The 56,832-nt window shown below is 61.7% G+C and carries 53 protein-coding genes and 2 pseudogenes (2 of these 55 cut by a window edge); 28 read left to right on the top strand and 27 right to left on the bottom strand.

The annotated features are described in order from the left end of the window. The 4 genes from HXX25_RS08525 to HXX25_RS08540 all read right to left on the bottom strand — a co-directional run. Window positions 1–361 carry the 5' portion of an acetyl-CoA C-acetyltransferase gene (locus HXX25_RS08525; protein ID WP_187165510.1) on the bottom strand. It extends 848 nt beyond the left edge of the window, so only the first 361 of its 1,209 coding nucleotides appear in the window; it begins with the start codon at window positions 359–361; the stop codon falls past the left edge of the window. A 128-nt stretch (window positions 362–489) separates the two neighbouring features. After that, a complete protein-coding gene (locus HXX25_RS08530) occupies window positions 490–1,656 on the bottom strand; it encodes an acyl-CoA dehydrogenase family protein (RefSeq protein ID WP_187165511.1) in 1,167 nt (388 codons plus the stop codon). Further along, entirely contained in the window at window positions 1,657–3,435 is a 1,779-nt protein-coding gene (locus HXX25_RS08535) for an acyl-CoA dehydrogenase C-terminal domain-containing protein (RefSeq protein ID WP_187165512.1), read from the bottom strand. Between the two features lie 20 nt (window positions 3,436–3,455). Then, window positions 3,456–3,962: a MerR family DNA-binding transcriptional regulator gene (locus tag HXX25_RS08540; protein WP_187165513.1), complete on the bottom strand. Its 507-nt coding sequence runs from the start codon at window positions 3,960–3,962 to the stop codon at window positions 3,456–3,458. Between the two features lie 130 nt (window positions 3,963–4,092). On the opposite strand from HXX25_RS08540, the gene HXX25_RS08545 reads away from it, so the two are divergent. The 5 genes from HXX25_RS08545 (at window position 4,093) to HXX25_RS08565 (ending at window position 11,870) form a co-directional block, all read left to right on the top strand. Beyond that, a complete protein-coding gene (locus tag HXX25_RS08545) occupies window positions 4,093–6,216 on the top strand; it encodes a hypothetical protein (protein WP_187165514.1) in 2,124 nt (707 codons plus the stop codon). A gap of 177 nt (window positions 6,217–6,393) precedes the next feature. Then, window positions 6,394–9,654, top strand: a complete 3,261-nt coding sequence (locus tag HXX25_RS08550; RefSeq protein ID WP_187165515.1) for an SEL1-like repeat protein — start codon at window positions 6,394–6,396, stop codon at window positions 9,652–9,654. Window positions 9,655–9,669: 15 nt separating this feature from the next. After that, complete coding sequence (locus HXX25_RS08555) at window positions 9,670–10,605, top strand: sulfite exporter TauE/SafE family protein (RefSeq protein ID WP_187165516.1); 936 nt, start codon at window positions 9,670–9,672, stop codon at window positions 10,603–10,605. Further along, on the top strand, window positions 10,602–11,402 hold the full coding sequence (locus HXX25_RS08560; RefSeq protein ID WP_187165517.1) for a TIGR02186 family protein: 801 nt from the start codon (window positions 10,602–10,604) through the stop codon (window positions 11,400–11,402). The genes HXX25_RS08555 and HXX25_RS08560 overlap by 4 nt, the downstream gene beginning before the upstream one ends. A gap of 3 nt (window positions 11,403–11,405) precedes the next feature. Continuing rightward, window positions 11,406–11,870 (top strand): DUF3429 domain-containing protein, encoded by a 465-nt coding sequence (locus HXX25_RS08565; RefSeq protein WP_187165518.1) that lies wholly within the window; start codon window positions 11,406–11,408, stop codon window positions 11,868–11,870. Here HXX25_RS08565 and pdeM read toward each other — a convergent pair. Both pdeM and HXX25_RS08575 read right to left on the bottom strand, forming a co-directional pair. Then, on the bottom strand, window positions 11,867–12,562 hold the full coding sequence (pdeM, locus tag HXX25_RS08570) for a ligase-associated DNA damage response endonuclease PdeM (RefSeq protein ID WP_187165519.1): 696 nt from the start codon (window positions 12,560–12,562) through the stop codon (window positions 11,867–11,869). The genes HXX25_RS08565 and pdeM overlap by 4 nt on opposite strands. Continuing rightward, window positions 12,555–15,107, bottom strand: a complete 2,553-nt coding sequence (locus HXX25_RS08575; protein ID WP_187165520.1) for a ligase-associated DNA damage response DEXH box helicase — start codon at window positions 15,105–15,107, stop codon at window positions 12,555–12,557. The genes pdeM and HXX25_RS08575 overlap by 8 nt, the downstream gene beginning before the upstream one ends. Window positions 15,108–15,255: 148 nt before the next feature. Here HXX25_RS08575 and HXX25_RS08580 point away from each other — a divergent pair, with 148 nt between their 5' ends. Beyond that, a complete protein-coding gene (locus tag HXX25_RS08580) occupies window positions 15,256–16,209 on the top strand; it encodes a hypothetical protein (protein WP_187165521.1) in 954 nt (317 codons plus the stop codon). Between the two features lie 53 nt (window positions 16,210–16,262). Here HXX25_RS08580 and HXX25_RS08585 read toward each other — a convergent pair whose 3' ends face one another. Then, the gene (locus tag HXX25_RS08585) at window positions 16,263–17,894 is read right to left on the bottom strand and encodes an AbgT family transporter (RefSeq protein WP_187165522.1); all 1,632 of its coding nucleotides are present in this window, start codon (window positions 17,892–17,894) and stop codon (window positions 16,263–16,265) included. Between the two features lie 140 nt (window positions 17,895–18,034). Between HXX25_RS08585 and HXX25_RS08590 the strand changes: the two genes are divergently transcribed. The 9 genes and pseudogenes from HXX25_RS08590 (at window position 18,035) to HXX25_RS14405 (ending at window position 23,639) form a co-directional block, all read left to right on the top strand. Continuing rightward, a complete protein-coding gene (locus tag HXX25_RS08590; protein ID WP_187165523.1) occupies window positions 18,035–18,865 on the top strand; it encodes a mechanosensitive ion channel family protein in 831 nt (276 codons plus the stop codon). A 39-nt stretch (window positions 18,866–18,904) separates the two neighbouring features. Next, window positions 18,905–19,240 carry a DUF6460 domain-containing protein gene (locus tag HXX25_RS08595; protein ID WP_187165524.1) on the top strand — a complete coding sequence of 112 codons (336 nt, stop codon included), beginning with the start codon at window positions 18,905–18,907 and terminating at the stop codon, window positions 19,238–19,240. A 63-nt stretch (window positions 19,241–19,303) separates the two neighbouring features. Next, window positions 19,304–20,131 (top strand): PleD family two-component system response regulator, encoded by an 828-nt coding sequence (locus tag HXX25_RS08600; protein ID WP_187165525.1) that lies wholly within the window; start codon window positions 19,304–19,306, stop codon window positions 20,129–20,131. A gap of 52 nt (window positions 20,132–20,183) precedes the next feature. Further along, window positions 20,184–20,678, top strand: coding sequence for a PaaI family thioesterase (locus tag HXX25_RS08605; RefSeq protein ID WP_187165526.1), 495 nt, complete (start codon window positions 20,184–20,186; stop codon window positions 20,676–20,678). Beyond that, window positions 20,671–21,087, top strand: a complete 417-nt coding sequence (locus HXX25_RS08610; protein ID WP_187165527.1) for a PaaI family thioesterase — start codon at window positions 20,671–20,673, stop codon at window positions 21,085–21,087. Before HXX25_RS08605 ends, HXX25_RS08610 begins: the two co-directional genes overlap by 8 nt. Before the next feature lie 4 nt (window positions 21,088–21,091). Continuing rightward, on the top strand, window positions 21,092–22,174 hold the full coding sequence (locus HXX25_RS08615; protein ID WP_187165528.1) for an AraC family transcriptional regulator: 1,083 nt from the start codon (window positions 21,092–21,094) through the stop codon (window positions 22,172–22,174). Between the two features lie 84 nt (window positions 22,175–22,258). Continuing rightward, window positions 22,259–22,999, top strand: a complete 741-nt coding sequence (locus HXX25_RS08620) for a CPBP family intramembrane glutamic endopeptidase (protein ID WP_187165529.1) — start codon at window positions 22,259–22,261, stop codon at window positions 22,997–22,999. Between the two features lie 159 nt (window positions 23,000–23,158). Continuing rightward, a complete protein-coding gene (locus HXX25_RS08625; protein ID WP_187165530.1) occupies window positions 23,159–23,524 on the top strand; it encodes a thiol-disulfide oxidoreductase DCC family protein in 366 nt (121 codons plus the stop codon). Next, window positions 23,499–23,639 (top strand): annotated as a pseudogene (locus HXX25_RS14405) (DUF2256 domain-containing protein). Before HXX25_RS08625 ends, HXX25_RS14405 begins: the two are co-directional and overlap by 26 nt. Here the strand turns inward: HXX25_RS14405 and HXX25_RS08640 are convergent. Continuing rightward, complete coding sequence (locus HXX25_RS08640) at window positions 23,636–24,541, bottom strand: histone deacetylase (protein WP_187165531.1); 906 nt, start codon at window positions 24,539–24,541, stop codon at window positions 23,636–23,638. The pseudogene HXX25_RS14405 and the gene HXX25_RS08640 overlap by 4 nt on opposite strands. 1 nt (window position 24,542) lies before the next feature. Continuing rightward, window positions 24,543–25,562, bottom strand: a complete 1,020-nt coding sequence (locus HXX25_RS08645) for an NAD(P)-dependent alcohol dehydrogenase (protein ID WP_187165532.1) — start codon at window positions 25,560–25,562, stop codon at window positions 24,543–24,545. An 85-nt stretch (window positions 25,563–25,647) separates the two neighbouring features. On the opposite strand from HXX25_RS08645, the gene HXX25_RS08650 reads away from it, so the two are divergent. After that, window positions 25,648–26,976 carry an MATE family efflux transporter gene (locus tag HXX25_RS08650; RefSeq protein ID WP_187165533.1) on the top strand — a complete coding sequence of 443 codons (1,329 nt, stop codon included), beginning with the start codon at window positions 25,648–25,650 and terminating at the stop codon, window positions 26,974–26,976. A gap of 116 nt (window positions 26,977–27,092) precedes the next feature. Here HXX25_RS08650 and HXX25_RS08655 read toward each other — a convergent pair whose 3' ends face one another. Next, a complete protein-coding gene (locus HXX25_RS08655; RefSeq protein WP_187165534.1) occupies window positions 27,093–28,133 on the bottom strand; it encodes a quinone-dependent dihydroorotate dehydrogenase in 1,041 nt (346 codons plus the stop codon). Continuing rightward, window positions 28,130–28,480 (bottom strand): DUF952 domain-containing protein, encoded by a 351-nt coding sequence (locus HXX25_RS08660; RefSeq protein WP_187165535.1) that lies wholly within the window; start codon window positions 28,478–28,480, stop codon window positions 28,130–28,132. The genes HXX25_RS08655 and HXX25_RS08660 overlap by 4 nt, the downstream gene beginning before the upstream one ends. Window positions 28,481–28,602: 122 nt before the next feature. On the opposite strand from HXX25_RS08660, the gene HXX25_RS08665 reads away from it, so the two are divergent. Continuing rightward, a complete protein-coding gene (locus HXX25_RS08665; protein WP_187167798.1) occupies window positions 28,603–29,229 on the top strand; it encodes a helix-turn-helix transcriptional regulator in 627 nt (208 codons plus the stop codon). Window positions 29,230–29,401: 172 nt separating this feature from the next. Next, window positions 29,402–29,758 carry a PRC-barrel domain-containing protein gene (locus HXX25_RS08670; protein WP_187165536.1) on the top strand — a complete coding sequence of 119 codons (357 nt, stop codon included), beginning with the start codon at window positions 29,402–29,404 and terminating at the stop codon, window positions 29,756–29,758. A 12-nt stretch (window positions 29,759–29,770) separates the two neighbouring features. Here the strand turns inward: HXX25_RS08670 and HXX25_RS08675 are convergent, their stop codons facing one another. Genes HXX25_RS08675 through HXX25_RS08685 form a run of 3 tightly spaced genes read right to left on the bottom strand, consistent with a single transcriptional unit; the run spans window position 29,771 to window position 30,851 of the window. Beyond that, entirely contained in the window at window positions 29,771–29,989 is a 219-nt protein-coding gene (locus HXX25_RS08675) for a helix-turn-helix transcriptional regulator (RefSeq protein WP_187165537.1), read from the bottom strand. 2 nt (window positions 29,990–29,991) lie between these two features. Continuing rightward, window positions 29,992–30,411 (bottom strand): hypothetical protein, encoded by a 420-nt coding sequence (locus HXX25_RS08680; protein WP_187165538.1) that lies wholly within the window; start codon window positions 30,409–30,411, stop codon window positions 29,992–29,994. Between the two features lie 2 nt (window positions 30,412–30,413). Then, entirely contained in the window at window positions 30,414–30,851 is a 438-nt protein-coding gene (locus HXX25_RS08685) for a hypothetical protein (protein WP_187165539.1), read from the bottom strand. Window positions 30,852–31,006: 155 nt separating this feature from the next. Here HXX25_RS08685 and HXX25_RS08690 point away from each other — a divergent pair, with 155 nt between their 5' ends. Together HXX25_RS08690 and HXX25_RS08695 are read left to right on the top strand one after the other, a co-directional pair. Beyond that, window positions 31,007–31,534, top strand: coding sequence for a hypothetical protein (locus tag HXX25_RS08690; protein WP_187165540.1), 528 nt, complete (start codon window positions 31,007–31,009; stop codon window positions 31,532–31,534). Next, a complete protein-coding gene (locus HXX25_RS08695) occupies window positions 31,534–31,944 on the top strand; it encodes a type II toxin-antitoxin system VapC family toxin (protein ID WP_187165541.1) in 411 nt (136 codons plus the stop codon). Before HXX25_RS08690 ends, HXX25_RS08695 begins: the two co-directional genes overlap by 1 nt. Here the strand turns inward: HXX25_RS08695 and HXX25_RS14410 are convergent. The 5 genes and pseudogenes from HXX25_RS14410 to HXX25_RS08720 form a co-directional block, all read right to left on the bottom strand. Next, window positions 31,941–33,527 (bottom strand): annotated as a pseudogene (locus HXX25_RS14410) (lysine--tRNA ligase). The gene HXX25_RS08695 and the pseudogene HXX25_RS14410 sit on opposite strands and share 4 nt — an antisense overlap. A gap of 208 nt (window positions 33,528–33,735) precedes the next feature. Then, a complete protein-coding gene (locus HXX25_RS08705; protein ID WP_187165542.1) occupies window positions 33,736–34,185 on the bottom strand; it encodes an ABA4-like family protein in 450 nt (149 codons plus the stop codon). 142 nt (window positions 34,186–34,327) lie between these two features. After that, window positions 34,328–34,522, bottom strand: a complete 195-nt coding sequence (locus HXX25_RS08710; protein ID WP_187165543.1) for a helix-turn-helix transcriptional regulator — start codon at window positions 34,520–34,522, stop codon at window positions 34,328–34,330. Then, window positions 34,519–34,953: a hypothetical protein gene (locus HXX25_RS08715; RefSeq protein ID WP_187165544.1), complete on the bottom strand. Its 435-nt coding sequence runs from the start codon at window positions 34,951–34,953 to the stop codon at window positions 34,519–34,521. The genes HXX25_RS08710 and HXX25_RS08715 overlap by 4 nt, the downstream gene beginning before the upstream one ends. A gap of 9 nt (window positions 34,954–34,962) precedes the next feature. Continuing rightward, a complete protein-coding gene (locus HXX25_RS08720; RefSeq protein WP_187165545.1) occupies window positions 34,963–35,205 on the bottom strand; it encodes a hypothetical protein in 243 nt (80 codons plus the stop codon). Window positions 35,206–35,369: 164 nt separating this feature from the next. On the opposite strand from HXX25_RS08720, the gene HXX25_RS08725 reads away from it, so the two are divergent. The 7 genes from HXX25_RS08725 to HXX25_RS08755 all read left to right on the top strand — a co-directional run bounded on the left by HXX25_RS08725 (window position 35,370) and on the right by HXX25_RS08755 (window position 42,842). Next, window positions 35,370–35,852, top strand: coding sequence for a histidine phosphatase family protein (locus HXX25_RS08725; RefSeq protein WP_187165546.1), 483 nt, complete (start codon window positions 35,370–35,372; stop codon window positions 35,850–35,852). Window positions 35,853–35,966: 114 nt separating this feature from the next. Next, window positions 35,967–37,466, top strand: coding sequence for a glycosyltransferase (locus HXX25_RS08730; RefSeq protein WP_187165547.1), 1,500 nt, complete (start codon window positions 35,967–35,969; stop codon window positions 37,464–37,466). 230 nt (window positions 37,467–37,696) lie between these two features. After that, on the top strand, window positions 37,697–39,157 hold the full coding sequence (locus HXX25_RS08735) for an efflux RND transporter periplasmic adaptor subunit (protein ID WP_187165548.1): 1,461 nt from the start codon (window positions 37,697–37,699) through the stop codon (window positions 39,155–39,157). Continuing rightward, window positions 39,154–39,837, top strand: coding sequence for an ABC transporter ATP-binding protein (locus tag HXX25_RS08740; protein WP_187165549.1), 684 nt, complete (start codon window positions 39,154–39,156; stop codon window positions 39,835–39,837). Before HXX25_RS08735 ends, HXX25_RS08740 begins: the two co-directional genes overlap by 4 nt. Next, window positions 39,834–41,066, top strand: coding sequence for an ABC transporter permease (locus HXX25_RS08745; RefSeq protein WP_187165550.1), 1,233 nt, complete (start codon window positions 39,834–39,836; stop codon window positions 41,064–41,066). The genes HXX25_RS08740 and HXX25_RS08745 overlap by 4 nt, the downstream gene beginning before the upstream one ends. 19 nt (window positions 41,067–41,085) lie before the next feature. Further along, window positions 41,086–41,790: a DUF4197 domain-containing protein gene (locus HXX25_RS08750; RefSeq protein ID WP_187165551.1), complete on the top strand. Its 705-nt coding sequence runs from the start codon at window positions 41,086–41,088 to the stop codon at window positions 41,788–41,790. Between the two features lie 20 nt (window positions 41,791–41,810). Further along, window positions 41,811–42,842, top strand: coding sequence for an NAD-dependent epimerase/dehydratase family protein (locus HXX25_RS08755; protein WP_187165552.1), 1,032 nt, complete (start codon window positions 41,811–41,813; stop codon window positions 42,840–42,842). Here HXX25_RS08755 and HXX25_RS08760 read toward each other — a convergent pair. The 8 genes from HXX25_RS08760 to HXX25_RS08795 form a co-directional block, all read right to left on the bottom strand. After that, window positions 42,839–43,627 carry a sulfite exporter TauE/SafE family protein gene (locus tag HXX25_RS08760; RefSeq protein ID WP_187167799.1) on the bottom strand — a complete coding sequence of 263 codons (789 nt, stop codon included), beginning with the start codon at window positions 43,625–43,627 and terminating at the stop codon, window positions 42,839–42,841. The genes HXX25_RS08755 and HXX25_RS08760 overlap by 4 nt on opposite strands. Window positions 43,628–43,742: 115 nt before the next feature. Continuing rightward, on the bottom strand, window positions 43,743–44,627 hold the full coding sequence (rfbA, locus tag HXX25_RS08765) for a glucose-1-phosphate thymidylyltransferase RfbA (RefSeq protein ID WP_187165553.1): 885 nt from the start codon (window positions 44,625–44,627) through the stop codon (window positions 43,743–43,745). Between the two features lie 13 nt (window positions 44,628–44,640). Then, window positions 44,641–45,681, bottom strand: coding sequence for a dTDP-glucose 4,6-dehydratase (gene rfbB / locus HXX25_RS08770; RefSeq protein ID WP_187165554.1), 1,041 nt, complete (start codon window positions 45,679–45,681; stop codon window positions 44,641–44,643). A gap of 165 nt (window positions 45,682–45,846) precedes the next feature. Continuing rightward, the gene (locus HXX25_RS08775; RefSeq protein WP_233346616.1) at window positions 45,847–47,976 is read right to left on the bottom strand and encodes a M13 family metallopeptidase; all 2,130 of its coding nucleotides are present in this window, start codon (window positions 47,974–47,976) and stop codon (window positions 45,847–45,849) included. A gap of 141 nt (window positions 47,977–48,117) precedes the next feature. After that, window positions 48,118–50,211, bottom strand: coding sequence for a M13 family metallopeptidase (locus tag HXX25_RS08780; RefSeq protein WP_187165555.1), 2,094 nt, complete (start codon window positions 50,209–50,211; stop codon window positions 48,118–48,120). A gap of 118 nt (window positions 50,212–50,329) precedes the next feature. Further along, entirely contained in the window at window positions 50,330–53,539 is a 3,210-nt protein-coding gene (locus HXX25_RS08785; RefSeq protein WP_187165556.1) for an efflux RND transporter permease subunit, read from the bottom strand. Between the two features lie 33 nt (window positions 53,540–53,572). Then, entirely contained in the window at window positions 53,573–54,868 is a 1,296-nt protein-coding gene (locus HXX25_RS08790; RefSeq protein ID WP_187165557.1) for an efflux RND transporter periplasmic adaptor subunit, read from the bottom strand. A 9-nt stretch (window positions 54,869–54,877) separates the two neighbouring features. Continuing rightward, entirely contained in the window at window positions 54,878–56,266 is a 1,389-nt protein-coding gene (locus HXX25_RS08795) for an efflux transporter outer membrane subunit (protein ID WP_187165558.1), read from the bottom strand. Window positions 56,267–56,511: 245 nt separating this feature from the next. On the opposite strand from HXX25_RS08795, the gene HXX25_RS08800 reads away from it, so the two are divergent. Further along, window positions 56,512–56,832, top strand: partial view of an ATP-binding protein gene (locus HXX25_RS08800; protein WP_233346617.1) — the start only. 1,068 nt of this gene lie beyond the right edge of the window; only the first 321 of its 1,389 coding nucleotides appear in the window; it begins with the start codon at window positions 56,512–56,514; its stop codon lies off the right edge, out of view.

Genomic DNA, 56,832 nt, shown 5'->3' on the forward strand with positions numbered 1-56,832 from the left:
TGGATTCGACGCCGCCGCCAATCGCCATATCGGCTTCGCCGGACATGACTTTCGCCGCGGCCATATTTGTCGCTTCCAGACCCGAGGCACAGAAACGGTTGATCTGCACACCGGCGGTGCTTTCAGCGAACCCGGCATTGATCACAGAAGCGCGGGCAATGTCGGCGCCCTGCTCACCCACAGGCGACACGCAGCCCAGCACGACATCATCAACGTGGCTGGTGTCGAGATTATTGCGGTCCCGGATCGCCTGCAGCGCCTGTGTGGCCAGCTGCAGGGCGGTGATTTCATGCAGGGAACCGTTTTTCTTTCCCTTGCCGCGCGGCGTGCGCATGGCGTCGTAGATATAAGCTTCGGTCATGAGGGGAATCTCCCGTTGAATTATTCTGTCTCCCCCTCTCCCTGCGGGCATTCGCCCTTTCCCTCTCCCTCGAGGGAGAGGGAGGGACCCGCGCCGTCAGGCGTGGGAGGGTGAGGGGATGGGGTTCATCAAAGCGTCCGTGAAATCAGCAGCTTCATGATTTCATTCGTGCCGCCATAGATGCGCTGCACGCGGGCATCGCGCCACATGCGCGCCACCGGATATTCGTTCATGAAGCCATAACCGCCATGCAGCTGCACGCATTCATCGATCAGCTCGCACTGCGTATCCGACACCCAGTATTTCGCCATCGAGGCCGTGGCCGCATCCAGTTCGCCCTTGAGCAGAAGATCGGAGCAATGCTGGCAGAACACTTCGGCAATCGTCGCCTTGGTTTTGAGTTCCGCCAGTTTGAACTGGGTGTTCTGGAAGGCCATGATCGGCTTGCCGAAGGCGTGGCGTTCCTTGACGTAGCGGATAGTCTCATCCAGCGCGCGCTTCATCATGCCGACGCCCTGAACGGCGATCTGCAAGCGCTCCTGCGGCAATTGCTGCATCAGCTGGATAAAGCCCTGACCCTCTTCCGGGCCCAGCAGCGCATCGGCCGGCACCCACATATCGTCGAAGAAGAGCTCGGCCGTGTCCTGGCCTTTCAGCCCCACCTTGTCGAGCAGGCGTCCGCGGCGGAAACCTTCCAGACCGTCGGTCTCGACCATGAAGAGCGACGTGCCCTTGGCACCCGCGGTCGCATCCGTCTTGGCCACCACGATGATGAAATTCGCCGTGCCGCCATTGGTGATGAAGGTCTTGGAGCCGTTGATCCGGTATCCGTTGCCGTCCTTTTTCGCCGTCGTCTTGATACCCTGGAGGTCAGAGCCCGCCGCGGGTTCGGACATGGCGATCGCGCCGACATATTCGCCGGAAATCATCTTCGGCAGGAGGCGCTTTTTCTGCTCTTCCGAGCCGTAATGCCAGATATAGGGAGCGACGATGGAATTGTGCAGCGATGCGCCCCAGCCATCCACACCCAGCTCGGATACCGCCATGTGGAAGACATAGTCGTGACGCCAGTCACCGCCGGCACCGCCATATTCTTCCGGTGCGGCCGGGCAGAGCAGACCGGCTTCACCCGCCTTGGTCCAGACCTCGCGATCAACGACACCGGTCTTTTCCCAGCGCTCGCCATGCGGCAGGCATTCTTTCTCGATGAAGCCCTTGACCGCTTCGTAGAAGATATTGACGTCCTCCTGGTCGAGCCATTCGGGACGTTTGACGTTGAGGGGATCTGCCAGCATTTAGAATGCCTCCGCTTCGAGCGCCATCATGGAGGCGGCACCCGCCTTCACCTTGGCCAGATGCATGCCGCCTTCCGGGACCCAGCGGTCGAGGAAATAGCGGCCAGTTGCGAGTTTGGTTGCATAGAAAGGGTCGGACGCATCGCCCGCTTCCGCTGCCTTCGCCATCAATGCCCACATATAGGTGAGACAGGTCAGGCCGAAGAGTTGCAGATAATCGTGGCTGGACGCGCCCGCATTGTTGAAATCCTTGAGCCCGTTTTCAACGAGCCAGTCGGTCGCCTCTTTCAGCTGCGCCTTGGTCTCGGCCAGCGCGTCGAGGAAGGGCTGCGTTGCCTTCGACCCGCCTGCGGCAGCCAGCGCATCCAGCTCTCCGAAGAAGGAATTGATCGGACGCATGCCCTGCATGGCCAGTTTGCGGCCCACCAGATCCAGCGCCTGAATGCCATTCGTGCCTTCATAGATAAGGGTGATGCGCGCATCGCGCAGGAACTGGCTCATCCCCCATTCCTCGACATAGCCGGATCCGCCAAAGACCTGCAGACCGTTCGAGACAGAGAGGAAGCCCTTGTCCGTCAGATAGGCTTTCACGATCGGCGTCAGCAGCGACATATAATCGCCGGACTTTTCACGCTGGGCCGGATCATCGGATTTTTCTTCCAGATCACCATGCAACGCCGTCCAGGAAACGAGGCAGCGGGCCGCCTCCACGAAGGCTTTCTGATCCATCAGCATACGCCGCACATCCGGGTGCACGATGATCGGATCGGCCGGACCGTCCGCGTTTTGCGGGCCGGTCAGCGAGCGGCCTTGCAGGCGGTCTTTCGCAAAGGCCAGCGAGTTCTGATAGGCCACTTCGCCCAGCGCCAGCCCCTGAAGACCCACGCCCAGACGCGCCTCATTCATCATGACGAACATGATCTTGAGGCCCTTGTTTTCTTCACCGACGAGCCAGCCCGTCGCCTCGTCATAATTCATGACGCAGGTGGCATTGCCGTGAATGCCCATTTTCTCTTCCAGGCCGCCGCATTGAAGCGAATTGCGCTCCCCCGGATTGCCGTCGTCATCGAGAATGTGCTTGGGCACCACGAAAAGCGAGATGCCCTTCACCCCGTCCGGCGCGCCTTCAATGCGGGCCAGAACGAGGTGGATGATATTTCCGGCCAGGTCATGCTCGCCGGAGGAAATCCAGATTTTCTGTCCGGAAATCTTGTAGCTGCCATCGCCATTGGGGACAGCCTTTGTCCGGAGCAGACCCAGATCCGTACCGCAATGCGGCTCGGTCAAATTCATCGTTCCGGTCCATTCGCCGGAAATCATCTTTGGCAGATACATCTGCTTTTGCTCTTCGGAGCCGCCGGCCAGCAACGCTCGTACCGCTCCGCCGGTCAGACCCGGATACATGCCGAAGGCCATATTGGCTGCGGATGTCATTTCCGCCGTCGCCAGTCCGAGCACTTGCGGCAGGCCCTGCCCGCCATATTCCTGCGGTTGCGACAGGCCCATCCATCCGGCCTCGGCAAACTGCTTGTAGGCGTCAATGAAGCCGGTCGGCGTGGTCACCGAGCCGTCATCATGGCGGGTGCAGCCCTCGACATCGCCCGTGCGATTGAGCGGCGCCAGCACCTGCTCAGACACTTTCGCGGCCTCTTCAAGGATCGCATCGACCGTATCGGCATCCGCATCGGCAAAGCCCGGCAGACTGCCGTATTTGGACATGTTCAGAACATCATGAAGCACGAATTTGTAATCGCGCGTCGGGGCTGTGTAGACAGGCATCAGGACCTCTCCCTTGAAATTCAGGTCTGTGTTTCGTGAGAGCCCGGTTCGGGCGAAGCACCCGTCCAGACATTCATGCGGGCCGCCGCCAAAGCTTCAAAAGCCCGGGCGCGGTGTTTGATTTCTTCGGATGGTTCGCGATTGGCGAGCCGGTCTTCCAGCCAGGTCCGGCCGGCTTCCAGCTCGGCAATCGCCGCATCAATATCGTCACGCTGGCTGTTCAGCGCATCGATGCGCTCATGGAACCGGTCCAGCATGTCGGTCAGGGCCGACGGGTCTTGCGAGGTGATCGCTTCCATATCCAGCATTTCGCGGATTTCGTCGAGCGAGAAGCCGACGCGCTTGCCGCGCAGGACCAGAACCAGCCGTGCACGATCAGCGATGGAATAGACGCGCGAAGCGCCCTTGCGTCCCGGATTGAGCAGGCCCTTTTGTTCGTAGAACCGCAGCGTGCGCGCGGTCACGTCAAATTCGGATGCCAGATCCCGGATCGTGAATTCGCTGTTTGTCAGAGTGGTCGTGCTCATGATGTGAATGTGACTCACCCTTACGCGAACGTCAACGTAAACTTTGTGACATTTTCTAACTGGCTGACAGTGTTAAAGCAATCAGCGGTCCGGGCTTGCGTCCGGACGCAGGGGGAAAGATAACATCACCATGAAACGCCTCCTCACCCCCCTCTTCGCTCTTCTTCTTGCTGCACCTGTCTGGGCGCAGGACGCGCCGTCCGGCCTGCCACTGCGCGGCGATAATGGAAATGAAATCGACGTCGATGCCGATGAGGAAATCACCGCCAGCGACGCTGACACACCGGCCGATGAGGACGCCGGCAGCGACGATACAGACGCGCCTGCTGACGCCGCGGAACAAACAGACGAAACGTCTGACGAGACCGGCCCGGCGGCGGATGATGCCGGTATCGATGCCGATCAGACAGATGATGACCTTGCAGAAGATCCGGGCGACACCGAAGCCGCGCCGGCTGAGGATGACGTAACAGACGACACCGCCGGAAACGTGACGGACGAAACAGACGGTCTGGCCGCCAGCGATGACGATGCGGCACCGGCGGACGCCGACGCTGCCGATGAAGCCGACGCTGCGGATGAAGCGGAATCCGGCGAACCGGCAGCCACGGACTCTCCGGACGAGACGGCCGCCGAAGACATTGTGGTCCATTCGCTGTCTCCGGCAACGCCCTTCCTTGGCAGTGCTGAATTTATGGCCGTGCGCCCGTCCAGCGATGGCGAGCCTTTGCGTCTGGAATGGTCCGTCCAGCGGCAAACTGCGGATGGCGAAGCAGTCGGCGAACCCGTCGCGCGAACACTGGTGATCGCGCCGGATTTTGTGCGCGATGAAACGCCGTCGGAAATCTCTGTTTATGATTTTCTGACCAGCCGCCATCTGGAAATTGATGCCGATGCCAACACGTTGACCAATACGGCCTTTGCGGCAGAGGTCCGCCGCCGTCTTGATACCTATCTCGGCCTGTCGCAAGGCGGCCGGCTCGACGACATTCCGCTGGGTCCGGACACGTCATTCGACCGCTTCTGGCTGGAAGCCGCCATGGGCATTCGCCGCTCGCCGGAAACACTGGCACAATCCTATGAGGATGGGGCGCTCACCGTCGCACGCGCCGGAGGCCTGACCATTCTGTCCGCGCAATTTTCGACACAAGGCGAGACCGCATCTGACGCAGATGATACCGCCGCCGAAGACGAGCCGGCCGAGACCGAAGCTGACGGCCTGACGGATATCGATAGAGCGGCCATGCCGCTGGATTTGTCCTCCGGTGAATCGGTGGTCTTTGATCCCTCACAAGCGGCCAGCCCGATCAATCTGAACCTTAACGACAACACCGTTGACTATCCGGACGCAGATCCGGCCGAGCAGGCGCAGGCCGAATTGCTGCGCCGCTGGATGCGCCATGCTCTGCCCATTCATCCCGACGCGCTGAGCGCGCTGGAAGGCGCGCCCCGTATTCCCGAAACGTTCGCCTTTTTTGTGGTCAGCCCGGAAAGCCCCGAAGGCCGCCGCGAAGTCTGGACACTGCAATCTGTCGAAACCGTCGAGCCCGGCCTTCGACTGGAAGACGGGCTGTCGCCTGCCTTCAATGGCGGCGCGCTGATCAGCGACCGGCTGGTCCCGGCCGCGATGGCAGCATTGGACGCCGATGAGGCCATCAGCCAACAGCGCTTTCTTGACGAAATCGAGGCGCATGCAGCCACCGGCGATCATGTGCGGGCCTATCTCGCCAGCCTGCAGGAACAGAATCATAATGGCGCTTGCCCACCGGCCGCTCAGGCGGCCGCGCGGCCGGTATGTGGTGAAGTCAGCGGGCTGATTGCCGCGGGACTGGGCAATCCGGCGTTTGAAGACCTGTTTGGTCTGATCGCCGGGCCGGTCGGCACCGGCAATGAAGCCATGGTGGAAACGCTCCAGCCCTATCTGGATGACAACAATCTGGCCGGCGCCGCCGCCCGCACTCTGACTGCAAAGGCGTTATTGGCCTGGGCCGCCCGCGACCCGGAAGGCCCGCCCGAAGATCTGTCGCCCTTTGAGCTGCTGGCCGAAGCCATCGAGATCGATCCGCTGGCCAGCGCGGCCTGGTGGGAAATCGGCAATGCGCTTCTGGTTTCGCGCGATCCGCTGTCCGGCTGGACGGTCTTTGATACCGGCCGGACCCTTCTGCCGCAGGACGCGCCCGGCCTTCTGGTTCAGGTCGAGGCATTGGAAGACCGGTTGCGCACGCTCGCACCTGAATTCTTCTTGCCGCGTTAAGGAATCTTTACCCGGGATTAACCCAAACCGCCGTCATTAACGAAGTGATGTGGATGACTTCGCGCGCCACGTCCCTGCATGACTTGTGGATATACCACATCTGGGGGGCGGTTGACTGGTTTACACAAGATTAACCCGTCAGCTAGCGTAGGGCATCGGAATGGAGAGCGATTCGCTATGTCCTCGGCGGGACCCTGGAGTGTCAAAGGCATAGACCCCCGCGCCCGCGCTCGCGCCAAGACCGCAGCGCGCCGGGAAGGCATGACGCTGGGCGAATGGTTGAACACCGTGATCCTGGACGGCGGACCCGACCGCGATGGCGAGCCGCGCTGGGAAACCAGTCTGGAAAGCTATCCCGGATTTGCCAGCCGCAGCGACGAAGGCGATGCCCTGTTGCGCGGCATGGTCGAACGCCTCACCGAACGCATCGAATCGACCGAACAGCATTCCGCCAGCTTCCTGAATGAAGTCGACCGCTCGCTCTCGGATCTGGCCGAGCGCGTGGAGCAAACCGACCAGACCTGGCGGCAGGATCAAACCCGGACACGCGAGCTCGCCGAGGCCGCGCGATCTGCGGCTGAAGCCCTCGCCCTGCGCGTCAAGCGCATCGAGGAGGCCGGCGGCGCGGCAGACCCGCAAACGCTCAAGACGTTTGAATCCGCATTCGGCAAACTCGCCCAGCGTGTTTTCCGCAACGAGAATGACAGCCTGCGCTCCGCCGAAATCATGCAATCGGCGCTGGATGAATTCGGACAGGCGACCGAAGCTGCCACCGTCTCCCTGCAAAAGCGCATCGAAACCATGGAGGCGGGCCAGACCCGCCTGGGCGATGACTTGCGCAAGACCGCCAGCCGGTCGCACGAGACTGGCCAGGTCCTGCAGAGCCTGCACACGGCAGCCGACCGGCTTCGCCGCCGCGTCGAGGACACCGAGCGTCTGACCCATGACGCCGCCAGCGCGTTCGAGCAATCCGTCGCCCGGATTGATACCCGCTTGCGCTCGCTCGAAACCCGGCCGTTTGCAGCCGATAATGGCGATCTCGACCGCCGCTTTGACCTGTTGTCCGATGAGTTGGCGCGGGTTGTCGCCGACACCCGTGCGCAGGTCGCACGCGAGCTGGAAGACGCCGTCTCCGAACCGCGGGTCGAGCGCCTAGAACGCGCGCTGAAATCGGCCGAGACCCGGATTGCCGCCGCTGAAACCTCGCATTCGGAATCCCTGAGCCGGATCGGCCTTGAAATCACCCGCCTCGCCCGCGTCATGGATGACCGCATCAGCGAGAGCGAGAAAAAAGCCGAAGCGCTTCACAATACCGACAGGGCCGACCGCGAACTGACCCAGCGCTTCGATGCCGTGCGTCATGAAAACCGCGAAGCCATTCAGAAACTCGGCGAAGACGTCTCGGCCCTCGGACGGTCACTCGGCGAGCGCGTCGAGAAGAGCGAAGCGCGCGCCGCAGAAGCCATCGAAACCGCCACCAAATCCATGTCGGATGCCGTAGCGCGTCTCGAAGAACGCCAGGCCGCCAAATCGCAGGAAAGCGATCTCGAAGATCGTTTGCGTCAGTCTGAGGAACGCACGGCCAAGCGGATCGAGGACGCGATCAGCGGCATATCCGGCAAACTGGAACAGGCGCGCGCCGAAGCCGAGGAAAGCCTGTCTCCGGTTCAGCGCGCCATGAATGCGCTCGCGGATCGTCTGGAAGCCATCGAAAACCGCGCGGCTTCAGAAGAACCCGCCGTGGAAGAGACGCCCGCCGCCGCGCCTCAGCCAGCTCCCGCCATGCGTCAGACGGCCTATTCCGAGCCGGATTTCAGCACACCCCTGCCCCCGCCACCTGATGCGGAAACGCCGCCAGGTTATGACGACGATGAGGTCGACGATCCCTTCATCATCGCCGAGGCTGCCACTCCGCCTTCCCGCAATACCGTGCGGGAACCGGTAGAGCCCGATGAATTCCTGGTCGACGAACAGGCGCTGGAACAGGAGCGCGCAGACGCCGGTCAGCGCCGCCATCGCGGACCCTCCTCCGATGCGGGCATGATCCTGCAACCGATGGCGCCGGTTGACGAACCGGTCCGCCGTCAGCGTCCGCGTCAACAACCGGCCGAAGCGCCACGTCAGAAGCCGCGGGCGGCACTGGGCGCAACGGCAGATGCCGACTTCCTCGCGGCAGCCCGCAGCCGCACACGCGGCGACCGCTCGGCCAGCTTCGACCCTTATGTGACCGAAAGTTCCGAGGGCGGGAATGGCCGCGTCATCATGATCGCCGCCAGCCTGTTGGGTTTTGTCGCCATCGCGTCCGCAGCGGGCATGCTGCTTTACGACAATTTCAATGGTGAGCCGGCCAGCACCGCTGAAGCCTTGACGGCGGATGTGCTTGGCGACGGCAGCACAACCCGGCCAATCGGCATCGAATCAGACAATGCTACGGATACCAGTCAGCCCGCCGGGACATCTGACCCCGCGATGGACACGGACGCCGCCGGGGAGCCGGTAACAGAGACCGCCGCCGCGCCGGAACAGACCGCCACGCAAGTCGCAGCGCCGCAGACGGCCGCGCCGGTCGAGACGTCACCTCCGCCCGCCGCCGAAGCCGAAAGCTCCGTGCCGAGCGAGCCGGTCGTCGTCACCCTGCCGACCCTGCAGCAAGCCGCCGCAGCCGGAGATCCGGTCGCGCGCTATCTGCTGGGCGAGGAACGCCTGTCGAGCGGCGATGTCGCCGGCGCCGCCGCGCTCATCCGGCGTGCCGCCGAACAGAATGTCCCCGCCGCGCAGTATCGCTATGCCAAACTGCTGGAGCGCGGCGAAGGCGTGGATCAGGACCTGGCGGCGGCCCGCCAGTGGACCCGCCGCGCCGCCGATGCCGGCCATCGCCGCGCCATGCACAATCTCGGCGTCATGTATGCCACCGGATCGGGCGGTGAAGAAAACCTCGAAGAGGCTTTCCGCTGGTTCGAAGAGGCCGCCCTGCGCGGACTGACGGATTCCCAGTACAATCTGGCGGTTCTGTTCCAGCAGGGACAGGGCACGGAGCAAAGCCCCGGCGATGCCTATGCCTGGTACTCCATTGCGTCTGCCGGGGGAGATACCGGTGCCGGCCAACAGGCGGCCGCCATTGCCGGCACACTGAGCGCCGAAACCCTGTCTCAGGCCAATGCCGTTGTCGCCAGCTTCACACCCCGCCCCTTCGATGCCGAAGCCAACGGCCAATACAATCGCAATTGGGGCGCAACGATCACGCTTGATACCGATCTGATTGCCTCGGCCCAGAGCCTTCTGAACACGCTGGGCTATGATGCTGGTGTGGCGGATGGCCAGCTCGGCCCCCGCACCGAAACGGCGGTTCGCGCCTTCCAGACGGATCGGGGACTGCCACCGACCGGCATTATCGATCCAGCCTTGATCGGGCGCCTGGAAAACGCCCGCTCCGGCTAGAGTCGAGGGGAGGCGATGCAGATCTACCTGCCGATCGCCGAAATTTCGGTCAATATATTCCTCCTGCTGGGCCTCGGCCTCGGGGTGGGTTTCCTGTCCGGCATGTTCGGCGTTGGCGGTGGCTTTCTGATGACGCCGCTGCTCTTCTTCATCGGCATTCCGCCGGCAGTCGCCGTGTCGACCCAGGCCAATCAGATCGTGGCCTCCTCGGCCTCCGGCGCCATCGCGCACTGGCGTCGGCAATCGCTCGATCTGAAGATGGGAGTTTTCCTGCTGATCGGCGGCGCGGCGGGCTCGATCGGCGGCGTCCAGCTCTTCTCTTTCCTGCGAAGTCTGGGCCAGATCGATCTGATTATTTCGCTGTGCTATGTCGGCTTTCTGGGTGTGATTGGCGAGCTGATGCTGATTGAAAGCATCGGCGCCATCCGCCGCCGTGCGCGCGCCGGACACGCCACCCAGCCGGTTTCCAAACGCCGCAAGCGCCGGCTGATTGACCGTCTGCCATTCAAGACCCGCTTTCCCGAATCCGGGCTTTACCTGTCCATCATTCCGCCCATCGTGATCGGCTTTTTCGTGGGTCTTTTGTCGGCGATCATGGGTGTGGGTGGCGGCTTCATCATGGTCCCGGCCATGATCTATATTCTGCGCATGCCGACCAATGTCGTGATCGGAACCTCCCTGTTCCAGATCCTCTTCGTGACAGCGCTGATCACCTTTCTTCAGGCCGCCCAGAACCAGACCGTGGATATCGTCCTGTCGCTTCTTCTAATCATCGGCGGCGTCATCGGGGCCCAGTTCGGAGCACGCGCCGGACGGCATATCAAGGCCGAGGAATTGCGCGTCGCACTCGCACTGATGGTGCTGATTGTCTGTCTCAAGCTGGGCTGGGATCTGGTGGCCACACCGGCCGATCTCTTCACCATCCTGCCCGCAAGGGAGGTCGGCGCATGATCGCCGCCCTCGCCGCCGTCGTCCTGATGCTGCAAGGCCAGCCGGCCATGGATATCGAGCCACAAACCGGCCCGCGTATCGTGGCGGCGCTCAGTCAGGAAGTCGTGGAAATCCGCTCCGACTTTGCGGGCGCAGAGATCATTCTCTTCGGGGCCGTGACCGGTTTTTCCGACGAGGATGATATCGTTATCGTCGTGCGTGGCCCGCACACCGATCTGCGCGTCATGCGCAAGGAGCGCACATTCGGCATCTGGATCAATCGCGCGCCGGTGCGGTTTGAAGACGTGCCCAGCTATTATTCCGTCGCCTCCACCCGTCCGCTTCAGGATGTCGGCGGATTCTCCGCCTTGCGCCGCGAAGGGATCGGGCTGCAGCATTTGCGCCTCAGCGCGCCGGACAGCGAGCGGACCGAAGTCCGCCTCGGTGTCGAAGTGACCGTCAGCGAAATTGCCGAGGACATCATCGAATACCGCGAAGCCATCAGCCGCAACCGCAGGCGCGATGCTTTGTTTGCGGAAACCGCAACCGGTCTTGAAATACTCGAAGGCGGGCTTTTCCGCGCCACTGTCGCCCTGCCCCCGGCCACACCGGTCGGCGACTATACCGCGGACGTCTATCTCTTCCGCGACGGTCGTGCGGTCGCCTCCGGCACGGTCGCGCTGGAAGTCCGCAAGGCCGGCATCGAACGCATCATCTATAATTTTGCGCACGAGCATGGCTGGCTGTACGGGCTGGTCTCGATTGCCCTCGCGCTTCTGTTCGGCTGGGGCGCCGCAGCCATCTTCAACAGGAGATAGGCGATGAGTTCGCGTCCGGTTTTGCCCTTTGTGCTCGGTATTGCCGGGCTTGTGCCGTTTGTGGGGCTGGCAATATTTTGGGCCTTCAGTTTTGGGCTTCCACGACCCACACCAATCTTTTGGATAGTCTGGTATGGTGCGGCCATCCTTTCGTTTCTGGGCGGATCAAGGTGGGGCGCGGAGATAAGCAATAATCCGCAAAGCCCAAATTCGCTACGACTAACTTTAGCAATGTTACCACCGTTGCTAGGTTGGTTGGCAGCAATATTGGTGAATGAATTGGCCTTTGGAGCAGCCTTGGCTCTGCTTATTGCGGCTCTTGGTTTTCAACTTGCCTGGGATATCCTTGCAATTCGATCTGGCATTTTTCCACGTTGGTACCTGCCACTCCGAATTTTACTTACCGTCGTCGCCGTCTTGAGTTTGCAGGCTGTTGCAGTCTCAGGCACTCAGCCTTTGTGGTTCTAGCCCACCACCCGCCGCGCCGGGATCGGATAGACGGCATCGCGGCCCATCACCCAGGCATCCGGGCAGCGACCGAAGACCGATGTGATCGCGGCATCGCGCACCGACAGCCCGCCCGCATAGGCCCCGAAGGCCGGAAGGATCATGCGGCGGCCATCGGTTGCAAAACAGCGCAGACGCCGCCCGCGCCCGGCGACTTTCGCCGCAGGATGAAGATGCCCGCAAATCTCGCCCGGCGCGTCACCCTCTGACGGTTCATGCCGAAGCATCAGCCCGCCGAGCGTCATGTCCGGCATGGTGCGGCCACCGAAACGCGCGGGCGGTTCCGGATCGTGATTGCCCTCGATCCAGATCCATTCTGAAGCCGATGAAACCAGCGCCGCAAGGCTTTCCGCGTCCGCGTCATGAATGCGATTGTCTGCGCCGAGATCATGAAAACTGTCGCCCAGCGCGATGACGGTCTGCGCACCGCAATCGGTAACCGCTTCAGACAGGCGCGAAATTGTCTTGCGCGTGTCGTAAGGCGGCAGGAGCTGTCCGCCGGCGGCATAGGCAGAGCCTTTTTCAAAGTGCAGATCGGCGACCAGCAGCGCCGAAAATTCCGGCACGAACAGCGCACCGGACAGGTGCGGCACGACCGCGACGCCATTGACGCGGCACATCGGCTCTTCGATTGTCTTCGCAGCCTCAGCCATTCGCCATTGCGTCCTTCACCAGATCATCGGCCGCATCCGCCAGAATGCTTTCCTGCGCTTCGCCGTAAACAGGTTCGCGCCCGATTTCGAGCATGACCGGCACGGCCAGCGGCGAGACCCGCGGCAGGTCGATGGAATGGATATTCCCCTTCACACGCTTCAGCGCATCCCCCAGCCGGCGAATATCCAGCAGCCCCGTCGCCGCATCGCGCCACGCCGCCTGCAAGAGGATATGATTCGGGTCGTGCTCGCGCAAAACATCATAGATCAGGTCGGCTGAAAACGTGACCTGACGGCTGGTCTTTTCATGTCCCGGCAGCCGCCGCTCGATCAGGCCGGAAATGATGGCGCATTGCCGGAAGGTCCGCTTCATCAGCGGGCTCTCCGCCAGCCAGGCATCGAGATCATCGCCCAGCATGTCTTCTGAAAACAGCGCGTCCATATCGACGCCGGAGAGATCGCGCAGCCCCCAGACGGCCAGCGCATATTCATTGGCGACAAAGCCCGTTGGCCGCATCCGCAGACGCTCCAGCCGCCGGGTCAGCAACATGCCCAGCGACTGATGCGCCAGACGGCCCTCGAACGGATAACAGACGAGATAGTGCTTGCCCCCGCGCGGAAAGGTTTCGACCAGAAGGTCATCCGGCTCCGGCAGGCGCGATTTTTCCTGTTGCAGGACGAGCCAGTCGCGCACCTGTTCGGGCAGAACAGTCCATTTTGCCGGGTCATGTGCAATCTCGCGCACCCGCTTTGCGAGATAGGTGGAGAGCGGAAACTTGCCGCCATTGTAGGACGGCACTTTCGGCTCCGGATCGGACGAGCGCGTCACCAGAGCAGTGTTCTCGGAAATCCCCTGGAATTCCAGTATCTGCCCGGCAAAGACGAAGGTGTCGCCGGGCACCAGTTGTTCGAGAAACCACTCCTCGACCTCGCCGAGGGAACGCCCCCAGCGCCTCATCGTTTTTCTCCCCCTGCTTGCGGGGGGAGTGGCCTGAAAGGCCGAGGGGGGCTGGCCCCCTCCGTCAGCTTTGCTGCCACCTCCCCCGTGAACGGGGGAGGAAAGAACAACTGGCAGCATCTCCGCTTCAATGATCGTGCCGACATTCATCCGGTGGCGCTGCGCCACGCGCGCATTGCGCGCCTGCCAGAGCCCGTCCCGGTTGCGGATCAAACGCCGGAAGCGCTCGTAATTATCCAGCGCGTATCCGCCCGTGGAGCAAAATTCCAGCACCCGGTCGAATTCACGGCGGGTAAGGCCCGCATAGGGCGCGGCCTGGGTGACTTCATGGAACAGGTCATCGCTGGATATGGCTTCGCCACACGCCCGTCCGGTCATATGCTGGGCCAGCACATCCAGCGCTCCGGCACGCAAGGGCTCGCCATCCAGCACGCCCTCGGACACCGCCATGCGCGCGGCTTCGCATTCCAGATGTTCAAACCGGTTGGCCGGAGCGAGAAGCGCCCGCGAGGGTTCGTCCAGCCGGTGATTGGACCGCCCCAGCCGCTGGATCAATCGTGCCGAGCCCTTCGGCGCGCCCATCTGGATCACCAGATCGACATCGCCCCAGTCTATGCCGAGATCGAGCGTCGAGGTGCAGACCACGGCTTTCAGCTGACCCGCCGCCATGGCGGCCTCCACCTTGCGGCGTTGCTCGACCGCCAGCGATCCATGGTGCAGGGCAATCGCCAGACCGTCATCATTCAGCCGCCAGAGTTCCTGGAAGGTCGCTTCGGCCTGCGCGCGGGTGTTCACGAAGATCAGCGACAGGCGGGCCTGTTTGATCGTCTCGTAAACTTCGCCCATCGCATGGCGGGCGGAATGCCCTGACCAGGGAATGCGCGCCTTGCTGGAGAGAATATCGATCTGCGGCTTCGGACCTTCGCTGCCGCGCACAATCCGGGCGAATGCCGGTATCTCCCCTTGCGGGGTGAGCCATCGCGCCAGCCCGCCCTCGTCCGACACCGTCGCCGACAGTCCGGCCCGCCTGGCCTCGGGGGCCCATTGCGCCAGCGTCGCCAGCCCGAGCGACAACAGATCACCCCGCTTTTGCGGGGCAAGGGCGTGGATTTCGTCAATGATGATGCGCTTGAGATCACCGAAAAACGCCCGCGCATTGGGTGAGGCGCAAAACAGCGCCAGCTGTTCCGGCGTGGTCAGCAATATGTCCGGTGGCTTGTCGCGCTGACGCTGTCGCTTACCGGCTGGCGTATCTCCGGTGCGGGTTTCGATGCGGATATCCAGCGCCATCTCCGCAACCGGCGTCATCAGATTGCGGGCGACATCCACCGACAAGGCCTTCAGCGGCGAAATATAGAGTGTGTGAAGCCGGTAGGACCTCTTCGGCCCCTCGGCGGCCACATCCGTCAGCGCGATCAGGCTGGGCAGAAATCCGCCGAGTGTCTTGCCACCGCCCGTGGGCGCGATCAGCAGCGCATCCTCACCGGCCTGCGCGGCGGCAATCATCTCCAGCTGATGCGGGCGGGCCCGCCAGCCGCGCGCCGCAAACCAGCCGGAAAACCGCGATGGCAGAAGACATTCATTCATGGTGTTGAAATCTAGCCCGGCCGACCCGGTCCGCACAGAACAGAATCCGTCATGGGGGACAATGTGAATGGCATTCCCGCTGCCCGGGTAGGGATATTCTGCTAGACAGGTCGCGGCTCGGGGGAGCGAAGACATGTGAGGGACAGGTATGGCTCACTCAGCCATTGAAGAATATCGCACGCTCGAAACCGCCTTTTTTGAGGCCACAAGGAAATCCGAACGCATGTCCGCGCGCTTTGCCGCTGCCGCCTGCATGGGGGCCGGTGATACGCCGGAGACACTGGTCCGCCGCACACTGCGCGAACGCGAGGCCATCAACACGCTCAAATCCGGATGGCGCAGCCCGTCCACCTCCATGCGTCTCGTCTACGCGGCCGCACTCGCCGCGTCGAAACGCGATGGCGGCGGGCTGGTCAAGATGATGGATACGCTGGCGACGGAACGCAAACGCCGCGGTGGCCGCAGCCTGTCATCGGCAGGCGCACCGGCGGCACTCGTCATGCTGTGCGCCGGTGGCAGTTATTCACAAGCCAGCATGTTCTTCGACATACTGGAAGAGGTCGCCGCGCCCTGGTGGCGGCGCAATCCGCCCGCCGAAGAAACCTATGCGGCAATGATGGCCGCTAGAAACGAAACCCCGGCGACCGCGATGAATCGCCTGGAAAAAGCACGCAACACACTCGCCACCGCCGGTGTTCCCAAAAGTGCGCGCAGCAAATGCGAATACGATGTCGCGATCGCCCATCCGCGCACCGATGATTTCACCTCGGCATGGACATCGCTCAATGTCGCCGTCCAACAGGTCCGCGGCTTGCGCCAGAGGGCGAGCTGGGCCGGGCTGGCGACACTGGCGGCTCAGGTCGAGGACGGTTCGAATGCCGGCGATGCCTTGATCGAGGCCGATGCCTTTGTGCGTAGCCTGCGCCCGCGCGTCACCAGCATGGTCGCGGGAAAGCTGGCCGTCCGGCTGGCTGCCACCATGACCGGCTTGCGCACGCCCGCCGGGGCCGCTGCCGATTATGCCGCCATTCTGGCCGCACAGGCAGCCATGATCGCGGCAACAACGGCTGCGACCACAGCCGCAGTCGTCGCCGCGACCTAATATCACCCGAAAGGAAGTTGAGGGGCCAGACCCGAAGGCCTGGCCCGTTTTCTTTAACCGCCAACAGCGGGGGCGATATATTCCACACCTGCGCCCGGTCCCAGCGGCCAGCCGAGATAGACCCAGCCCAGCATCATCAGGAAGCCGACCACCATCATCAGCACCGAATACGGCACCATGATCGCTGTCAGACTGCCCAGGCCGAAGCCCGGCAACCAGCGCCGCGCAAACACCAGGATAAGCGGGAAATACACCATCAGCGGTGTGATGATATTGGTCGCGGAATCGCCCACACGATAGGCCGCCGTGGTCGCTTCCGGCGAGACGCCGAGCAGCATGAACATCGGCACGAAGACCGGTGCCAGCAGAGCCCATTTGGCGCTGGCCGATCCCACAAACAGATTGATGAAACCGGTCAGCAGGACCAGCAGGGCCAATACGACCGGGATGGGCAATTGCGAGGATTCAATCGCACCGGCCCCGGTAACCGCTGTGATCAGGCCCAGATTGGACCAGCCGAACATCGCCACGAAATGCGCGGCCGCAAAGGCCAGCACCAGATAATAGGCCATGTCGCCCATCGCCTTGGCCATCATGTCAACGAGGTCGCGGTGGTTCTTGATCGTTCCGGCACAAACGCCATAGGCCGTACCGGCAGCCAGGAAGAGGATGAAGAAGCCGGCCACCAGAGACGTGAAGAAGGGCGAGAGCGCCGCCGTAACCGTATCTGCGGCCTCATCATAGAGCGGGGTGCCCGGTCCGAGGGTCAGAAACGCCCAGACCAGAACCACACCCAGCGACGCGATACCGGCCCACATCAGGCCCTTTTTCTGTCCGTCGGTCAGCGGCTTGGTCGGATCATCATCCTCGTCTGCAGCGCCGCCCGGTGCCACGCCGCCTGTCCACTTGCCCAGACGCGGCTCGATAATACGATCCGTGACAAACCAGATGATGGGAAGATAGAGGACCAGCAATCCGATGATGAAATAGGTATTGCCGGCGATATTCACGATATAGCCGGGATTGATCAGATCGACGCCCGCCTGGGTGATGCCGAATAACAGGGCATCCAGCTGTCCCGGCGCGATATTGGCCGAAAACCCGCCCGAAACACCGGCAAAGGCAGCCGCAATACCGGCAATCGGGTGACGCCCGGCAGCAGCGAACAGGACACCGGCCAGCGGGATCAGCACGACATAGCCGGCATCAGCGGCGTGATTGCCGAGCATGGCGATCAGAGCGACCACCGGGGTCAGAAGGAAGGTGGGCGCATTGCGAACACCGGCGCGCATCGCGGTGCCAAACAGGCCCGCGCGTTCCGCCACGCCTGCCCCCAGCATCACCACCAGCACATAACCCAGCGGGTGGAAGTGGGTGAAGGTCGTCGGCATCTGCGTCAGCAATTGTTGGAGATTCGCCGGACTGAGCAGGCTGGACACCGAGATGACGCCATCTTCGCCAATACCGAAACGCGCGCGTCCGGACTCGCCCAGCCCCGTCAGAATCTGATCGTTCAGGGGCACGGCAACGCCGAGAGCCGCGAGAACGACACTGATCACCACGAGGGCGGCAATCAGATAGAAAAAGATGAAGACCGGATCCGGAAGGGCATTGCCGGTCCGCTCGATGAAACCCAGAAATCCCTTCTGGGCATCCGGCTGCGCAGGTGTTGAATCAGACGCCATATCACTCCCCGAAAAATTGCGATTGAGAAGGGTTAACAGCCCCGGCAAAAAAGGCAACGCACGAGCCGCCAAACACTTGCACGGTCAGGCCAACGTGATAATCAACGATCCATCTTATCTAGACGGGCGGGACAGCAACAATGGACCAATTATTGTCGGACAATCAGGCACTGATCGATCAGATCATCGAGATCGTAATGAATGGCGGCGTGAATGTCGTGCTGGCGCTGGGCATTCTCATCATCGGCTACATGATCGCCGGTGGCGTGAAGCGCGCCGTGCTTCGTATGTCGTCGAAAAACCCGCGCATCGACCGGACCCTCGCCACCTTCTTCGCCTCCATGGCGCGTTACGCCATTCTCCTGGTGGTCTTCATCGCCGTTTTGAACCGCTTCGGTGTCGAGACAACCTCGCTGGTTGCGGCCATCGGTGCTGCCGCCTTTGCGGTCGGCCTCGCCCTGCAAGGCACGCTCGGCAATGTCGCGGCCGGCGTCATGCTGGTCTTCTTCCGCCCCTATTCGCTGGGCGATTTCGTCGAGGTCGGTGGCGTATCCGGCACGGTGGCGGATATCACCCTGTTCACGACCGAGCTCAACACCCCTGACAACAAGACCATCATCGTTCCCAATGGTCAGGCATGGGGCAACGTAATCACGAATTTCACGGTCAAGCCGACCCGCCGCGTCGATATCACTTTCGGCATTTCCTATGATGACGACATCAACAAGGCGATGGACGTGATCCGCGCCCACTATGATGCTGATGAACGCGTCCACAAGGACCCGGCCTTCTTCCTCGGCGTTATTGCTCACAACACCTCTTCGGTCGATATCGTCACCCGCGCCTGGGTCAACACGCCCGACTATTGGGCCGTCTATTTCGATGCCATGAAAGGCATCAAGGAAGCCTTTGACGCCAATGGCATCGAGATTCCCTATCCGCATCAGGTCGAAGTCCGCAAGAAGGCCTAAAGCCACAATGGCGCCGCAATCACGGGAAAGAGTGTGACGATGTCAGAGACAGAAAACCAACCCGCCCATGCTACGACGCCGCCCGAGCGTAAAAGCCGGATTCAGCGTCTGTTATCGGTAACGCCGGGAGACATTCTGCGCGTCGCCCTGATTTCCGTGATCGTCGGCATCGTGCTGGCCGCCTTCAATATCAATCCGGGCGATCTGTGGCAGGATTTCTTCGGCACGCTGGCCGAGGTCTGGGGCGAAGCCTTTGAAACCGTGACACGTCTGGCCCGTGGATCGGTGCAGTATCTGGTCCTTGGCGCGGTGCTGGTCGTGCCCATCTGGCTGGTCGTTCATATCATCCGCTCATTAGGAAAACGTTCACCCTGAATCCGGTTTTCGCGTGAAAAATCCGAAGCTTCATCTTAAGGATAACGGGCTTCGGAGGGGTGTATGGGCGCAGCAATTACCATCGAGAGTTTTGCACACTGGTCTTCACATGGTGACACGTGGAGAGACCGGCCCGTGCTCGTGCTCGAGCACGGTGCCCTGATGCGCCGCCTGATTACCAGCACCCTTGCCACTGCGGGCGCTCAGAACATCATGACCGCGGGCAGTGAAGCTGAGGCGAAGTCCGTCATCGAGCGAGATCTGCCCGGCATGGTGGTCGCTGACTGGCGCGGCGATCAACGCGATCACCGCAAGGGGCTGGCGCTTGTCAAATCCATCCGCGAAAGCAGCAATATCGCCTCTCGCGACGTGCCCATCCTCCTGACCTGCCAGCATTCCTCCCGTGTGGATGTCGAACGGGCCCGCGATGCCGGAGTCAGCGAATTCCTGAAAAAACCACTCTCCACTGCCGATTTCCTGCAACGTCTGGAGCATGCCGCCGTCCCCCGCCTTTTTGTCAAACAGACCCGTTTTGCCGGCCCGGATCGCCGCCGCACGACGCGCGAAGGCCGGCGGCCGCCGCCGCTCAAACGCAAAAAGGATGTCGAAAACGGCCTGGTCGATTCCCTCACCGCGGCCCGCAATGGCTGTCTGGCATTGGCCTATGAAGTAGCCCGCGACGGCTGCCAGCAAGCCCGCCGCGTCGCGGTCTCGCTCAACCGGTATCTCGGCGCCGTCCGCGAATTCGGTCCGAAGGAGAACGAAATCGTCGAAATGCACCGCGCCGCTCTGGTCCAGCTCGAACGCGCCCGCGATGCCAATGACGCCGTTCGCATCAGCGTGGTCCAGGGCCTCGAAGATGTGGTGAAGATGCGCCTGTCACGCCTCTAGCCCGGCTTTCCGATACAGCCTATCTGTGGGGCCTCTGCTGTCAGGATGCCCCATGCCGGAATCGCTTCAGGAATTACTCAACCGCCTTGCCCCGCTTATCGTCGATGGCTCGCCCCATGCCCAGGCGCTGGGCCTCGCGCTCGATGGTCTCGGCCCGGGACGCGCCACCATGCGCGCACCCTATCGCGAGGATCTGATCGGCGATCCGGAAACCGGCGTCATGCATGGCGGCGTGGTCACCGCCCTGCTTGATCATGCCTGCGGTGTCGCAGCCTTTTCCGGCCTCGGCGCGAAGGAGACCCCGGCGACGCTTGATCTGCGCATCGACTATATGCGCCCGGCGGAACCCGGGCGCGATATCATCGCCGAAGCCGAATGTATCCGCGCCCACGGCCTCATCGCCTTTGTCCGCGCCTCCGCACATGACGGCGATGAAAGTGATCCGGTCGCCATGGCCTCGGCGGCCTTCATGGTCACCCGGCCGTCGAAGGAAGCCGCGGAAAAAGCCCGCAGGATTATCGAGACCGGGAGTATGCCGCATGAGTGATGATCTCATCCGGACGCTGCTGGAAGCGCCTTATGTCGCCAAATTCGGTGTCCGCTTCGAGCGCAAGGGCGACGAGCTGACCGGGGTTCTGCCCTATGCGGAGCATCTGGTCGGCAATCCGCTGGTTCCGGCCCTGCATGGCGGCGCAGTCGGGGCTTTCATGGAAATCGTTGCGTCCGGGGCGTTGCTCGCCTCGCAGAAACTGGTGCGCCTGCCCAAGCCGATCGACGTCGCGGTGGACTATCTGCGCCCGGCGCGGCCCGTCGACGTCTATGCCCGCGCCATTATCGGCCGCTCCGGTGCGCGCGTTGCCAATGTCCGCGTCGAAGCCTGGCAGGGCCGCCGCGAAGCCCCGGTGGCCACACTGCACGGCCATTTCCTGATCAAGCCGGAACCGGTGGGCAACTGACCGGATGGCGGAAGTTGGCTGGATACTCTCCTGGGCCACATTTCTGCAGGCGCTTGTCTTTGCTGGAATCCTGTTTCATCCGGGTTTGACGGAAAGCAAAGCCAATCGGATCCTGCTGGCATTGATGCTGGTCTTCGCCATAGAGAAGGCTGATCAGATTTTCCTCGCCAGCGGCACCGTTCTGGATCACCCGCAATTTGCGATGACCGGTAATCTTTTCGGCGCGCTGATCGCGCCTCTGACCTATTTTCATATCCGCTGCCGCATAGATCCCGGCGCCCGGCTCAGCTTGCGGCAATGCTGGGCCTTCCTGCCCTTTGTGCTGCTCGTGGTCTATGCCATTGCCACCTATCACCGACTGGATGTTGAGGCGCAGCGTGCCCTCTTTGTCACGGGCGACATTCTCACGCCCGCCAACACGCTGATCATCCCGCTCATTGGCGATGCCGTCAGCCTCGGATTTCTCGGCGCCGCGATCATGGCGCTGCGCCAGCACGACATCCGCGTGCGCAACTGGTTCTCCAACATCGAAAACCGGACGTTGTCCGGGGTACGCACCGTGCTGGCCCTGATGCTGGTGATCATTGCAATCCACTTTGCGTGGACGGTCACTGGCAATAGCGGCGTGGGTATTCTGCTCGGCATCGGCCACTTCCTGTTGGTCAATGCGCTGGCGCTCGGGGCGCTGACTGCGCCGCGTGATACCGGCGATGCCGCAGCAGCCAACACGACAGCGCCGCGGCGCGAACAAACCGCCGATCAGATTGATCTTCTGAACCGCGCGCAGATCCTGCTGTCCGAGGACGGCCTATGCCGGGATGCCGATCTCACGATTGCGCGTTTGGCAAGGCGGTTGGGCGTGGCGCAGCGCGCCCTTTCCGAGGCCATCAATACCGGCGCAGGCATCAATTTCCACGTATTTGTCAATGCGGCGCGGATCGAGGCGGCCAGGGCCGCTCTCACGGCTGAGCCGGACCGTTCCATCCTCGATATCGCCTATGATTGCGGCTTTAATTCAAAGTCGACTTTCAACGATGCCTTCCGCAAGTTGACCGGCCAGACGCCGTCGCAATACCGGCAATCCTGAATCCGGACGTCCGGAATCGTGCATCCGGACGCCTGCGCGCCTGAATTCTCCAAAACCGGCTTCATCAACTGATGGAGCCACGCAATGTCCGAATCCAAAACACTCAAACCGATGGGGCTCATGACCTCGTCGCTGATCTTCTTCATCCCCGCTTTCTTGACCTTCCTTCTTCTGGTCCCCGGCCGCGATGCCGTCATTTCCATGGGTTATGAACCCCGAACCGCTTTCTTCATCGTGGGGTCTGTCGCCTTTGGCATGCTGTTTTTCGTCACGGCCGGTCTCTACATCGCCGAGGGTCATCGCTGGACATGGAGCGCCTTCAAGCAGCGCTTGCGCCTGAAGCGCATGAGCCGGAAAGAGTGGATCGTGACCCTCCTCCTCACCGTTTTCATTACCGCCGCCTATCTCGGTCTCTTATTCCTCGGCACCCGCGAATGGATCGCGGAATTCATCCCGATGCCGGGCTGGTACACGAATGAAGGCGAGGTGAACTCACCCATGCTCGGCGCCTACTGGATCATCTGGGCGCGGCTGGGCTTGTGGGTGCTGAACATTCTGGGCGAGGAATTCCTGTGGCGCGGCATGCTTTTGCCCCGGCAGGAAGTCGCGCATGGCCGTCGGGCCTGGCTGATCCACGGCACGCAATGGACGCTCTATCATGCCTGGAAGCCATGGGAGTTGTTGATGCTCTGGCCGGGCGATATCGCGCTTGCCGCCGTCTGCCAGATATTCAAGAGCACCACGCCAGGCATTGTCGCCCATGCTCTCTTCAACTTCATCCCGATCGTTCTGGTCACCCTCGTCGTCTTCGGCGTGATCGGGTGATCTCTCCCCCTCACCCTTCGCGCTGACGCGCTCTTCCCTCGCCCTCAAGGGAGAGGGAGGGAATGCGAGCCTTGCCGAGGCGAGTATTCGAGGGTGAGGGGACAGATGCGCCACCGCGCCGCATTTGATCGAGAGGCGAGACGCTCTAATTTGCGATTTATGAAAACCGATAGCATCATCGCCTATTATGACGGGCTCTGCCCGATCTGCGTCCACGAGATGAAGGTCTATGTGCGCCGCGGCCAGGGCCGTGTCCTCCTGCATGACGTCAATGGCGACATTCCCGATGATATCGACCGGCAGGCCGCGCTGGACGCGCTCTGGGTGCGCAAGAGCGATGGCGCGCTGGTGACCGGCTGGGATGCCTTCATCGCCATCTGGGAACGCAGCCCCGGCTTTGGCTGGCTCGCCGCTCTCACCCGCCCGACGGTCATCAAATGGCCGCTGGACAAGCTCTACCGCTTTCTCGCGCCTTACCGCCCCCGCCGGAAATGTGCCGATGGCGCGTGCGACCTCCAAAGCTGACCTGCCCACCAAGACCTGCGTCACCTGCGGCCGCCCCTTCACCTAGCGCAGGAAGTGGGAGCGCGTCTGGGACGAGGTGAAATACTGCTCGAAACGGTGCGCGGGGCGGCGTTAGCCTGCCCGCGCCACCTCCGCAAACGCCAACGCATGCCGCTTCGCAAGCGCGTCCACATCGCGTGAATACCCGCCGCCCATGACGACGCAGAGCGGCACGCCCGCCCGCTTCACCGTGTTGATGACATAAGCCTCACGCCGCGCCAGCCCGTCATCGGACAGATCCAGCAGGCCGAGCCGGTCCTCGCGGTGCGGGTCGACCCCGGCATTGTAGAAGACCAGATCCGGCCACTCCTGTGTGATCAGGCCCGGCAGCGTATCGGCGAGAACGCGCAGATAGGCATCATCGCCCGTGCCGGGCTCCAGCCCGATGTCGAGATCGCTGGCGATTTTCCGCCGCGGCCAGTTCTTTTCGCAATGCAGGGAAAAGGTGAAGGCGCGCTTGTCCTGCGCAAAGATTTTCGCCGTGCCATCGCCCTGGTGCACATCGAGATCGACGATCAGGATTTTCGAGACCGCGCCTTCCATCAACAGCAGCTTTCCGGCCACGCCGACATCATTGAAGACGCAAAAGCCCGCCCCGCCTTCGGGCAGGGCATGATGTGAACCGCCGGCCAGATTGCCCGGCACGCCGTGTTCCAGCGCCAGCCGCGCCGCCAACACCGTTCCGGCCACAGAATGGCGCGTGCGGTGCTCGATGAATGTCGTCACCTTGAAGCCGATCCGGCGCTGTGTGGCATCATCCAGCATCTGGCCCAGAACGCCCGCCACATAGCCGGGCTCATGCGCCAGCGTCAGCCAGCTTTCCGGCGCCGGAATTGGCGTGTGGTAATCCTCCATCGAGGCGACCACGCCGCCGCGCACCAGTTCTTCGGCCACGGCGCGATATTTGCCCATGGGAAAGCGGTGCGTGGCGGGCACGTCCGCCGCCACATAGAGCGGATGGAAAACCAGTGGCGTCAAATCAATCGAAATCGTTTTCCAGAACGAAGCGATAGCGCACATCGCCGTCTTTCAGACGGGCAATCGCCTCGTTGATTTTCGACATCGGCAGATGTTCGGTCTGCGGCGCAATGTCATGCCGCGCACAGAAATCCAGCATGGTGGCAATCGTCGCCGGTGCGCCCACCGCACTGCCGGTCACGCTGCGCTGATTGCCGAACAGGCTGGCGGCCACGACCGGCACCGGATCCATCACCGCACCAACCATGTGCAGATTGCCGCGCGGCGCGAGCGCATTGATATAGGCGGACCATTTCAGCGGCACATTGACGGTGGACAGCACCATGTCATAGCGGCCCGCTTCGGCTTTCAGCGCCTCCTTGTCGCGGCTGTTGACGATACGGTGGGCTCCCATGGCACGCGCTTCCTCTGCCTTGGCCTCCGACGAGGTAAAGGCCGTCACCTCACAGCCCCAGGCTTTCAGGAATTTCAGCGCCAGATGACCCAGCCCGCCAATGCCGATCACGCCCACCTTGTCGGTCGGTTTGATATTGTTCTGGACGATGGGGTTGAAGACGGTAATGCCGCCGCAAAACAGCGGCCCGGCTTTCGCGGCATCCACGCCCTCGGGCAGCGCAATCGCCCAGGCCGCCTGCGCACGCACCTTGTCGGCAAAGCCGCCGAACCGGCCCTGATGCGCCGCCGCGACGCCTTTGGCATCATTGCACATATTGTGATCGCCGCTCATGCAGGTATGGCAGGTCAGGCAGGAATGCGCGAACCAGCCGACCCCGACGCGGTCACCAATCTTCAGATGCGTGACATGGGCGCCCACTTCGCTGACCCGGCCGACCACCTCATGGCCCGGCACCAGCGGGTAGTCGGAGACAAACCACTCATTATCGATCAGCGACACATCGGAGTGACACAGCCCGCAGCTTTCCACCGCAATCTCGACCTCGTCCGCCGGTAGCGGCCCCGGATCATAATCATGACGCTCCAGCGCGCCGCCCTGTTCTTTCGCTGCCCATGCCCGGATCATGTGATGTCTCTCCCTCAAACCGTCCTGATCAGCATATAGGTGACTTGTCATTGCGTCCCACCCCGTATGCGGATATCGGGCCGGAATGGATCCTGTTGCCCTCACCCGCAAGGACGTGCTGCTGCGCGCCTGGCCGCTGGTTTTCGCCAATGCCGCCATACCCCTGGCCGGCGTGGTCGACACCTTCGTGCTGGGCATTGCCGGCGATGCCACCGATCTCGGCGGGGTGGCGCTGGGCGCAGCGCTGTTCAGCGTCGTCTACTGGAGCTTCTATTTTCTGCGCATGGGCACGACCGGCCTCACCTCGCAGGCGGACGGGGCGGGCAATGAGACCGAAGTGCAGCGCTCGCTGGTACGCGCCTGCCTGCTGGCCGGGGCCATCGGCCTCTTCATCATGCTGGCGCGCCAGCCCATCGCGGCGATCGGCTTTCACCTGCTGCAGGGCGGCGAGGCCGTAGAGGCCAATGGCGCGCATTACTTCTTCGCCCGCAGCTGGGGCGCGCTCGGCGCCTTCGGTGTCTTTGCCCTCACCGGCTGGCTGATCGGGCTGGGGCGTTCGACCGAGACCCTGATCGTGCATGGCGTCATCAGCGTGGTGAATATTGTGCTCGATCTCTGGTTCGTCATGGGGCTGGGCTATGCCGCGGGCGGTGTCGGTGCCGCGACCGCGATTGCCGAATGGTGCGGGCTGATCGTGGGCCTGTACTTTGTCGCCCGGGTCATCGCCAGACGCGGCGGCTGGCAGGACGGGATTTTCCGGCGCGCCGCCCTGCTCGAACCCGTGGCGCTGAAGAAACTGATCGATGTCAATCTCAACCTGATGATGCGCACCTGGGCGATGATCATCGGCTTTACCTGGTTCGCCAATGCCGGGGCGCGGCAGGGCGCAGCCATTCTGGCCGGCAATCACGTGCTTTTACAGGTCATCACCGTCTGGGCCTTTGTGCTCGATGCCTTCGCCTATGTCTCGGAAACCGAGGCCGGGCGCGCTGTCGGGCGCAAATCGGTGGCCACGCTGCGCCGGGCGCTGATCCTGACCGCAGAACAGGCGCTGGCGGCCGGGGCCGTGTTCGCCGTGCTGACCTGGGCCTGGGGCGATGAAGCCCTCGCCCTTGTCATCGGCGATGAGGATGCCCGCCGCGAAGCCATCCGCTATCTGCCCTATTGCGCCATCGTCCCGCTGCTGGGGGCAATGGCGTGGATATTCGACGGCATTTTCATCGGCGCCACGCGCGGCGCCATGCTGCGCAATTCCGCCATCGCCTCGGTGCTGATTTATCTGGCGGCCGATTTCGTCCTGTCCCCCCTCTACGCCAATGATGGGGTGTGGATCGCCTTCCTCGTCTATTACATCGCCCGCGCGGGCACGCTGGCGGTGCAATATCCAAGGCTGGAGAAGAGGTTGGTAGGTTGATAGCGTGCTTCGAGGCTTTTCTTCGAAAAGCACCTCAGCATGAGGTAAGTTTGTTGTGCATGCCCCCACACCTCATCCTGAGGTGCTCGCGCTAGCGAGCCTCGAAGGAGGGGTTATCAGACATCCACCCCGACGGCCTCACCCACACTCGCATAGCCATCTGCCTTCAACCGCTCGGCGAGGCCGCGATTGATGTCTGCCACAAGGCCCGGCCCCTTATAGACCAGCGCCGAGTAGAGCTGCACCGCTGATGCCCCGGCGCGGATCTTGGCATAGGCGGTTGCCGCATCTTCTATGCCGCCGACACCGACCAGCGGCACCCTGCCGCCCAGCGTCTGTGCGAACGCCCTGAGCAATGCCGTCGAGCGTTCAAACAGCGGCCGCCCGGACAGGCCGCCGCCTTCCGCCCGGTCCGGCGAGGTCAGGCTTTCGGGGCGCTCGATCGTGGTGTTGGAGACAATCAGCGCATCGAGCCTGTGCTCGATCACACTGGCCGCGATATCGGCGAGATCCTCCTCCTTCAGATCCGGCGCGACCTTCAGGAAAACCGGTGCCGCTCCTTTCGCCGCCATCACGCGCTTCAGGAGATCATCCAGCGCCGCCTTCGACTGCAACGCCCGCAGGCCCGGCGTATTGGGCGAGGAAATATTGACGGTGAAGAAATCTGCCAGCCCCTCCAGCGCTGTCAGCGAGGTGACATAATCCGCGGCGCGGTCCTCGGCATCCTTGTTGGCGCCGAGATTGACCCCGACAATGCCCGGCCGGCCGAGACGCGCGGAAAGCCGCGCCTTCAGCGCCACCAGCCCGGCATTGTTGAACCCCATGCGGTTGATCACGGCCCGGTCTTGCGTCAGGCGGAAGACACGCGGCTTCGGATTACCGGCCTGCGGACGCGGCGTGACGGCACCGCACTCGACAAAGCCGAAACCAAGGCCCAGCAGAGGATCAATGACCTCGCCATTCTTGTCATAGCCCGCCGCGAGCCCGACAGGATTGGGCAGGTCCAGCCCGGCAAGCTGCGTACGCAAGATCGGGTCGGGCACCGCAGGCGGCACCGGCACCAGCCCGGCCTTGAGCGCTTTCAGGCTGAGGCCATGCGCCATTTCCGGCGGGAAGGCATGGAGTGCCTTTGTCCCGAGTTTCAGATAGCCGCTCATGTCGACAGATCATCCGGCAGCATCCAGCCGCCCTCATCGCCCTTGCGCAACAGCCGCACCGTGCGTACGGCAATCATCGGCAGCTCATCATAGAGATGCGGGAAGAGATCGCCGCCGCGCGATTTCTCCCATTTCAGCTCCGCGCCGAAATGGCTGGCATCCACCTCGATCAGGGCGAGGCGTTCGAACTCCGTGAAATATTTCTCCAGCGTCCCCGGTAATTGGGTCGCGGTTGAAAGGTGAATATACCCGTCCTCCACATCCACGCCGACGCCCTTGAAGACGCCCGCCGTCATGGCCTCGGCCCAGATTCGCGGATCGACCAGCTTGTAGATGGCGTTATTCATGCGCAATTCCCCCGGATTCCGATGCTTGCGGAAATAATTCCTTCTGTTATTCTATTTATAGTTGTGGTCAAGGAATATATTCCTGTAGTAAGGAGCGACTCAGCTTGAGCGGAATAAACACCATGCTCACCCATAATCAAATCTGGAAGGGCGTTGACCTTCTGGCGGCCCGCGCAGGGCTGACCGCGTCTGCTCTGGCAAAACGGGCCGGCATGGATGCGACGACCTTCAACGTCTCCAAGCGCTATAGTCAGGATGGCACCCGCCCGCGCTGGCCGTCCACGGAAAGCATCGCCAAGGCGCTCGCCGCCGTCCGGGTGGATTTCGAGGAATTCGCCGCACTGGCCGCAGGCACCGCACAAACCCGTTCGGTCCCGCTGATCGGCTTTGCGCAGGCGGGCGCAGACGGATTCTTCGATGATGCCGGCTTTCCGGCCGGGCAGGGCTGGGAAGAGGTGATCTTTCCCGGCGTCGAGGATGCCCATGCCTATGCGCTGGAAATCTCCGGCGACTCCATGGTGCCCGTCTACCGCGCCGGGGACCGCGTCGTCGTTGCGCCGGGCGAAACGCCGCGCAAGGGTGACCGCGTGGTCGTGCGCACAGTCGGCGGCGAAGTCATGGCCAAGGAAGTCGCGCGCCTGTCCGGGGACGGGGTCAAATTGCTCTCCCTCAATCCAGACTATCCCGGCCGGATCCTCAAGACGTCCGAGATTGCCTGGATGGCCCGCATTGTCTGGGCCAGCCAGTAGTCCACGGACTTTATCCGGCAAGCCGGGAAGTCGGTCACATTCCGAACATGATCGTGTCACTGAAATGTCGCCGAATCACTGGCGATAGGGACTTGCGCGTGGATCCAAATCGCGAAGCGGTGGTTTCAGGCGCGGTCGATGATGATGCCTCTTCATGAAAAGGAGCGAGGCCATGTCCATTCTCCCCCGCATTTCTTCCGCCACAGCCCTGCACGGCATTTCCGTCGTCAGCCCGTCCGGCCGCAAGCTGGGCACGCTGGATGATGTGATTGTCGGTGTCACCACCGGCCGTGTCATGCACGCGACCATCCTGCTGGATGAGGCCAGCGAACTCGGCGAACAGCTCTACGCCGTGCCGTGGGAAGCCCTCACCCTGGATATCGCCTATGACCGCTGCGTGTTGAACGTGCCGATCGAGACGCTGCGCGCCGCGCCGGCCTTTCCGACCCGCGATGCGGTCAATGATGCCGATCCGCGCCTGCGGCGCATGATCCACAATCATTTCGGCGAATACCGCCCGGCGGCCTGAGCCGCCGGACGCTCAATCCTTCGGGTATTGAAACGCTTCTTCCAGAGGCACGCCGAAGACGGCTGCAATCTGGAAGGCGACCTCCAGCGACGGGGAATATTTCCCCTGCTCGATGGCGATGATGGTCTGGCGCGTCACGCCGACCTTCGTCGCCAGCTCCGCCTGCGTCATCTCCTGTGAGTGAAACCGCAATTCGCGCAGCCGATTGGTGATGCGGGTGGGTTTGCCCATGGCTACACTCCCCGCCGGTAATCGATCAGTTTGGACACCGCCTTGACCAGTTCCGACACGACCAGCCCGGCCAGCGCACCATGGGCGATCCAGAAGACCGATGCCCCGGTCATGGCCAGACCCATCGTGGAGAACAGCGCCACCGTCATCAGGAATCCACCGCGCTGATCGCCGCGCAGCTCGATCAGCCGGTCGCGTTCATCGGCGGCATCGGCATCCTTCGGCGACAGGATGGCGATCACGATATGCGCAACAATGCTGAGGACCACCATCACCACGACGGCGCCAAACAGGCGGACATTATCGACCACCGGTGGCGTCTCCGCCCCTAGGGCCTCGCCCAGCGTCGTCGCGAAATACCAGCCATAGACGATGACCGTCGCCGCCAGCAGCACCCAGGTACTCTTTTCCCGAAAACTCATGTCTACACTCCCCGCCGATAATCGATCAGCTTGGAAACGGCCTTGACGATTTCGGCCGCCACCAGCCCCCCCAGAATCGTGTTGACGATCCAGAAATGCGGCGTCGCGATCATCGCCAGCCCCATCGCGCAAACCGCAAAGACCCCCATGACAAATCCGCCCCGTTGGTCGCCGCGCATCTCGATGAGCTTGTCGCGCTCATCCTCGCTGCCCGCTTCCTTGTGGTTCAACAAAGCGATCACGATGTGACCGAAAATGGCAATCGTGACCAGAGCGCCAACGGTGACGAGGATAAGACCGTTGCTCATCAGCAGCCCAATCTCCGTATTGAGCTCACCATCCGTCATCACAGGCGAACCCAGCACCAGCGCGAAATAGCCCCCGTAAACCAGCACAATAGCGCCCAGCATCAGCGCATTGCTCTTTTCTTGAAAACTCATGTCAAACCTCATCGACCTAGTGTTAGTTATTTTTGACATGAGTGGATGTAAGAAATCGCGGACTTGATGTCAAATATAATCGACATAACACATGACAGTTGACAATAACAGTTGTTAAGTGTTTATTGGCCCTCGCTCATAGGTGGAGAAAATCGATGTCCAAATACGCGATTCTGACCAACGCATTGCGCCGCCGCCCGGGATCGCATTGGCGAGTGACTTTTGAAGAGCTGGAGCAAATCCTGAAGAAGCCGCTTCCAAAGAGCGCCTATAGCTATCCGGCCTGGTGGAGCAATAATCCGTCCAACAATACGATGACGCCGGCATGGTTGACGGCGGGCTGGAAAACCGCCGAGGTCGATGTGCCAGGCCGCAAAGTGACCTTCCGCAAATCAGAAAATACACCGCCCCTGCCACCCAGTGTAAATGAGCCGGCGGCCCAGGCTCTGACGCCGGGCATACAGGTCGCATTGGCACCATCCGAGATCGAAAGCTTGAACATGATTGCGGTCGCATCTGGTGAGACCATCGACGAAGCCGCCACCCGCCTGCTGCAACAGGCAATCGCCATGGCCGCGCCGGCCGTTCGCGCAGAGCGGGCGCGCAAGGCCATTGAATCGCGCTCGGATCTACCAGAGATCGATCTCGCAGAAATCCTCGAACAATCGCGGGATATGCATTGATGCCGATCATTGACGCTAATGTCGCGCTCGCATGGTCGATTCGTTTGCCGAATTCTCCAGCTGCGCTTTCTCTGTTAACGCAGCCGGGAAAACTGGAAGCCCCGGACCTTCTGGCGCACGAGGTCACGAACGCCGTTTGGGTAATGATTCATCGCGGACTGTTTGCGGCAGAGCGCGGCCGGGCCATTTGTGTAGACGCGCTCAGCCCTGTCACTTTGTTGAACGACGACCAGACGCTTGCCGCCCGGGCACTGGAGATTGCGGTCCAGCTGGATCATCCAGCTTACGATTGCTTTTACATCGCGGCGGCCGAGGCGCAAGATACCGTATTCATCACCGCTGACCGCCGCCTGCTCGCGAAACTTCCGGGCAGTTCCTACGCCGATCGCGTGATCGAGCTCGGCCGTTAACCCTTAGCCACCAATTCCCCGGCCAGCCCACGCTCTATGAGCGCAATCGTTTCCGGAATGCCATAGATCGCCACAAAACCGCCAAAGCGTGGCCCCTGTGACTGCCCCAGCAGGACTTCGTAAAGTCCCTTGAACCAGTCGCGCAGATTGTCAAACGGCTGCGCCTTGCCTGCGGAATAGACCTCGTTCTGTATGGTCTCGCCATCGCGCAGATCCGGGTCCAGCGCCTTGAAGCGTGCGATCAGATCGAGCATCGCCGCACGCTCCAGATCGGTCGGCGCGCGATAGGTCTTCGCCGGGGCGACGAAATCCTCGTAATAGCGCACCGCGTAACCGGCGGCTGCATCGAGATCGGGATGCGTCTCCGCACTCGCCTCGGGCGCATAGCGGCGGATGAAGCCCCACAGCGTCTCCTTGTCATGCGCGGCAGACACCGAGGCAAGGTTGAGCAGCATCGAGAACGGCACCACCATCCGGCTCTCGGGCACGTCACCGTTATGGATGTGATGCACCGGGTTGTTGAGCCGCTGCGTGATGTCCTGCCCGGCATAGGCGCGCAATTGCTGGTGATACTCGTCCACCGCCTTGGGGATCACGTCGAAATAGAGCCGCTTCGCGGTCTTGGGCTTTGATACATGAAATAGCTGAGGCTCTCGGTTGAGGCATAGCTCAGCCATTCGTCGATCGAGATTCCGTTGCCACTCGACTTGGAGATCTTCTGCCCGTTTTCGTCAAGAAACAGCTCATAGGTGAAATGCTCGGGCGGCGCGTTCGCCAAGCGCCCGGCAGATGCCGTCATAGATCGGCGCATTGGTCTGATGGTCCTTGCCGAACATTTCAAAATCAACGCCCAGAGCCGCCCAGCGCATGCCGAAATCCGGCTTCCATTGCAGTTTCACATTGCCGCCGGTGACGGGGATTGTGACATCCTCACCGTCTTCATCGGTGAAGGTGATCGTACCGTCGGCGACATTGCGCGCCTTGGTCGGCACATAGAGCACATGGCCGGTCTTTGGCGAGATCGGCAGGAAGGGCGAATAGGTCGCCTGACGTTCCGCGCCCAGAGTGGGCAGCATCACCTTCATGATGTCGTCGTATTTTTCCAGCGCCCGCAGGAGCACCGCGTCAAACGCGCCGGAGCGGTATTGCTCGGTCGCCGACAGGAATTCATAGTCAAAGCCGAACCCGTCGAGAAAGGCGCGCAGGCGCGCATTATTGTGCTGGGCAAAGCCTTCATGCGTTCCGAACGGATCGGGCACATCGGTCAGCGGCTTTTGCAGATATTGCTCCAGCAATTCACGTTGCGGCACATTGCCGGGCACCTTGCGCATCCCGTCCATGTCGTCGGAAAAGCAGATCAGCCGGGTCTTGATTTTATCGTCGGTCAGAACGCGAAATGCATGGCGCACCATGGAGGTGCGGGCGACCTCTCCAAACGTGCCCATGTGCGGAAGTCCGGACGGGCCATAGCCGGTCTCGAAAATCACCTCGTCCTTGCCGGTTTTCTCGACCCGTTTGAGAATCTCCCGCGCGAGCTCGAACGGCCAGGCTTTGGCGTTGGCGGCGGCTTGGGACAGGGACATGGGATCGGCTTTCTTCGCAAAGGGTCAACAGGCCCCGCGAGTTAGGCCGCAGGCGCGTTTTCGTCAATGGCGGGGGCAGAATTGGGTACGTTCTCCCCCTGCTTGCGAGAGGAGGAAAACCGCCCCCGCTCAATCGTCATCCCTCTCCCTCGAGGGAGAGGCAGAGAATGCGAGCCTTGCAAGGGCGAGTATTCGAGAGTGAGGGGGATCACCCCCCCTCCACCAGAGACCAGCCGCCCTTGCCGGAGAATTTGCGGATCAGGAGATAGATTGCCAGACCGATGGGCCCGAACATGAGCGTGAAAAAGAGCGGGGGCAGAACGATCCATTTGTTGAGACCGACGCGCAGCGCATCGCGGGCAATCCAGGCGCCGACAAACAGATCAAAGACGAGATAATGCGTCCAGCCGGTGAGCACGCCGACCGGGTGCGAGAACAGCGCCAGCACGCCCGCCAGCGAGGACATCCCCGCCTCCGGATCGGACTGGCCAAAGAAGATCCCGGCCGACAGGAAAGCCAGATAGATCGCCGCCAGAATGAGCGGATAGAAGGCCGCATGTACGATCCGCCGCGTCCAAACCCACCCGGGGGCGATGGCCAGCAACAACCAGGCCGGCGCGATGAGAAAATGAAGGGCGGTGTAATAGGTCTCGAACATGAGGCGCTCCCGTTTGGGCGGGATGCTAGCGCGGTGAGACAAGGATGGAAGGCGATATTTCCGTTAGCCCGTCAATCAGCGGCGACAGTATCCGGCCGATGAGATCGCCCGCGTCCCGGAGGCGCCATCGCCGGACACCGGCTCAGATCTGGTCGTCAAAAATCTGCTCGATCGGTTCTCCGAACAGGCGGGCAATCCGGAAGGCCAGCGGCAGGGAGGGATCATACTTGCCATTCTCTATGGAGATGATGGTCTGGCGCGACACGCCCAGCCTGTCGCCAAGTGCCTGTTGGCTCAACTCTTTCTCTCCGCGCAATTCCCGCACCCGGTTCTTCATTCGTAACGCCGCTTCACGATATGCAACGAGATATAGTAGGCGGCGATTCCAAGCGGCATGGCCATGGTCCCGACAACCGCAATCAATTGCCCCGGCAGGTTTTCCGTATTCCACAGCTCCAGCGACATGCCGGAAATGGTGAGGAGCGTTGCCACAGACCCGAAACCCATTGCCAGCGCGGTGACATGGATTCGCTGCTGCAACTCATCGAGCTGGCGTATCAGGTGAACGAATTCATAGAGCAGCCACACAAGGGCGAGAACACCGCCATAGCCCGCGATCAGGACCAGAAGATGACTGGCCCCTCCGGATTCTGCGATCTGCGATCCCAGATAAAGCGGCAGAAAAAGCAGACCACCCGTCAGCGACCGCCATTTATAGCGCCGCCGGGCGGCCGGCGGGGCCGAACTGGCTTCAGGCATCAGATCCATGACGGGCTCCTAACGCGACATTTGACCGAAGAACCGGTTCCACAGTTTTTGCCGATTCGCGAACACCGCCCATCCGCCAATGATGGCGAGTATCCAGAACAGGGCCTCCGTCGCCAGCGCCGCAATCGTCACCGCGACCACGAAGGCGGTCGTCGAGTCCATCGAGACGTGGACCACCGCGACACCCAGCCACGCAAATACAAACATCACCACACTGCCTCCGATGATCAGGCGCCGGATCAAACCGCTCATTTGTCACGCTCCATTGTTAAGCTCGCTTGACATATAATGACAAGCTTACTTTACGTCAAGCGTACTTGACTATAAAATTGCAGAGTGTGGAAAAATGTCCGCAGCAGTAGCGTTTTCATACGTTGCGCGGCAAACTGCGGCCATCAGCAGACCGAGACGCGCCCATGCCCCGACTGATCCTTGTCCGCCATGCCAAAGCCGTCGACCGGATGGACGCGGACGATGATTTTGATCGCGGCCTGACACCGGGCGGGCGTGAAGACGCCGCAAGGACCGCATCGGCGCTGAAAGCGGCCGGCGTCGAGACCGGGCTCGCCCTCGTTTCTCCGGCCCAGCGCGCCATGCAGACCTTTGTCACCATGCGCGAAACACTGGGCAATCCGAAATTCGACGACCCGATGACGCTCTATCATGCCTCTCCTGAAATGCTGTTCCGGGCAGCCATCGAAGCCTTCGAGCGCGCCGGCAGCGTGATGATTGTCGGGCATAATCCGGGCATTGGCGCGCTGGCCCTGTCGCTCGCCGAACGGGCCGGTCAGGACGGTGAAATGCCGGACGGATTTCCAACCTCGGCGGCGGCGGTTTTTACAACCGATGACATTCTGAATGACGTCTCGCTGGACCTTCTGATCAATCCCAAAGCCTGAAATCTCTCGGCGATTCGCTTTTTTCCACAACTCCCTTTAAAGTTGCTTCGATAAACATCGGGGTGAACGATGGACGGGATGGGATATCCGGCAGGCACGCCTGCGGGACGGAGTATGCGCGCGGTCGAACGGCTCGCACCGCACAGGCTGGCCGGTGAATGGGCGGATGCGGCTGCAAACGGCCTGTTTCATCGCACACCCGCGCTGTCCGCGCGGGCCGGTATCACCCCGGCGCAAAAGCACACAGCCGTCCTTCTCGCCATGATGGGCCTTGCCCTGTTCTCCATCAATCCCGGCCTCGGCTGGATCATGCTGCAATCCATCACAGCCCTGTTTTTCCTGAGCCTGATCGTCTTTCGTCTCGCAGCTGCTGCCTTACCGGTTCACCGCGCACCTGCCGCCGCGCTGGCAGAGGGCGACCTGCCGGTCGTCACCATCTTGGCTCCGGTCTACCGGGAATCGGCCGTCCTCTCGCAGCTCACCCGGTCACTTGCAGCGCTCGATTATCCGCCCGGCCGGCTCGACATCAAGATCATCATGGAGGCCGATGATCGCGACACGATCCGGGCCGCCCGGCAATTGGTGTTTGATAGCCGGTTCGAGATCGTCATCGTCCCGGACGGCAGCCCCCGGACCAAGCCGCGCGCCCTGAACTTTGCCCTGACCTTTGCCCGCGGCGACATCGTCACCGTCTATGATGCCGAGGATGTGCCCCATCCGGGCCAGCTGCGCGCCGCGGCCGAGGCTTTTGCGGCAGGCGACGCGCGTCTGGGCTGCGTTCAGGCGCCGCTGAACTGGTATAATCATCATCGCAACTGGCTGACCCGGCAGTTCGCGCTGGAATATGCGGTTCAGTTTCACGCCATTCTGCCGCTATTGGCACGGCTGGGATTACCGCTACCACTGGGCGGAACCAGCAATCATTTCCGGCGCGCGGCGCTGGGCGATGCCGGAGGATGGGACGCCTATAATGTCACCGAAGATGCCGATCTGGGTTTCCGTCTGGCCCGGCTGGGATATCGCAGCGATGTGATCGCCCCGCAGACGATGGAAGAAGCCCCCGAATCCATTCGGCCCTGGATCCGGCAGCGATCCCGCTGGCTGAAAGGCTATCTCCAGACCCTCGCCGTACAGCTCCGCCAGCCCGCCAGCCTGTCGCCGGGCGCAGCACTCAGCCTCGCCCTCACCATCGGTGCCGCCGTATTGTCCGCCCTGCTTCATGGCCCGGCCATCCTGCTGTTTGCCAGCCTGTGGATGCTGGACATCGTACCCGCCAATCTGCCAGCCGCCGGATTTCTGCTCATCGGCTATGCCGCGTCCATGCTCTGCGGCGTCGTGGCCATTCGCCGTGCGGGCTTGCGCACACGCTGGCTCGACATTGCGCGCATGCCGCTTTATTGGCCACTTCAAACATTTGCAGCCATCACCGCTCTGGTGGAATTGCGCATCCGCCCCTATTTCTGGGCCAAGACCGAACATGGATTCACCAAGGCGCCGGAGCCGGAATGTCGCTTACCCTCACCCTCATCCTCCAGGCCGTATCGATTGCCGCCCTCGCGTTCTGCTTCTTCAGAACCGGCGGCGAACCCAATCCGGCAAAAGGCCCGCGCCTGATCCCGTGGACTCTTTTGACAATACTGCTGTTTGCATGGAATTTGATGGTTCTCGCTCACCTCGTCTCTTTTGTCGGGATCGAGACTGGAGGACGCTGGGGCTAATATGCCGCCAGGCCTGCCGATGGCCGCTTTCTGAACACGAATTCACTTGAAGCTGGCGTTAACTGCGTCATGTAGGACGCAATACACGGTCGGAATGCGTTTCCGGCGAACAAATCGGGGCACACAATGAACAGACTCTGGATCGCGGCGGGGGCAGCCGTGCTGATCGCCTTGGCAGGTGCGTGGTATGTCTTCGGACGCAGCGCACCGGATGGCGAGCTGACGATCGAGTCCGAAGCTGCCGAACTCGCAGACATTCGCCGTTCTGTCGCCGCCACCGGCGCGGTACGCGCCCGCGTGACGGTCGAGGTCGGCTCCCAGCTGTCCGGGCAGATTGCCGAGCTGACGGTTGACTTCAACTCACCGGTCGAACAGGGCCAGGTCATTGCCCGCATTGATCCGCAATCCTATGAAACCCGCGTCCGCGAGGCCGAAGCCGCCGTCGCAACGGCGAATGCCCAGATCGCCCTGCAACAGGCCGGCCTTCAGCGCGTCGATGCCAATCTCCGCGTCGCCGAGGAAGAATTCGGACGCGTTGAATCGCTTCTGGAACGCGGCATTGCCAGCACCGCCGCTTTCGAAGCCGCAGAGGCCGCGCTGGAATCCTCCCGCTCGGAACGCGCCGTGGCCCTTGCCCAGATCCGCAATGCCCGCGCAACCCTGCAACAGCGCGAAGCGACGCTGAATGGCGCCCAGATCGATCTGGAACGCACCGTCATTCGCGCACCGATTGACGGCGTCGTGATCAACCGCGCCGTCGATGTCGGCCAGACGGTCGCCGCCAGCATGTCGGCACCAGTGCTCTTCACCATCGCCCAGGACCTGTCCGTCATCCAGATCGACGCCCAGGTCGATGAAAGCGATATCGGCCAGATCCTTCAGGGCCAGACCGCAACGTTCACCGTCGATGCCTTTCCCGGACAGGATTATGAAGGCAGTGTCGATCAGGTCCGTCTGGCCGCCACAAATGAATCCAACGTCGTCACCTATACCGTCGTGATCACCGCCCAGAATCCGGGTCAGAGATTACTGCCGGGCATGACCGCCAATCTCAACATCGTAACTGGCGAACGCGAAGGCGTGCTCTCCGTTCCCAATTCCGCCTTGCGCTTCCGCCCGTCTGGCGCGCTGGAAGCCCTTGCCCGCCCCGCCGAAGAACCCCAGCAGGGTCAGCGCGGCGGCGGAGAGCGCGGCGGTGGCGGCATGATGGATCGCATCGCCGAACAACTGGAGATGACGGAGAGCCAGCGCGAAGACGCCCAGCAGGCCGTCCGTGCCGCCTTCATGCAGATGCAGTCCCAGATCCAGTCGTCCGGCCAGCCGCCGGATCGCAATGCCATGAACCAGCTGTTTGCGAATGCGCTGCGCCCGATCCTGACCGAGGAGCAGATGGCCCGCTTCACCCGGATGCAGGCGGAAAACGCCGAAACCCGCGCCGCAAGCGTCTGGGTCGAGACCGCGGACGGCTTCCTGGAGGAGCGCCGCCTGCGCATCGGCGTTGGCGATGGCCGCCGGACCGAAGTGGTGGGTGGTGAGCTGGAAGCCGGTGAAGCCGTCGTCACCCGCGCCCGGATGTCCGAAGGATGAGTTCATCCCTGATCCACTGCCGGGATCTGACCCGCGTCTACAAGATGGGCGACAATGAAGTGCATGCGCTTCGCGGCGTCAGCGTGGATATCCAGCGCGGCGAATATGTTGCCATCATGGGCTCTTCCGGGTCCGGCAAGTCGACCTTCATGAACATGATCGGTGCGCTCGACCGGCCGACCTCCGGCAAGCTGGAGATCGATGGCGAAAAACTCGAGGGCATGAAGCCGGACGAACTGGCGGCCTTTCGGGGACGCCGTGTCGGCTTTGTCTTCCAGCAATTCAACCTTTTGCCGCGAACCGCGGCGGTCGATAATGCCGCCCTGCCGCTTGTCTATTCGGGTATTTCCGCTGCCGAGCGCAAACAGCGCGCCGAAGCACGCCTGAAACAGGTCGGCCTCGGCGAGCGCATGGATCACCACCCCTCGCAGCTCTCCGGCGGTCAGCAACAGCGCGTGGCGATTGCCCGCGCCCTCGTCAATGATCCGACCATTCTCCTGGCGGATGAGCCCACCGGCGCACTCGACACCCAGACGTCCGAGGAAATCCTGCAAATCTTCGACGCGCTGAACCGCGACGGTATGACCATTATCCTTGTCACCCACGAACAGGATGTCGCCGACCATGCGCGGCGGCAGATTGTTTTCCGTGACGGGAAAATCATCGAGGACCGGACATGAATATCTTTGCCGCCATTCGCGTTGCCCTGACCGCCTTGCGCGTCAACGCCCTGCGATCCGCCCTCGCCATGCTGGGCGTGGTGATCGGCGTTTCCGCCGTCATCGTCATGGTCTCGGTCACCGAAGGCGCCAGTAACGCCATCGAGGAACAGATTGCCTCTTTCGGCGCCAACCTCCTCATCATCCGCCCGGGCTCCAGCGCCTTTGGCGGACGCCGCGGCGGGGCCGGCACAGCCACCTTCATGAATGATGAGGACGTGGAAGCGATCCGCAATGAGATCGACGGTATTGCCGCCGTGGCGGGCGAGATGTCCGGCACATCCACATTTGTCGCCGATGGCGTGAACTGGTCGACCCGGATCCAGGGCGTCCATGCCGAATATTTCGAGACACGGGACTGGTTCCCGTCATCCGGCCGCAGCTTCTATCCCGAGGAAGTCAGTTCCGGCGCGCGGGTCATCCTGATCGGTCGAACGCTCGCACGTGAACTCTACGGAGCCTCTGACCCGATCGGACAGATCATCCGGGTCGGGTCCACGCCGATGGAGATTATCGGCGTCATGTCCGAAAAGGGTCAATCCAGCTGGGGGCAGGACCAGGACGATGTGGCTCTGGCGCCGATCAACACCGTGCGTGACCGCATCCTCGGTTATGATCTGGGCGTCCGTGATCCGGTCTTCACCATCTATGCCGAAATCGACGCGTCCGCGAACGCCGACATGGTGACCGCCGATATCGAGGATCTGATGCGTCTGCGGCGCAATATCCAGCCGGGCGCGGAAGACGATTTTTCCGTCAACAATCTGGGCGAATTCATCCGCGCCCGAAACGAGACCGAAAGCCAGCTCGGCCTGCTCCTCGCCGCTGCCGCGGGCATATCCCTTCTGGTCGGCGGGATCGGCATCATGAATATCATGCTGGTCTCCACCACCGAACGCACGCGGGAAATCGGCCTGCGTCTGGCCGTCGGCGCCAAGCGCGCGGACATCCGCAACCAGTTCCTGATTGAAAGCGTCGTTCTGTGTTTCACCGGCGGACTTCTGGGTCTGCTGATCGGGATTGGCGGTGCCGCCTATATTGAATCGCTGGACCAATTCCCCATCGAAATCCAGCCAAGTGTGGCCTTGATCGCCATCGGGGCGTCGGCGTTTGTGGGCGTTTTCTTTGGCTTTTATCCCGCACATAGGGCATCAAGACTGGATCCGATCGAGGCCCTGCGCTTCGAATAACGGCCACAAGGAGCCGAACATGATCCATCGCCGCCACTTCCTGACCGCCGCGGCGGCCGCCCTGATTGCGCCCGCCGCCGGGCACGCGCAAGGTGCCGCCCCGGGCATCCGCTCCATGCTGGTGACGGCCACACGACAGGCCACACAGCGTCTGGGCCAGCGCGACGGATTTTTTGGCGACCGTCTGGTCCGTATCCCCTTGCCGGGCCTGCTGAACACCACCCAGCGCCAGCTTCAGCCTCTGGGCCTGTCCGGCCCGCTGGATGATCTCGAATTGCGGATGAACCGCGCGGCGGAAGCAGTGATGCCGCAGGCGCGCGATCTCGTCATCAATGCGATCCGGTCGATGTCGATTTCAGATGGTCTGGGTATTCTGCAAGGCGGCGATACCGCCGCCACGCAATATCTGCGGTCCCGCACCGAAGCGCCGCTTAATGGCCTCTTGCACCCGCCCATGGAATCCACCCTCGCCGCATCAGGCGCTTACGGCGCGCTCGACAGCGCCGCCGGACTGGTGGATCGTCAGTCCGGTATCGGCCAGCTCTTCGGCCGCAACCGCAATGCCCGGTCAACCGCACAGGATTTTCGAGGTGAGGTCACCGACTTTGCGGTTGAAAAAGCCCTTGATGGCGTATTCCATTATGTCGGCGAAGAAGAGCGCGGCATTCGCAGTAATCCGGCGGGACGTACGCGCGACATCTTGAGAGGCCTATTCGGCCAGTAGAATTAAACCGGGGGGTTACAATGGCGCAGGTTCTTGTCACAGGCATCAGCGGCTTTATCGCCAAACACGTCGCGCTCCAGCTTTTACGGGCCGGCCATGATGTGGTCGGCACGGTTCGCGATGCATCCAAGGCCGGACCGGTGAAAGATACCCTGGTACGGCATGGCGCCGATCATAACAAAATCCGCTTTGTCGAAGCTGATCTGACCGGCGATGACGGCTGGGCAGACGCGGTCGCCGGGTGTGATTACATCCAGCACCTCGCCTCGCCCTTTCCGCTGGCCCAACCCGAGGATCGCGAAGCTCTCGTGCCCGAGGCCCGCGACGGCATGTTGCGTGTTGTGAAAGCGGGTCTGGACGCAGGCGCCAAGCGCATTGTCGTGACCTCCTCGCTGGCTGCGGTAATGTATCATCCGAAATTCAAGGGCGAGTTTGAAGCCGGGCCGGAAGCCTGGTCCGATCCCGAATGGAAAGCGCTCTCGCCCTATATCATTTCAAAGACCCGGGCCGAGCAGGCCTTGTGGGCCTTGCTGGACGAGCGCGGGGAACGCGACCGCGCCACTGTGATCAATCCGGGTCTGGTATTGGGGCCGTCGCTCGACGAACGGATCGGCACCTCGCTGTCCGTCGTCGAAATGCTCCTGAAAGGGGCCTATCCGGCCTCGCCGCCGCTGCGCTTTCCAACGGTGGACGTGCGCGATCTGGCTGCCCTTCACGTCGCCGCCATGGACTCACCGAATACGGGCGGGCAGCGCCTGCTGGCTGCGGCGGACACCGTCTCCATGCAGGAGATGGCGCTCATCCTCGCCGATGCTTTCCCGGCTTTCGCCAAGAAAATTCCGACGAAGGAATTGCCGGCCTGGGTCGTGCGTTTGATGGCAATCTTCGACAAGAATCTGAAATCCATCACCGCCGACCTTGGCCGCAAGCGCATCGCCAAAACCGCCTATGTAACCGAGAAGACCGGCATTGCCTTCCGTCCCGCGAAGGAGGCCATCGAAGCCGCCGCGGAATCCCTGATCGAGTACGGCGTGGTGAAACCGCCGCGCTAGCCCGGTGGCATGGCGTGATAGAGGGTCCGCAACCCGTCCACGGCGACCATCACACCGACCGATATGACGATGCCGGAAAAGACGTAATTCAGGGCCCGCTTGCGTACGGAGAGGGCTTTCGACGCCCAGCTGCCGGCGATGCCGCCCAGCACGCCGCCGAGAATGAACAGTATGGCAATACGCCAGACGATCAGACCCGAGACCGCATAGCTGGCCGCAGTGGCAGAACCGAACGCGGTCACCGAGACCAGCGAAGATCCGATGGCGTTCAGGAGCGGCATGGACGTCGCCACGATCAGTCCGGGCACGACCAGAAAACCGCCGCCAATGCCGAAAAAGCCCGACAGCCCGCCGACCACAAATCCGGACCCGGCGAGGCGCGGCGCAACCTTCCAGGTCAGGCGCACATCACCATTTCCGCCCGAGCGCGGCCGCAACATCAATACGCCAACGACAATCATCAGCAGACCAAACAGCCCCAGCAGCAATTCACCGTCCACCTGCTGGCCAAGAAAGGCGCCTGCTGCGGCTCCGAAAACACCGGCCGCCGCAAACACCAGCGCGCATTGCCATTTCAAATTCCCCGCCCGGGCATGGGTGAGGAGATTGAAGAGCGCACTCGCCGCAACGGCCAGAGCCCCCGTCCCGATGGCGAGGTGCGGACTGCCAATACGGACCACATAGACCAGAAGCGGCACGGCGAGGATCGACCCGCCACCGCCGATCAGGCCGAGGATGAATCCGACCAGCGTGCCGGAAAAGACCGAAAGAATGTCCTGAAGCATGTGCGGATCAGCCACCGAACATCACCGGCATGTTCAGCCCGTTGATAGAAACGTCATTTGTGATCAGGTCGCTCGCGGCTTTCATGCATCCCCCACTGATTGAACTTCTGTCATTCTAGTGGCTGCGGTCCAGCAAGTCTTTCAGATATTTCTGGTATTCGGTTTTCGGGCTTTCATCGACCAGCTCGGCCAGTCCCGCCCGGTCGATAAAGCCCATGCGGAAGGCGATCTCTTCCGGACAGGCCACTTTCAGCCCCGTGCGTTCTTCAACGACCTTGATGAATTGCCCGGCTTCGAACAGGTCGGCATGGGTGCCGCCATCCAGCCAGGCCACGCCCCGCCCGATGGTTTTCACATTCAGATCCCCGCGCTCCATATAGGCGCGATTGACGTCGGTGATTTCCAGCTCGCCCCGGCCGGACGGCTTCAGCTCCCAGGCAATGTCGAGCACATCGGGATCATAGAAATAGATACCTGGCACGGCGAGTTTCGATTTTGGCTTCTCCGGCTTTTCCTCAAGCGAAATGGCGCGGCCATCCTCACCCAGTTCAACCACACCGAAGGCCGAAGGGTCAGCGACTTCATAGCCGAAAATCGTGGCGCCCTTTTCCTGCGTCGCGGCTTCCTTGATGCGCTTGGACAAGCCATCGCCATAGAAAATATTGTCGCCGAGAATGAGCGCAATATTGTGCCCCTGAAGCTCGTTGGCAGCGACCCGGAAGCCTTCGGCGATGCCGCCGGGCTTGTTCTGGGCCACATATTCGAATTTGAGACCCCATTTTTTGCCATCCCCCAAAAGGGATTGGATTTGCGGAATCGATTCCGGATTGGAGACGATAACAAATTCGCGCACACCGCCCAGCATCAGCGTGGTCAGCGGATAATAGATCATCGGCTTGTCGAAAACCGGCAACAAGTGCTTGTTCACGGCATGCGTCAGCGGATAGAGGCGGCTGCCTGTGCCGCCGGCCAGAATGAGGCCTTTCCACTTCGATGTCATGGCGTGTCTCCTGTTAGCGCCCAAGTCCGAGCCGGGCGATTTCCGCCGGATCACGCGACAGCCAGTCCGGGTTGGCCAGATACCAGTCAACCGTTTCCGACAGGCCCTTGTCCAGTGTGACGCTCGGTGCCCAGCCAAGTTCTGACTGCGCGCGCTGGCTGTCGACAGCATACCGCAAATCATGGCCCGGACGATCGGCGACGAAGCGGATCTGGTCTTCATACGCATTGGCCGCAGGGCGCTTCTCGTCGAGCAGGCGGCAGAGCGTGCGGACAAGGTCGATATTCGTGCGCTCCGCATCGCCGCCGAAATTGTATTTGCGACCGATCTCGCCTGAATCGGCGGCCACCATCAGGCCGGCGACATGGTCGGCGACATAGAGCCAGTCGCGAATGTTCTCGCCCTTGCCGTAGACCGGGATATCACCACCGGACAATGCTGTGCGGATGACCGTCGGGATCAGCTTTTCCGGATGCTGGTACGGCCCATAATTATTCGAGCAATTGGTGATGATCACCGGCAGGCCGTAAGTCTCGACCCAGGCCCGGGCGAGGTGATCCGCTCCGGCCTTTGACGCCGCATAGGGGCTGTTGGGCGCATAGGGCGTGTCTTCGGCAAAGGCCGGATCGCCAAAGCCGAGTGTGCCATAGACCTCGTCAGTGGAGACATGGATAAAGCGAAAGGCCGCGCGCGCCATCTCGTCCAGCCCGCGCCAGTGCATCAGTGCGGCATCCAGCATGATCGAGGTGCCGACAAGATTGGTGGTCACGAAAATGCCCGGCCCGTCGATGGAGCGGTCGACATGGCTTTCCGCCGCAAGATGGAAGATACGGTCCGGATTGAAGCCCGACATCGCGGCACCGACAATGTCGGCATCGGCAACATCGCCCCGGCGGAATTGATAATTGGGAAGGCCTGCAACCGCGGCGACGGACCGCTCGTCCCCGGCATAGGTCAGGGCATCGAGGTTCAGAACGTCATGCCCCTCGGCCACCAGCCTGCGAACCAGTGCCGACCCGATGAAACCGCAACCGCCCGTTACAAGAATGCGCATATACAGCTGTCCCCGTGACCTGCTGCAGGCAGAAAACAGGCCCGCGCCCGAAAGGCAACCGCCCACTGCATTTTTGATATCAGGCGGACGTCGGTCAACGTCTCGATTCTGCGCCAAAAAAAGGCCCGGCGCAGCGGCCGGGCCTTCTTCAGCGTTGAGTTTCGCTTACCAGATGCTGACCCGTTCTTCCGGCGGCAGGTAGAGCTCGTCATCCTCGGAGATGTTGAACGCCTCATACCAGGCATCCATGTTCCGCACGACGCCATTGGTCCGATACTGGTTCGGGCTGTGAACGCCCGAGATCAGGCGCGAGCGCATGGACTCCTCCGTGCGCAGACCGCGCCAGACCTGGGCCCAGGCGAGGAAGAAGCGCTGATCGCCCGTAAAGCCGTCCAGAACCGGGGCTTCGCCGTTCGAATGATCGGCGAGATACATGTGATAGGCGTGGCGGGCGATGGAAAGTCCGCCGAGATCGCCGATATTCTCGCCCATTGTCTGGTTGCCACGAACGCACTCGCCTTCCACCGGACAGAAGCTGTTATATTGCCCCTCGAGCACAGAGGTCCGCGCTTCGAATTCATTGCGCGCAAACTCGGTCCACCAGTTGCGTTGCAGCCCGGTACCGTCCGAGCGGCTACCCTGATCGTCAAATCCGTGGCCCATTTCGTGGCCGATCACGCCGCCAATGGCGCCGAAATTGACCGCCGGATCGGCGTTCGGATCAAAGAAGGGCGGCTGCAGGATAGCGGCCGGGAAAACGATCTCGTTACGCTGGGAGGAATAATAGGCATTCACCGTTTGCGGGCTCATGAACCATTCCCACTGGCGGATTGGACCGCCCAGACGCGACCGTGAATCGTCGCGATACCATTCGGCAATCCGGTGCGAATTGCCGATCAGATCACCTTCGACGATGTTGATCGAGGAGAAGTCACGCCACACTTCCGGATAGCCGATCTTCGGCAGAAAGGCTTCCAGCTTGTCGAACGCTTCAGCCCGTGTCTCGTCATCCATCCATTCGAGGGTTTCCAGACGATCGGCGAAAGCGCGGCGGAGATATTCCACCAGCTCGGTCATCTGGTCGCGATAATCGGCCGGGAAATACCGCTCGACATAGACCTGCCCGAGCGCTTCACCGAAGCTGCCATTGACCATCTGAACCGCCCGCAATGCACGCGGACGCTGTTCTTCCGTGCCGTTCAGCTGGCGGGAATAGAACTCCCATGACGCCTGATCATAGGCCTGCGGCAGCATGGCTGTATGATTGTCGATGTAATGGAAGGTCAGATAGGACTGCAGCGTCTCGACCGGCGTTTCGGCAAACAGCTGGGACAGGCTCTGAACCGCCGTGTTCTGGCCGACGATGATCTCTGCCTGACCGGCACCGCCACCGGCTTCGATGAAGGTCTCCCACGGGAAGCCGGGCGCGTAGGACATCAACGCGTCGACCGTCTGCAAATCGTAATTCGCGATCCGGTCACGCACCTGGTCCAGCGGCCAGTGGATATCCGCAATCGCGGTTTCGAATGCCAGAATGGCTTCAGCCCGCTCGCGGCCATTTTCGATACCGGCGCGGTCAAACAGACCGGCCATGTAATCGACATAGGCAGCGCGGTGTTCCGGGAAGGGCTCTTCATCGCGCAGATAATAGTCGCGGTTGGGCAGACCCAGGCCCGCCTGACCGGTGGAAATCACATAACGCGTGGGGTCGCCCGGATCGATGGTCACGCCAAACGACATGATGGACGGATAGTTCAGCGCGCCCATCAGGCGGGCAATGTCCTCATGCGTGGATGCTGTCATCGCGGCATCAATGCCGTCTTCGAGCGGCTCAAGGCCAAGGGCTTCGATCCGGTCGGCATCAAGATAGTCATTGTACAGAGTGGCGATCTGGTATTCCGGTGTGCCTTCGGCGTTATCGGTTTCCGACACTTCCTGAATGATGCCCTCGATACGCGCCTCGGTCTGGAGATAGAGTTCGGTGAAGCCGTTCAGGCTGGAAAAGCCCGGCGGGAATTCAGCCGTTGCGAGCCAGCCTTCATTGACATAGCGGAAGAAGTCATCGCCCGGCTCGATCGTGTCGGAGATGTGCTGTGTCTCCACACCCCAGTCGCCGAGAATGGCCTCACCCGATGCTGTCTGTTCCGGCGAATCCGCTGCGCCGGAAGTCTCCGCGGCACCCTCTTCCATGGTTTCGGTTTCTGTCGACGTATCGGTATCGTCGGTCATCTCGGTCGGGCTGCACGCCGCGACGAGAGCAAAAGCGCTGGATGCCAGCAATAGTTTCCTGATCACAATCAAGCTCCCCAAAGTCAATTCAATGGAGATACCTAGCGTAGATTGCGGCAGGCTCAACTGAATTTCCTGTCATTTTCGCAAAAGAAAACGGCCCCGCACGGAATGCGGAGCCGTTATCCAGTCAAAGTCTGTCTCTATTTACCAGATCCGGACGCGTTCTTCCGGCGGCAGGTAGAGGGCATCATCCTCGGTCACTTCGAACGCCGCATACCAGGCATCGAGGTTACGGACGACGCCATTCGTGCGGTATTGCGACGGGCTGTGCGGGTCCGTGACCAGACGCTGGCGCAGATTGTCCTCACGATAGAGACGGCGCCAGACCTGCGCCCAGGCGAGGAAGAAGCGCTGATCGCCGGTCAGACCGTCCAGCACTTCGGCTTCACCGTCGCAGCAGGCGGCGAGATGGCGTTGATAGGCGGAATAGGCCATCTGAACACCGCCGAGATCGCCAATGTTTTCGCCCATGGTGAAAGTGCCGTTCACGAACTCGCCCTCGATCGGTGAATATCCGTCATACTGGATCCCCAGACGTTCAGCACGCTCGTTGAACGCGTCATTGGTCGCTTCCGTCCACCAGTTGCGATACAGGCCGGCTTCGTCGAACTCGCGGCCCTGATCGTCAAAACCGTGGCCGATTTCATGACCGATCACGGCACCGATCGCCCCGTAATTGATCGCCGCATCGGCATTCGGGTCAAAGAAGGGAGCCTGCAGAATGCCGGCCGGGAAGGTGATCTGGTTCATCAACGGATTGTACGACGCATTCACCGTTTGCGGCGGATACGGCCACTCATTGCGATCGACCGGACCGCTCAGGTCTTCGACCTGCTGGTTCCAGTTGAATGCATTGATCCGTTGCAGATTACCGAACAGATCATCAGCGTCGATTTCCAGCGAGGAATAATCGGTCCATTCGTCGGGATAGCCGATCCGCGGCTCGAAGGTCGACAGCTTGAGCAGGGCCTGCTCGCGCGTTTCATCGTCCATCCAGCTGAGATTTTCCAGACGCTCGGCAAAGGCCGCCGTCAGATTGGCCACCAGATCTTCCATCTGATCCTTGGATTCCGGCGGGAAGTGGCGGTCGACATAGACCTGACCGACAACCTCACCGAGGGATCCGCCTACCAGATTGACGCCGCGGCGATCACGCGGCCGCTGTTCTTCCGTACCGTTCAGCGTCCGGCCAAAGAAGTCGAAGCTGGCAGCGTCGAAGGCCGTCGGCAGGGCATTCGTGTTCGAATTCAGAGCGTGGAAGGTCATGTAATCGCGCAGAATGTCGATCGAGGTGTCCGCGAAAACGGCTGCCGATCCTTCGAGCGCGCTCGGTTGCGCCACGATGTAGGTCTCGAGACCGCCAATACCCAGCCCGTCAAAACCGGCCGTGAAGTTGAACGCCGGGGCCAGCTCCGCCAGTTGCTCCGCTGTCATCGGATTGAGGATTTCGGAAATGATCCGGCTACGATCCTGTGTCCAGTGGGTCTCCGCAATGCGGGTTTCCAGCGCCAGAATGGCCTCTGCCTTTTCCGCACCGCCGTCGATACCGGCAAGATCAAAGATCTGTGAGATGTAGGCGACATAGGCTTCGCGATATTCCTGATAGCGCTCGCCTTCATTGAGGTAGAAATCCCGGTCCGGCAGGCCCAGACCACCCTGACCGACGAAAACGGTATATTCTGCCGTATTCGCGGGGTTCGGGATAATGCCGACACCGAACATCGACTGATGGTGGAGCGACGAGAACAGCGCAGCAAAATCGTCATGGTTTTGCGCCGCATCGATTTCAGCCAGCAGCGGCTGGATCGCTTCGAGACCGCGCGCATCCAGCGCTTCTGTGTTCATCCAGCTGGCATAAAGATCGCCAACCTGCTGTTCCGGGGATCCGGCTTCGCCGTCGGTCTCGGCCAGCTCGACGATAATCGCCTGGACCTGCTGTTCAGCTTCCAGCGCGAGCTCGGTGAACATGCCGTAATTGGAAAGGTCAGCCGGAATTTCGGTCGTGTCCAGCCACTCGCCATTGGCATAGCGGAAGAAGTCATTGCCCGGGTCGACCGTGGTATCCATACCATCAAGATCAAAGCCCCACTCGCCAATTTCGGCAGCGGCCATTTCTGTCTGGCCGCCATCCATGGTCGCGCCGTCGGTCGGATCAACAGTGGTGGTGTCCGTGGTCTGCGGCTCGCTGCACGCGGCCAGCAAGGCCAGACATGCGCTGCCCAATAGCAGTTTCTTCATCGTCAGTTTCCCTTCTGAGACCGGTTCCCCACCGGCATTTCGAAATTTGATAATGGCTTATACGCCAAGCGAGGCGGGCTGACCAATCCGCAACGCGGACGGGTCAGCCCGGCCTGCACTATTCGGCCGGCTGAATGGTGCCGACATCGGTCTCCGGCGCGCCGCTTTCGGTCTCGTGATAGGTCGAGCCGATCCCCGGCAGCTTCTGACCGGTCCACATGCCGACCACACCGCGCTTGATATCAACGCCGATGGCATAGAGTGCCGGTACCAGAAGCAGGGTCAGGAAGAGGGCAAAGACAACGGCAAAGCCCAGAGACACGACCATCGGCTTGAGGAATTGCGCCTGCGTCGAGGTCTCCGCCATCATCGGCAGGATGCCGAGGAAGGTGGTGACCGAGGTCAGGATGATCGGCCGGAAACGCTGCACGCCGGCATCCACCAGAGCCTGGAAGGCCCCGACGCCATTGGCCCGCAACCGGTTTACAAAGTCGACCAGCACCAGGTTGTCATTGATCACCACACCGGCGGCCGCACCGACCCCGAAGAAGGAGAAAAGCGCGAACGGCATGTCGAATAGCAAGTGCCCGAACACAGCGCCGGCATAGGCAAACGGGATGGCGATCATGATCAGCGCCGGCTGGGCATAGGACCGGAAGGCAATCGCCAGCAGAATGTAGATGCCGCCCAGAACCAGGATCACCAGATTGAACAGCTCGGCCATGAACTCGGCCTCACCCTGCGCCTGGCCGAATTCCTGACGGCTGACATTGGGGTGGCGCTCCGACCAGGCCGGCCAGAAATCCGCATCCATGCTGTCCATGACCTCACCGCGCGCGGTCGGATCCGTCAGCTCTGCGGCCACCGTAATCGTCCGCATGCGGTCGCGGCGATTGATACGGTTGAGGCCCGGGGCGAATTCCACATCAGCCACAGCCGACAGCGGTACTTCGCGTCCATCTGCCGTGCGGATGCGGAAATCGCGCAGCGTATCCAGAGACCGGCGCGCATCTTCCGGGAAGCGCAGCATGACGCGCACATCCTGTCCGTTGCGGGGCAAGCGAACCACTTCCTCGCCATAGAAGGCCTGCCGCACCTGACGCGTAACATCCGCAAGCGTGATGCCCAGCGCCTGTGCGTCCGGCCGCAGGGAGAATTGCAGTTCCTCGGCAGAAGACTGCAGGTTATCGACCACGTCATAGAGCGTGTCATAGGAGCGGAGTTGTTCTTTCAGCTCATTTGCCGCAAGCCGCAACTCGTCAAGGTCCTGACCGGAAATCGCAAAGCGGAGCCCGTTACCACCATTGTTGAGCGTGGTGTCGAGACGAACCTCCTCAGCATCCGGAATCGGTCCGAGGAAATCGCGAATCTGCTGTGCCACTTCTCGCGTCGTTAGACCGCCGGGCCGGACTTCCGGCTCGGCCAGCGTGATCCACGCTCGCACACGGCCATCCGTGGCCAGTGTCGAGCGGCTTTCGATCATGTCGCCCTCGCCCGGATAGACCTCGCGATAATGCTCCAGCGTCAATTCCTCGGCACGCTCCAACTGCTGACGCACCGCTTCGGTTCGTTGCCAGGGTGTGCCTTCAGCCAGCTGGATGCTGGCCTGAATGGTCTCGTTCTCGATTTCCGGCATGAAAACGCTGCCGACCCTGTTGGTCGTCTGCAGGACAATCGCGACCGCAAAAAGGCCGGTGAAGAAGATCAGGGTCGAATAACGGCGCTTGATCGCAAAGACAACGGCATGCCGGTAAATATGCCGGGCAAACCAGATCATTGTATCGGCGATTGCACGCTGCAGCTTCAGCAACGGGCCGAAGAAGCCGTCCATCTTTTCCGGCTTCATGTGCGACAGGTGGGCCGGCAGGATCAGGAGCGATTCAATCAGAGAGAAGGTCAGAGCCGCGATCACGACCAGCGATATCTGACGGGTGAACTGGACTTCCGGACCGGACAGCATCATCCAGGGTGCAAACATCAAAATGGTGGTGATCACCGCAAAAATCACCGGCTTGGCTACCATCTGGGTTCCCAGCACGGCTGCCGTCAGGCCGGTTTCCCCGCGCTCCACCCTGTTATGTATGTTCTCGCCGACGATAATCGCGTCATCGACCACAATCCCGATCACGATCAGGAAGGCGAACAGCGACAGCATATTCAGCGTCACGCCCCACAATGGCAGCAGCAGGAAGGCGCCCAGAAAGGCCACGCCAATTCCCACCGTCACCCAGAAGGCCACGATGGGACGCAAGAAGAGCACAAGCGCGATCAGCACAAACAGCATGCCCCATGTCGCACTGCCGACCACGGTATCCACCCGCGCCTCATACATTTCGGCATTATTCCACCAGAGCGACATGGAGACGCCCTCTGGCAGGGTCGCTGACCGGCGTTCGATGAATTCCTGAACGCCGTCCGAGACATTCACCACATCCATGCCGGGACTGGAGATGATAACGACCAGCGCCATCGGCTCGCCATTATAAGTCCCGACCAGATTGGCATCGACGAATCCGTCCGTGACATCGGCAATGTCGCTGATGCGAATCGTCCCGCCGGCCGATGTCTGGCGCACAACGATATTCTCGAAATCCTCTGCGGAATCGCCCAATTGGCGCGCGGTCAGAGAGACATCGCCGATATCCGTCCGAACCTGTCCGGCCGAGGCATTCAGCGATGAACTCCGCAGCGCGCGGGCCACTTCGTCAAAGGTCAGATTATAGCGGCGCAGGTCGCTTTCATTGACCTCGATCGCGACTTCCTCATTCAGCGTTGCCCAGATCTGAACCAGAGAAACGCCGGGCACATCAGCGGCGACTTCATCGCGGATTTCGCGCGCAATACGCTGCAAATCGCGGCGCGGAACGTGCCCGTGTACGGCAAATCCGACGACCTGATCTTCATTTCGCCACTGGCTGACAATCGGACGATAGGCGGAAGGCGGCAGGTTGTTGACGGAATTCACCTGCTGCTCGATTTCATTGATGAAGGTGCGCATATCGACAGATCGCGACCCTTCGATATTGATGAAAGCCGCCCCTTCACGCGCCGTCGAGGTCATGTTTTCAATGCCATCGACGGAGGACACGGCCTCCTCGATGCGGACAACAATCTGCTCTTCCATCTCCTGTGGAGACGCGCCCGGCCAGGTCACCTGCACGGTTGCGCCGGCAAAGCTGGCCGTTGGAAACACCTCGCGGTTCATGGTCATCAGACCCATAATGCCGCCGACAATGGCGACCAGCATCAGGAGGTTGGCGGCCACGCCATTGCTGGCCCACCACGCAAGAATGCCCTTATGCTCTGTTTCCTGTTTCGGGTCCGTCATGACCGTCTCCCTGGTCTTGTTCTGTTGGCTGATCTAGTCAGCACTGGCGACTTGAGCGGCCTGATCCTCGCCACCATTTTCGGCAGCGTCGTCATCGGCTTCATCGTCGTCGCGATCGGTTTCAATCACTGCAGACCGCTCTGCGATCAGCTCGCCGGCCTGATCGAAAGTCCGGATGCGCATGCCATCGCTGGCAGCACGGATCGGGCTGGTGATCACCATGTCGTCGGCTTCAACACCGCCTGAAATTACCAGACGATCCGGATCGGACGTAATCACACTGACGTTACGAATGCCGAGCGTACCGCCTTCCTGAGCGACATACACGCTATCGGAACCCCGCAGAGCCGACCGCGGCAGGACATAGGCATCGGCCACTTCGCGGCCCTGCACCTCGGCATCCACAAAGAGGCCGACCGGCAGCGGCGAACCGCCCGCCTCTGCGGCAGCACCATACGGATCATTGACCTGCGCAATGGCATAGAGCACGCGCGTCTGGGTATCAATCGAACTGTCGGTCCGCACCAGTTGGGCCTCCCATTCGCGATACTGGCCGGCCAGAACCGCCGAAATCCGCACACTGGGTCCCGGATTGGCTTCAGTCGCCTGAAAGGCCACCGGAATATTGAGCATCGACAATTCATTGTCGGTCAGCGGCAAGCGGATTTGCACAGCCTCGGTACCGAACACTTCACCCAGAGGCGTGCCGGGTGACACGAACTGGCCGACATCAACGCTCTTGACGCGGACGCGGCCGGCGAACGGCGCGGAAATCCGTGTACGCTCCAACCCGAGACGAGCTTCCTGAAGCTGGGCATTGGCCGCCGCCAGCGAGGCCCGTGCTTGTGCCAGTTGAGGCTCACGCAACGTCAGAGCCGAAGCCTGGCCTTCGCCCAGCTCTTCCCATTCGGCTTCGGCCAGATCGGCTTCCGCCTGCTCGCGCACCAGCGCCTGCTGGGCCTGAGCGACTTGCGCCTGGGCCCGCGTGACAGCAAGACGGTAGTCGGCATCATCCACCTGGATCAGGGTTTCACCAGCTTCGAAAAAGCCACCTTCGATGAAGTTGGGGTTCACATAAACGATGCGTCCGGACACCTGCGGCACCAGATTGATCTGCACCAGAGGACGGACTTCGCCCTGCGTGGTGACCGTCAACGTCACATTGGTATTTTCAACGGGCGCCGCAAAGACCGCGACCGGCCGGGGCTCGGCGCTCGCGCGCTCGGGTTGGGGCGCGGTGGCGACCATCATAAAAATCAGAGCGCCAAAGCCCAGGATCACTAGCAATGGCAAACCCACAAGCAGGCCTCTTCCCAAAGATTTTCTCATAACGGTTTCCTATCCCTCTATGCCGCGCAGATCGGGAGCGTCGAAGCTTCCGCCGATTGCGAGGTAAATATCAACACGATTGGTGGCCCGCTCACGGCGGGCGGCGATGTACTGACCTTCTGACGCAAATCTACGACTCTGAGCGTCCAGCAGTTCAAAAACAGTGGCGAGGCCCGATCCGTATTGGCGGATCACGAGCTCTTCGGCGGCGGCGGCCTGTTCATAGGCATCGCGCAGCGCTTCCACGCGCGCGGCCAGAATGCCGTCGGCATAAATGGCATCTTCCGCTTCACGCCAGGCCGACAGAACCGTCGTCGCATAAGCGGCCAGCTGGGCTTCCGCAGCTGCTTCGGCGCGGTCGCGTTCGGCGCGCAGGGCACCGCCATTGAAGATCGGTGACGTCAGCGAGCCGATGGCGGTCGCAATATAGGTGTCGATGTCGAAAATATCGGCCGGATCGGTCCCGCCCGTATCCAGCGTGCCGCGCAGCGTCAGGCTGGGCAGCAGAGCGTCCCGGGCAATTTCCGCCTGCAGGCCAACGGCCTGAAGCCGCGCTTCGGCGGCGCGCAAATCGGGACGGCGAACGAGCAACTCACCCGGCGCACCGATCCCAGCCAGAGCGTCGAACTCCGGCAGATCGGCATTATGTTCAATCGCGCCCGCCGGATAACGACCGAGCAGGATTTCAAGACTGCGGGCGGCAGAGGCTTCCGCGCGTTGACGTGACGCCAGAACCGCCTGGCTCGACGCCAGAGCCGAGCGGAATGTCCGCACATCGGACGAGCGCGACACGCCAGCGCCAAAACGGCGTTCGATCAGGCCGAGCGAGCGCTCCTTGGCCTGCACATCGCGCTCGGCCAGATCTGTCTGAAGGCGCGCTTCAACCAGAAGGAACCAGGCGCGGGCGACCTGTCCGGCCACCGACAGGCGGGCGCCATCATAGTCAGCATCCGTGGCCTGATATTCCAGAACGCCGGCTTGCGCACGGGCCGCCAGCCGGCCCCAGAGGTCCGCTTCCCACGATACGCCGATCCCGGCACCATAGCTGGTGGTGCTCGCCGGATCGGTTTCGCGCTGGGTGATACCCAGATCGGCATTGACGCTCGGCAAACGGCCGGCATTCGCTGCGCGGGCACTGGCGCGTGCCGCCCGGATGCGGGCTTCAGCGGATAAAATGCCGGGGTTTTCGACAACCGCTTCATCAATCAGAGCAGCCAGCCTGACATCGTTGAACGTCGCCACCCAGTTATCGATCCGGGTGGTATCGGCATCACCGCCAGACGCCCAGATCATGGGCGAGGAGGGCAGCGCATCGCCACCGCGCAGAGCCGGGCCCGTGGAAGCACAGGACGCCACAGCAAGGGCGGTAACGGAGAGGAGGAGGCTTTGTTTGATCATACTGGACTCTTGATGCCGGGGGCGGCGGATTTGGATGCACCCTAGATTCAGCTTTTCGAAAGTCAACAAACTTTTATCGAAAAACAGTAATTTTTTAGCGATGATCATCAAAAAACTCTCGAATATCACTATGATAGTTGGTGATATCGGTGACGGCTCACGTCACGAGGATGTCCCAGAAGCGGTTGATTACCATCTGAATTATGGCCCTTATGAGTCGCAGAACAGCAGAAGGCGAATGAATTTTGAGCAAGGATTCCCCATCCGAGCTGGAGGGTCATCGCCTCCGGCGGCGCGATACACTCGCCCTGACCGTGTTATCTGTCGCGGTCCTGCTCGTTCTGGCGATGTCCGGTGCGGTCACATTATGGGTCGCGCTCTCGGCTGCCATCGCCATCGGCGCCCTATCCTTTATCTATTTTCTTCTGATCACCACCGTGTCCGCTCCGCGCGCGCAAACGGCCTCGGCCAGTCCGAAAGCCATCGCCACAGGCACGGCGTCGCCGGCGCGCGAAATTCTTGAACAACTTCCCCTGCCCGTTCTGCTGGTCGGTCGCGGCGGCCGT

It is taken from the genome of Hyphobacterium sp. CCMP332 (assembly GCF_014323565.1).
Taxonomy (GTDB): Bacteria; Pseudomonadota; Alphaproteobacteria; order Caulobacterales; family Maricaulaceae; genus Hyphobacterium.

Excerpts from the sequence above, each read along its gene's own strand:
- HXX25_RS08690 (WP_187165540.1), top strand. The coding sequence starts at position 31,007 with ATGTCCAAATACGCGATTCTGACCAACGCATTGCGCCGCCGCCCGGGA.
- HXX25_RS08740 (WP_187165549.1), top strand. The coding sequence starts at position 39,154 with ATGAGTTCATCCCTGATCCACTGCCGGGATCTGACCCGCGTCTACAAG.
- HXX25_RS08535 (WP_187165512.1), bottom strand. The coding sequence starts at position 3,435 with ATGCCTGTCTACACAGCCCCGACGCGCGATTACAAATTCGTGCTTCAT.
- HXX25_RS08580 (WP_187165521.1), top strand. The coding sequence starts at position 15,256 with ATGGCTCACTCAGCCATTGAAGAATATCGCACGCTCGAAACCGCCTTT.
- HXX25_RS08750 (WP_187165551.1), top strand. The coding sequence starts at position 41,086 with ATGATCCATCGCCGCCACTTCCTGACCGCCGCGGCGGCCGCCCTGATT.
- HXX25_RS08530 (WP_187165511.1), bottom strand. The coding sequence starts at position 1,656 with ATGCTGGCAGATCCCCTCAACGTCAAACGTCCCGAATGGCTCGACCAG.
- HXX25_RS08610 (WP_187165527.1), top strand. The coding sequence starts at position 20,671 with ATGAGTGATGATCTCATCCGGACGCTGCTGGAAGCGCCTTATGTCGCC.
- HXX25_RS08780 (WP_187165555.1), bottom strand. The coding sequence starts at position 50,211 with ATGAAGAAACTGCTATTGGGCAGCGCATGTCTGGCCTTGCTGGCCGCG.
- HXX25_RS08620 (WP_187165529.1), top strand. The coding sequence starts at position 22,259 with ATGTCCGAATCCAAAACACTCAAACCGATGGGGCTCATGACCTCGTCG.
- HXX25_RS08710 (WP_187165543.1), bottom strand. The coding sequence starts at position 34,522 with ATGAAGAACCGGGTGCGGGAATTGCGCGGAGAGAAAGAGTTGAGCCAA.
- HXX25_RS08550 (WP_187165515.1), top strand. The coding sequence starts at position 6,394 with ATGTCCTCGGCGGGACCCTGGAGTGTCAAAGGCATAGACCCCCGCGCC.
- HXX25_RS08600 (WP_187165525.1), top strand. The coding sequence starts at position 19,304 with ATGGGCGCAGCAATTACCATCGAGAGTTTTGCACACTGGTCTTCACAT.
- rfbB (WP_187165554.1), bottom strand. The coding sequence starts at position 45,681 with ATGCGCATTCTTGTAACGGGCGGTTGCGGTTTCATCGGGTCGGCACTG.
- pdeM (WP_187165519.1), bottom strand. The coding sequence starts at position 12,562 with ATGGCTGAGGCTGCGAAGACAATCGAAGAGCCGATGTGCCGCGTCAAT.
- HXX25_RS08790 (WP_187165557.1), bottom strand. The coding sequence starts at position 54,868 with ATGAGAAAATCTTTGGGAAGAGGCCTGCTTGTGGGTTTGCCATTGCTA.
- HXX25_RS08720 (WP_187165545.1), bottom strand. The coding sequence starts at position 35,205 with ATGAGCGGTTTGATCCGGCGCCTGATCATCGGAGGCAGTGTGGTGATG.
- HXX25_RS08560 (WP_187165517.1), top strand. The coding sequence starts at position 10,602 with ATGATCGCCGCCCTCGCCGCCGTCGTCCTGATGCTGCAAGGCCAGCCG.
- HXX25_RS08795 (WP_187165558.1), bottom strand. The coding sequence starts at position 56,266 with ATGATCAAACAAAGCCTCCTCCTCTCCGTTACCGCCCTTGCTGTGGCG.
- HXX25_RS08615 (WP_187165528.1), top strand. The coding sequence starts at position 21,092 with ATGGCGGAAGTTGGCTGGATACTCTCCTGGGCCACATTTCTGCAGGCG.
- HXX25_RS08645 (WP_187165532.1), bottom strand. The coding sequence starts at position 25,562 with ATGATCCGGGCATGGGCAGCGAAAGAACAGGGCGGCGCGCTGGAGCGT.
- HXX25_RS08755 (WP_187165552.1), top strand. The coding sequence starts at position 41,811 with ATGGCGCAGGTTCTTGTCACAGGCATCAGCGGCTTTATCGCCAAACAC.
- HXX25_RS08575 (WP_187165520.1), bottom strand. The coding sequence starts at position 15,107 with ATGAATGAATGTCTTCTGCCATCGCGGTTTTCCGGCTGGTTTGCGGCG.
- HXX25_RS08680 (WP_187165538.1), bottom strand. The coding sequence starts at position 30,411 with ATGAGTTTTCGGGAAAAGAGTACCTGGGTGCTGCTGGCGGCGACGGTC.
- HXX25_RS08650 (WP_187165533.1), top strand. The coding sequence starts at position 25,648 with ATGGATCCTGTTGCCCTCACCCGCAAGGACGTGCTGCTGCGCGCCTGG.
- HXX25_RS08760 (WP_187167799.1), bottom strand. The coding sequence starts at position 43,627 with ATGCTTCAGGACATTCTTTCGGTCTTTTCCGGCACGCTGGTCGGATTC.
- HXX25_RS08785 (WP_187165556.1), bottom strand. The coding sequence starts at position 53,539 with ATGACGGACCCGAAACAGGAAACAGAGCATAAGGGCATTCTTGCGTGG.
- HXX25_RS08695 (WP_187165541.1), top strand. The coding sequence starts at position 31,534 with ATGCCGATCATTGACGCTAATGTCGCGCTCGCATGGTCGATTCGTTTG.
- HXX25_RS08590 (WP_187165523.1), top strand. The coding sequence starts at position 18,035 with ATGGACCAATTATTGTCGGACAATCAGGCACTGATCGATCAGATCATC.
- HXX25_RS08745 (WP_187165550.1), top strand. The coding sequence starts at position 39,834 with ATGAATATCTTTGCCGCCATTCGCGTTGCCCTGACCGCCTTGCGCGTC.
- HXX25_RS08545 (WP_187165514.1), top strand. The coding sequence starts at position 4,093 with ATGAAACGCCTCCTCACCCCCCTCTTCGCTCTTCTTCTTGCTGCACCT.
- HXX25_RS08730 (WP_187165547.1), top strand. The coding sequence starts at position 35,967 with ATGCGCGCGGTCGAACGGCTCGCACCGCACAGGCTGGCCGGTGAATGG.
- HXX25_RS08555 (WP_187165516.1), top strand. The coding sequence starts at position 9,670 with ATGCAGATCTACCTGCCGATCGCCGAAATTTCGGTCAATATATTCCTC.
- HXX25_RS08685 (WP_187165539.1), bottom strand. The coding sequence starts at position 30,851 with ATGAGTTTTCAAGAAAAGAGCAATGCGCTGATGCTGGGCGCTATTGTG.
- HXX25_RS08670 (WP_187165536.1), top strand. The coding sequence starts at position 29,402 with ATGTCCATTCTCCCCCGCATTTCTTCCGCCACAGCCCTGCACGGCATT.
- HXX25_RS08715 (WP_187165544.1), bottom strand. The coding sequence starts at position 34,953 with ATGGATCTGATGCCTGAAGCCAGTTCGGCCCCGCCGGCCGCCCGGCGG.
- HXX25_RS08540 (WP_187165513.1), bottom strand. The coding sequence starts at position 3,962 with ATGAGCACGACCACTCTGACAAACAGCGAATTCACGATCCGGGATCTG.
- HXX25_RS08735 (WP_187165548.1), top strand. The coding sequence starts at position 37,697 with ATGAACAGACTCTGGATCGCGGCGGGGGCAGCCGTGCTGATCGCCTTG.
- HXX25_RS08655 (WP_187165534.1), bottom strand. The coding sequence starts at position 28,133 with ATGAGCGGCTATCTGAAACTCGGGACAAAGGCACTCCATGCCTTCCCG.
- HXX25_RS08625 (WP_187165530.1), top strand. The coding sequence starts at position 23,159 with ATGAAAACCGATAGCATCATCGCCTATTATGACGGGCTCTGCCCGATC.
- HXX25_RS08725 (WP_187165546.1), top strand. The coding sequence starts at position 35,370 with ATGCCCCGACTGATCCTTGTCCGCCATGCCAAAGCCGTCGACCGGATG.
- HXX25_RS08660 (WP_187165535.1), bottom strand. The coding sequence starts at position 28,480 with ATGAATAACGCCATCTACAAGCTGGTCGATCCGCGAATCTGGGCCGAG.
- HXX25_RS08705 (WP_187165542.1), bottom strand. The coding sequence starts at position 34,185 with ATGTTCGAGACCTATTACACCGCCCTTCATTTTCTCATCGCGCCGGCC.
- HXX25_RS08605 (WP_187165526.1), top strand. The coding sequence starts at position 20,184 with ATGCCGGAATCGCTTCAGGAATTACTCAACCGCCTTGCCCCGCTTATC.
- HXX25_RS08585 (WP_187165522.1), bottom strand. The coding sequence starts at position 17,894 with ATGGCGTCTGATTCAACACCTGCGCAGCCGGATGCCCAGAAGGGATTT.
- HXX25_RS08665 (WP_187167798.1), top strand. The coding sequence starts at position 28,603 with ATGCTCACCCATAATCAAATCTGGAAGGGCGTTGACCTTCTGGCGGCC.
- rfbA (WP_187165553.1), bottom strand. The coding sequence starts at position 44,627 with ATGACATCGAAGTGGAAAGGCCTCATTCTGGCCGGCGGCACAGGCAGC.
- HXX25_RS08565 (WP_187165518.1), top strand. The coding sequence starts at position 11,406 with ATGAGTTCGCGTCCGGTTTTGCCCTTTGTGCTCGGTATTGCCGGGCTT.
- HXX25_RS08675 (WP_187165537.1), bottom strand. The coding sequence starts at position 29,989 with ATGGGCAAACCCACCCGCATCACCAATCGGCTGCGCGAATTGCGGTTT.
- HXX25_RS08595 (WP_187165524.1), top strand. The coding sequence starts at position 18,905 with ATGTCAGAGACAGAAAACCAACCCGCCCATGCTACGACGCCGCCCGAG.